This window comes from Nocardioides aestuarii, from assembly GCF_039527245.1.
In the GTDB taxonomy this organism is placed as follows: Bacteria; Actinomycetota; Actinomycetes; order Propionibacteriales; family Nocardioidaceae; genus Nocardioides; species Nocardioides aestuarii.
Genome location: NZ_BAAAJT010000002.1, coordinates 2,140,511 through 2,196,115, shown reverse-complemented (window position 1 = coordinate 2,196,115; position 55,605 = coordinate 2,140,511). Strand labels below are relative to the sequence as shown.

At 73.3% G+C, this 55,605-nt stretch carries 53 protein-coding genes, 3 tRNA genes, 1 other RNA gene and 1 pseudogene (1 of these 58 running past the window's edge); 21 read left to right on the top strand and 37 right to left on the bottom strand.

What is annotated here, in order from left to right:
* Nucleotides 1–91: the start of a hypothetical protein gene (locus ABD091_RS11135; protein WP_343918359.1), read on the bottom strand. The gene continues 500 nt to the left of window position 1, outside the view; the window shows 91 of its 591 coding nt (coding positions 1–91); it begins with the start codon at nt 89–91; the stop codon falls past the left edge of the window.
* Between the two features lie 151 nt (nt 92–242).
* A complete protein-coding gene (locus tag ABD091_RS11130; protein WP_343918357.1) occupies nt 243–1,001 on the bottom strand; it encodes a leucine-rich repeat domain-containing protein in 759 nt (252 codons plus the stop codon).
* 26 nt (nt 1,002–1,027) lie between these two features.
* Between ABD091_RS11130 and ABD091_RS11125 the strand changes: the two genes are divergently transcribed.
* The gene (locus ABD091_RS11125) at nt 1,028–1,906 is read left to right on the top strand and encodes a GNAT family N-acetyltransferase (RefSeq protein ID WP_343918355.1); all 879 of its coding nucleotides are present in this window, start codon (nt 1,028–1,030) and stop codon (nt 1,904–1,906) included.
* On the opposite strand, the gene ABD091_RS11120 is transcribed toward ABD091_RS11125, so the two are convergent.
* Entirely contained in the window at nt 1,895–2,863 is a 969-nt protein-coding gene (locus tag ABD091_RS11120; protein WP_343918353.1) for an NAD-dependent epimerase/dehydratase family protein, read from the bottom strand. The two genes, ABD091_RS11125 and ABD091_RS11120, sit on opposite strands and share 12 nt — an antisense overlap.
* A 140-nt stretch (nt 2,864–3,003) precedes the next feature.
* Between ABD091_RS11120 and ABD091_RS11115 the strand changes: the two genes are divergently transcribed.
* A complete protein-coding gene (locus ABD091_RS11115; protein ID WP_343918351.1) occupies nt 3,004–4,485 on the top strand; it encodes an FAD-dependent oxidoreductase in 1,482 nt (493 codons plus the stop codon).
* Here ABD091_RS11115 and ABD091_RS11110 read toward each other — a convergent pair.
* Both ABD091_RS11110 and ABD091_RS11105 read right to left on the bottom strand, forming a co-directional pair.
* The gene (locus ABD091_RS11110) at nt 4,482–5,120 is read right to left on the bottom strand and encodes a CoA transferase subunit B (protein WP_343918349.1); all 639 of its coding nucleotides are present in this window, start codon (nt 5,118–5,120) and stop codon (nt 4,482–4,484) included. The two genes, ABD091_RS11115 and ABD091_RS11110, sit on opposite strands and share 4 nt — an antisense overlap.
* 3 nt (nt 5,121–5,123) lie before the next feature.
* Nucleotides 5,124–5,888 carry a CoA transferase subunit A gene (locus tag ABD091_RS11105; protein WP_343918347.1) on the bottom strand — a complete coding sequence of 255 codons (765 nt, stop codon included), beginning with the start codon at nt 5,886–5,888 and terminating at the stop codon, nt 5,124–5,126.
* 75 nt (nt 5,889–5,963) lie between these two features.
* Between ABD091_RS11105 and bagA the strand changes: the two genes are divergently transcribed.
* Together bagA and bagB are read left to right on the top strand one after the other, a co-directional pair.
* Nucleotides 5,964–6,965, top strand: coding sequence for an ATPase BagA (bagA, locus tag ABD091_RS11100; RefSeq protein WP_343918345.1), 1,002 nt, complete (start codon nt 5,964–5,966; stop codon nt 6,963–6,965).
* The gene (bagB, locus tag ABD091_RS11095) at nt 6,962–8,164 is read left to right on the top strand and encodes an ArsA family ATPase (protein WP_343918343.1); all 1,203 of its coding nucleotides are present in this window, start codon (nt 6,962–6,964) and stop codon (nt 8,162–8,164) included. Before bagA ends, bagB begins: the two co-directional genes overlap by 4 nt.
* Nucleotides 8,165–8,212: 48 nt before the next feature.
* Here bagB and ABD091_RS11090 read toward each other — a convergent pair whose 3' ends face one another.
* The gene (locus ABD091_RS11090) at nt 8,213–8,497 is read right to left on the bottom strand and encodes a WhiB family transcriptional regulator (protein ID WP_343918341.1); all 285 of its coding nucleotides are present in this window, start codon (nt 8,495–8,497) and stop codon (nt 8,213–8,215) included.
* Nucleotides 8,498–8,688: 191 nt separating this feature from the next.
* Here ABD091_RS11090 and ABD091_RS11085 point away from each other — a divergent pair, with 191 nt between their 5' ends.
* Nucleotides 8,689–11,103 carry a transglycosylase domain-containing protein gene (locus ABD091_RS11085; protein ID WP_343918339.1) on the top strand — a complete coding sequence of 805 codons (2,415 nt, stop codon included), beginning with the start codon at nt 8,689–8,691 and terminating at the stop codon, nt 11,101–11,103.
* Between the two features lie 12 nt (nt 11,104–11,115).
* Here ABD091_RS11085 and ABD091_RS11080 read toward each other — a convergent pair whose 3' ends face one another.
* Nucleotides 11,116–11,574: a GatB/YqeY domain-containing protein gene (locus ABD091_RS11080; protein ID WP_343918337.1), complete on the bottom strand. Its 459-nt coding sequence runs from the start codon at nt 11,572–11,574 to the stop codon at nt 11,116–11,118.
* A 26-nt stretch (nt 11,575–11,600) separates the two neighbouring features.
* On the opposite strand from ABD091_RS11080, the gene ABD091_RS11075 reads away from it, so the two are divergent.
* From ABD091_RS11075 to ABD091_RS11065, 3 genes are all read left to right on the top strand, one after another.
* Complete coding sequence (locus ABD091_RS11075; RefSeq protein WP_343918334.1) at nt 11,601–12,518, top strand: metallophosphoesterase; 918 nt, start codon at nt 11,601–11,603, stop codon at nt 12,516–12,518.
* Nucleotides 12,519–12,582: 64 nt separating this feature from the next.
* Nucleotides 12,583–12,659 (top strand) — tRNA-Pro (locus tag ABD091_RS11070).
* Nucleotides 12,660–12,738: 79 nt separating this feature from the next.
* The gene (locus ABD091_RS11065; protein WP_343918332.1) at nt 12,739–13,347 is read left to right on the top strand and encodes a hypothetical protein; all 609 of its coding nucleotides are present in this window, start codon (nt 12,739–12,741) and stop codon (nt 13,345–13,347) included.
* 22 nt (nt 13,348–13,369) lie between these two features.
* Here the strand turns inward: ABD091_RS11065 and ABD091_RS11060 are convergent, their stop codons facing one another.
* The 7 genes and pseudogenes from ABD091_RS11060 to ffs form a co-directional block, all read right to left on the bottom strand.
* Nucleotides 13,370–14,413 carry an aspartate-semialdehyde dehydrogenase gene (locus tag ABD091_RS11060; protein WP_343918330.1) on the bottom strand — a complete coding sequence of 348 codons (1,044 nt, stop codon included), beginning with the start codon at nt 14,411–14,413 and terminating at the stop codon, nt 13,370–13,372.
* The gene (locus tag ABD091_RS11055) at nt 14,410–15,693 is read right to left on the bottom strand and encodes an aspartate kinase (protein ID WP_343918328.1); all 1,284 of its coding nucleotides are present in this window, start codon (nt 15,691–15,693) and stop codon (nt 14,410–14,412) included. The genes ABD091_RS11060 and ABD091_RS11055 overlap by 4 nt, the downstream gene beginning before the upstream one ends.
* Before the next feature lie 49 nt (nt 15,694–15,742).
* On the bottom strand, nt 15,743–16,357 hold the full coding sequence (locus tag ABD091_RS11050; protein ID WP_343918326.1) for a DUF5063 domain-containing protein: 615 nt from the start codon (nt 16,355–16,357) through the stop codon (nt 15,743–15,745).
* Entirely contained in the window at nt 16,350–16,949 is a 600-nt protein-coding gene (gene recR, locus ABD091_RS11045; RefSeq protein ID WP_343918324.1) for a recombination mediator RecR, read from the bottom strand. Before recR ends, ABD091_RS11050 begins: the two co-directional genes overlap by 8 nt.
* Nucleotides 16,950–16,960: 11 nt before the next feature.
* A complete protein-coding gene (locus ABD091_RS11040; RefSeq protein ID WP_343918322.1) occupies nt 16,961–17,338 on the bottom strand; it encodes a YbaB/EbfC family nucleoid-associated protein in 378 nt (125 codons plus the stop codon).
* Nucleotides 17,339–17,669: 331 nt separating this feature from the next.
* A pseudogene (locus tag ABD091_RS11035) lies at nt 17,670–19,322 on the bottom strand (DNA polymerase III subunit gamma and tau); the annotation flags it as partial.
* A gap of 89 nt (nt 19,323–19,411) precedes the next feature.
* Nucleotides 19,412–19,502: signal recognition particle sRNA small type (gene ffs, locus ABD091_RS11030), an RNA gene on the bottom strand.
* A gap of 88 nt (nt 19,503–19,590) precedes the next feature.
* On the opposite strand from ffs, the gene ABD091_RS11025 reads away from it, so the two are divergent.
* Together ABD091_RS11025 and ABD091_RS11020 are read left to right on the top strand one after the other, a co-directional pair.
* Nucleotides 19,591–19,679 (top strand) — tRNA-Ser (locus ABD091_RS11025).
* A 67-nt stretch (nt 19,680–19,746) separates the two neighbouring features.
* Nucleotides 19,747–20,697 carry a formylglycine-generating enzyme family protein gene (locus tag ABD091_RS11020; RefSeq protein ID WP_465264497.1) on the top strand — a complete coding sequence of 317 codons (951 nt, stop codon included), beginning with the start codon at nt 19,747–19,749 and terminating at the stop codon, nt 20,695–20,697.
* Between the two features lie 112 nt (nt 20,698–20,809).
* Here the strand turns inward: ABD091_RS11020 and ABD091_RS11015 are convergent, their stop codons facing one another.
* From ABD091_RS11015 to ABD091_RS10990, 6 genes are all read right to left on the bottom strand, one after another.
* The gene (locus ABD091_RS11015) at nt 20,810–22,063 is read right to left on the bottom strand and encodes a S8 family serine peptidase (RefSeq protein WP_343918318.1); all 1,254 of its coding nucleotides are present in this window, start codon (nt 22,061–22,063) and stop codon (nt 20,810–20,812) included.
* Nucleotides 22,054–23,436, bottom strand: coding sequence for a type VII secretion protein EccB (locus tag ABD091_RS11010; RefSeq protein WP_343918316.1), 1,383 nt, complete (start codon nt 23,434–23,436; stop codon nt 22,054–22,056). The genes ABD091_RS11015 and ABD091_RS11010 overlap by 10 nt, the downstream gene beginning before the upstream one ends.
* A gap of 4 nt (nt 23,437–23,440) precedes the next feature.
* Nucleotides 23,441–24,790 carry a type VII secretion integral membrane protein EccD gene (eccD, locus tag ABD091_RS11005; protein ID WP_343918314.1) on the bottom strand — a complete coding sequence of 450 codons (1,350 nt, stop codon included), beginning with the start codon at nt 24,788–24,790 and terminating at the stop codon, nt 23,441–23,443.
* A gap of 119 nt (nt 24,791–24,909) precedes the next feature.
* Nucleotides 24,910–25,206: a WXG100 family type VII secretion target gene (locus ABD091_RS11000; RefSeq protein WP_343918312.1), complete on the bottom strand. Its 297-nt coding sequence runs from the start codon at nt 25,204–25,206 to the stop codon at nt 24,910–24,912.
* A 34-nt stretch (nt 25,207–25,240) separates the two neighbouring features.
* The gene (locus ABD091_RS10995) at nt 25,241–25,555 is read right to left on the bottom strand and encodes a WXG100 family type VII secretion target (protein ID WP_343918310.1); all 315 of its coding nucleotides are present in this window, start codon (nt 25,553–25,555) and stop codon (nt 25,241–25,243) included.
* A 136-nt stretch (nt 25,556–25,691) separates the two neighbouring features.
* The gene (locus tag ABD091_RS10990; protein WP_343918308.1) at nt 25,692–27,119 is read right to left on the bottom strand and encodes a hypothetical protein; all 1,428 of its coding nucleotides are present in this window, start codon (nt 27,117–27,119) and stop codon (nt 25,692–25,694) included.
* Nucleotides 27,120–27,190: 71 nt separating this feature from the next.
* Here ABD091_RS10990 and eccCa point away from each other — a divergent pair, with 71 nt between their 5' ends.
* A complete protein-coding gene (gene eccCa / locus ABD091_RS10985) occupies nt 27,191–31,192 on the top strand; it encodes a type VII secretion protein EccCa (protein ID WP_343918306.1) in 4,002 nt (1,333 codons plus the stop codon).
* Between the two features lies 1 nt (nt 31,193).
* On the opposite strand, the gene ABD091_RS10980 is transcribed toward eccCa, so the two are convergent.
* Nucleotides 31,194–32,747 (bottom strand): helicase HerA-like domain-containing protein, encoded by a 1,554-nt coding sequence (locus ABD091_RS10980; RefSeq protein ID WP_343918304.1) that lies wholly within the window; start codon nt 32,745–32,747, stop codon nt 31,194–31,196.
* A 35-nt stretch (nt 32,748–32,782) separates the two neighbouring features.
* On the opposite strand from ABD091_RS10980, the gene ABD091_RS10975 reads away from it, so the two are divergent.
* Nucleotides 32,783–33,079, top strand: coding sequence for a type II toxin-antitoxin system VapB family antitoxin (locus tag ABD091_RS10975; RefSeq protein ID WP_343918302.1), 297 nt, complete (start codon nt 32,783–32,785; stop codon nt 33,077–33,079).
* Nucleotides 33,079–33,588, top strand: coding sequence for a LytR C-terminal domain-containing protein (locus ABD091_RS10970; RefSeq protein WP_343918300.1), 510 nt, complete (start codon nt 33,079–33,081; stop codon nt 33,586–33,588). Before ABD091_RS10975 ends, ABD091_RS10970 begins: the two co-directional genes overlap by 1 nt.
* Before the next feature lie 15 nt (nt 33,589–33,603).
* Here the strand turns inward: ABD091_RS10970 and ABD091_RS10965 are convergent, their stop codons facing one another.
* The gene (locus ABD091_RS10965) at nt 33,604–35,103 is read right to left on the bottom strand and encodes a potassium/proton antiporter (protein WP_343918298.1); all 1,500 of its coding nucleotides are present in this window, start codon (nt 35,101–35,103) and stop codon (nt 33,604–33,606) included.
* A 62-nt stretch (nt 35,104–35,165) separates the two neighbouring features.
* On the opposite strand from ABD091_RS10965, the gene ABD091_RS10960 reads away from it, so the two are divergent.
* Nucleotides 35,166–36,341 carry a pyridoxal phosphate-dependent aminotransferase gene (locus ABD091_RS10960; RefSeq protein ID WP_343918296.1) on the top strand — a complete coding sequence of 392 codons (1,176 nt, stop codon included), beginning with the start codon at nt 35,166–35,168 and terminating at the stop codon, nt 36,339–36,341.
* A gap of 1 nt (nt 36,342) precedes the next feature.
* On the opposite strand, the gene ABD091_RS10955 is transcribed toward ABD091_RS10960, so the two are convergent.
* The gene (locus tag ABD091_RS10955) at nt 36,343–37,668 is read right to left on the bottom strand and encodes a YncE family protein (RefSeq protein WP_343918294.1); all 1,326 of its coding nucleotides are present in this window, start codon (nt 37,666–37,668) and stop codon (nt 36,343–36,345) included.
* A gap of 93 nt (nt 37,669–37,761) precedes the next feature.
* Between ABD091_RS10955 and ABD091_RS10950 the strand changes: the two genes are divergently transcribed.
* Genes ABD091_RS10950 through ABD091_RS10940 form a run of 3 tightly spaced genes read left to right on the top strand, consistent with a single transcriptional unit; the run spans nt 37,762 to nt 40,437 of the window.
* Nucleotides 37,762–38,202 carry a hypothetical protein gene (locus tag ABD091_RS10950; protein WP_343918292.1) on the top strand — a complete coding sequence of 147 codons (441 nt, stop codon included), beginning with the start codon at nt 37,762–37,764 and terminating at the stop codon, nt 38,200–38,202.
* 1 nt (nt 38,203) lies between these two features.
* The gene (locus ABD091_RS10945) at nt 38,204–39,139 is read left to right on the top strand and encodes a hypothetical protein (RefSeq protein ID WP_343918290.1); all 936 of its coding nucleotides are present in this window, start codon (nt 38,204–38,206) and stop codon (nt 39,137–39,139) included.
* Entirely contained in the window at nt 39,136–40,437 is a 1,302-nt protein-coding gene (locus ABD091_RS10940; protein ID WP_343918288.1) for a hypothetical protein, read from the top strand. The genes ABD091_RS10945 and ABD091_RS10940 overlap by 4 nt, the downstream gene beginning before the upstream one ends.
* A gap of 34 nt (nt 40,438–40,471) precedes the next feature.
* Here the strand turns inward: ABD091_RS10940 and ABD091_RS10935 are convergent, their stop codons facing one another.
* The 4 genes from ABD091_RS10935 to ABD091_RS10920 form a co-directional block, all read right to left on the bottom strand.
* Entirely contained in the window at nt 40,472–41,854 is a 1,383-nt protein-coding gene (locus ABD091_RS10935; protein WP_343918286.1) for a vWA domain-containing protein, read from the bottom strand.
* On the bottom strand, nt 41,851–42,711 hold the full coding sequence (locus ABD091_RS10930) for an AAA family ATPase (RefSeq protein WP_343918284.1): 861 nt from the start codon (nt 42,709–42,711) through the stop codon (nt 41,851–41,853). The genes ABD091_RS10935 and ABD091_RS10930 overlap by 4 nt, the downstream gene beginning before the upstream one ends.
* A 196-nt stretch (nt 42,712–42,907) precedes the next feature.
* Nucleotides 42,908–43,669 (bottom strand): crotonase/enoyl-CoA hydratase family protein, encoded by a 762-nt coding sequence (locus ABD091_RS10925; protein WP_343918282.1) that lies wholly within the window; start codon nt 43,667–43,669, stop codon nt 42,908–42,910.
* 20 nt (nt 43,670–43,689) lie between these two features.
* Nucleotides 43,690–44,106, bottom strand: coding sequence for a GNAT family N-acetyltransferase (locus ABD091_RS10920; protein ID WP_343918280.1), 417 nt, complete (start codon nt 44,104–44,106; stop codon nt 43,690–43,692).
* A gap of 106 nt (nt 44,107–44,212) precedes the next feature.
* Here ABD091_RS10920 and ABD091_RS10915 point away from each other — a divergent pair, with 106 nt between their 5' ends.
* From ABD091_RS10915 to ddaH, 3 genes are read left to right on the top strand one after another with little or no spacing between them, the layout of a single operon-like run.
* Nucleotides 44,213–45,073: an AraC family transcriptional regulator gene (locus tag ABD091_RS10915; protein WP_343918278.1), complete on the top strand. Its 861-nt coding sequence runs from the start codon at nt 44,213–44,215 to the stop codon at nt 45,071–45,073.
* Nucleotides 45,074–45,082: 9 nt separating this feature from the next.
* Entirely contained in the window at nt 45,083–45,577 is a 495-nt protein-coding gene (locus ABD091_RS10910) for a DinB family protein (RefSeq protein WP_343918276.1), read from the top strand.
* The gene (ddaH, locus tag ABD091_RS10905) at nt 45,577–46,359 is read left to right on the top strand and encodes a dimethylargininase (RefSeq protein ID WP_343918274.1); all 783 of its coding nucleotides are present in this window, start codon (nt 45,577–45,579) and stop codon (nt 46,357–46,359) included. The genes ABD091_RS10910 and ddaH overlap by 1 nt, the downstream gene beginning before the upstream one ends.
* A 1-nt stretch (nt 46,360) precedes the next feature.
* On the opposite strand, the gene ABD091_RS10900 is transcribed toward ddaH, so the two are convergent.
* The 5 genes from ABD091_RS10900 to ABD091_RS10880 form a co-directional block, all read right to left on the bottom strand.
* Nucleotides 46,361–47,371, bottom strand: a complete 1,011-nt coding sequence (locus ABD091_RS10900) for a hypothetical protein (RefSeq protein ID WP_343918272.1) — start codon at nt 47,369–47,371, stop codon at nt 46,361–46,363.
* A gap of 165 nt (nt 47,372–47,536) precedes the next feature.
* Nucleotides 47,537–47,626, bottom strand: a tRNA-Ser gene (locus ABD091_RS10895).
* Nucleotides 47,627–47,669: 43 nt separating this feature from the next.
* Nucleotides 47,670–48,242 carry a TIGR03086 family metal-binding protein gene (locus tag ABD091_RS10890; protein WP_343918270.1) on the bottom strand — a complete coding sequence of 191 codons (573 nt, stop codon included), beginning with the start codon at nt 48,240–48,242 and terminating at the stop codon, nt 47,670–47,672.
* Between the two features lie 31 nt (nt 48,243–48,273).
* Nucleotides 48,274–48,729, bottom strand: a complete 456-nt coding sequence (locus tag ABD091_RS10885) for a nucleoside deaminase (protein ID WP_343918268.1) — start codon at nt 48,727–48,729, stop codon at nt 48,274–48,276.
* Nucleotides 48,730–48,754: 25 nt separating this feature from the next.
* On the bottom strand, nt 48,755–49,240 hold the full coding sequence (locus ABD091_RS10880) for a tRNA adenosine deaminase-associated protein (protein ID WP_343918266.1): 486 nt from the start codon (nt 49,238–49,240) through the stop codon (nt 48,755–48,757).
* 88 nt (nt 49,241–49,328) lie between these two features.
* On the opposite strand from ABD091_RS10880, the gene upp reads away from it, so the two are divergent.
* Nucleotides 49,329–49,970, top strand: a complete 642-nt coding sequence (gene upp, locus ABD091_RS10875; protein WP_343918264.1) for a uracil phosphoribosyltransferase — start codon at nt 49,329–49,331, stop codon at nt 49,968–49,970.
* Here upp and ABD091_RS10870 read toward each other — a convergent pair.
* The 5 genes from ABD091_RS10870 to thpR all read right to left on the bottom strand — a co-directional run.
* Nucleotides 49,913–52,057, bottom strand: coding sequence for an ATP-binding protein (locus ABD091_RS10870; RefSeq protein ID WP_343918262.1), 2,145 nt, complete (start codon nt 52,055–52,057; stop codon nt 49,913–49,915). The genes upp and ABD091_RS10870 overlap by 58 nt on opposite strands.
* A gap of 97 nt (nt 52,058–52,154) precedes the next feature.
* Entirely contained in the window at nt 52,155–53,549 is a 1,395-nt protein-coding gene (locus ABD091_RS10865; protein WP_343918260.1) for an NAD(P)(+) transhydrogenase (Re/Si-specific) subunit beta, read from the bottom strand.
* Nucleotides 53,546–53,848: an NAD(P) transhydrogenase subunit alpha part 2 gene (locus tag ABD091_RS10860; RefSeq protein WP_343918258.1), complete on the bottom strand. Its 303-nt coding sequence runs from the start codon at nt 53,846–53,848 to the stop codon at nt 53,546–53,548. Before ABD091_RS10860 ends, ABD091_RS10865 begins: the two co-directional genes overlap by 4 nt.
* Nucleotides 53,845–54,987: an NAD(P) transhydrogenase subunit alpha gene (locus ABD091_RS10855; RefSeq protein WP_343918256.1), complete on the bottom strand. Its 1,143-nt coding sequence runs from the start codon at nt 54,985–54,987 to the stop codon at nt 53,845–53,847. Before ABD091_RS10855 ends, ABD091_RS10860 begins: the two co-directional genes overlap by 4 nt.
* Nucleotides 54,988–55,042: 55 nt before the next feature.
* On the bottom strand, nt 55,043–55,605 hold a 563-nt coding region (gene thpR, locus ABD091_RS10850), incomplete at its 5' end, for an RNA 2',3'-cyclic phosphodiesterase (protein ID WP_343918254.1).

The window sequence follows — 55,605 nt, the reverse complement described above, 5'->3', positions numbered from 1 at the left end:
TGGCCCAGGTCAGGAGCGCTCCGGCGAGGAGCAGGACCAGGGCGAGGGCGACGCCGGTCCACGAGATGAGCTTGTCGAGCACGGAACGCATGAGGGTCTCTTCCTGTCGGGGCCTGCCTGCCTTGCTGTCGCTCCACACGCTAGGAACGACGCACCCCGCCGCGCCCTTGCCGAAAGGCGGTCGTCCCAGGACCGAAGGTCCCGGGTGTGACGGGACCGCCGACCCGGGCTGGGCCGGGCGGTCAGGTCCGCAGCGCCGCCAGCGTGAGGTCCGTACGCCGAAGCGCGGGCAGGGCGTCGAGCAGCGAGACGTCGGCGAGGGGGCCGGCGTAGATCCGGATCTCCTCGAGCCGGTCGAGCACCTCGACACCCTCGAGCGACCGCAGCTGGGTCATGTGCAGCGAGAGCCGCTTCAGCGACCCCGCGACCGGGGTGAGGTCGCCCAGCGACCGCAGGCGGTCGGCGTAGGAGATCCGGAGCTCCTCGAGCGCCGGGAACCCGGCGACCAGCTCGGCGACGGTACGCGCCTTCGTCTCGCGGACGGACAGGGAGGCCAGCCGCGGGTGGCCGCGCTCGATCGCGGGCATCAGCATCGCGCCGCCCTTGCCTCCCAGGCCGGCCCGGAACCACCGCAGGTCCTCAAACGCGAACGGGTCGACCTCGCCGCGCAGTCCGCGGACGTCGAGGATCAGCGCCCGCAGCCCGGGGTGGTCGCCGATCGACGCCGCGTCGACGACACCGTCGGACTCGAGCCAGAGGTGCCGGAGGTCGGGGACGTCGCGCAGGAAGGTGACGTCGCTGAACCCGAGCCGGAGCGACCGGACCCCGTGCTCCGTCGCGCCGTCGATGACCTGCTGCTCGGAGTGGTAGTAGCTCCCGGCACACCAGAACCCGCCGCCCGCCTCGGCCTCCTCGACGAGGTCGGCGGGCAGGTCGCGCCGCAGTCGGTCGAGCTCGTCACGGCGCAGCCCGACCGGGTCGGGAAGTCGGGGGCGCGGCACGCTCCCACGCTAGTAGTTTGCGAGGCGTGGAGCTGACGGTTTGCACCACCGACGAGGACTACGAGGCCTGGCGCCGGGTCCGGGTCGCGGTGGTGCCCTACGAGCGCGCCGACACGGTCGCGGAGATGCGGGCCCGTGACTCCGCGGACCGGCTGATGCTGCTCGCGACCGAGGACGGTCTCGTCGTCGGGTCCGGGGCCGCAGCCCGGTCCAACATCGCCGGCGGTGGCTACGTCTCCCCGATGGTCCTGGAGGAGCACCGGCGCCGGGGCCACGGCACGCTGCTCCTCCGAGCCCTCGCCGACCACGTCGCGGGCCTGGGCGTGGCCGACCTGCGGGCCATGACCGACGACGAGGGGTCGCTCGCCTTCGCCCATCGTTTCGGCTTCCTCGAGGTCGACCAGCAGGTCGAGCAGGTGCGGGGCGTCGGCGACGAGCCCGAGCCCGGTCCGCCGCCCGAGGGCGTCGAGGTGGTCACCACCGACGAGCGCCCCGATCTCTGGGCGGCGAGCTATGGGGGCTTCGGCCGGCAGGCGCTCGCCGACTTCGCCGTCTTCCAGCCGATCGAGGTCTCCGCCGAGCAGTGGCGCGAGGAGTGGGCCGGCGACCCGATGTTCCTGGCGGTCCACGACGGTGCGGTGGTCGGCTGCGCCGGCCTCGACCGCGACGCCGACCATCCCGAGCGCGGCGAGAACGCGCTGACCGCCGTACGCCACGACTGGCGCGGGCGCGGCCTCGCGGTCCACCTCAAGCGCCGGACGCTCCGCTGGGCCGCCGACCACGGCCTGACCGAGATCTACACGTGGACCCAGGTCGGCAACCGGCCGATGCTCACCCTCAACGAGCGCCTCGGCTATGTCACCGGCCGGACCAGCAGCACGCTGTCACGCCCGTCACCGCTCTGACCTCGATCGGTCGAGCAGCTCCGCCTCGTGCTCGGGGGTGAGGCCGACCCCGCCCACGAGCCGCGCGTCGGTGACCCAGGCGGCGGTGTCGCGCACGATCTCGGCCATCGGCCGGTGCCGCAGCCCGACCGCCTCGGCCCGCGCCGGCGACATCGCCGACGCCCAGTCCGCCACGCCCTCGCTCCACAGCGGCAGCTCGCGAGCGGTCACACCCTGCCCGACCAGCCACTCGCCGTCGACCCACGTCAGCGTCGTGCCCTCCGGGGCGACCGCGGCCGCCGACTCGAGCAGCACCGACCACGCGACGTGGGGGCGGACGGCGTTGAACGGCCCGGTCAGTCCCTCGGACGCCAGCGTGAGCACCAGCGCCGCCAGGTCGCGTACGTCGACCACCTGCGCCGGGTCGTCGGGAGCGCCCGGCGCGAGCACCTCGCCGCCGCGCTGCAGGCGGCGTACCCACCACGGGAAGCGGCCGGTGTAGTCGTCGGGCCCCACGACGTAGGTCGGGCGCACCAGCGCGACGTCGTCGCCGTGGACCTCGGAGGCAGCCAGCTCGCAGGACACCTTCAGCGACCCGTAGGTCTCGGCCGTCACGTCCTCGACGTCCTCACCGGCAGCGGGGAGCAGCGCGCTGGACTCGTCGCCGCCCGGGCCCGGCGGGTCGGCGTAGACGGAGACGCTCGAGACGAGGACGTGGTGGCCGCCGCGGCCGCCGAGCGCCGCCGCCAGCGAGCGGACCTGGCGCGGCAGGTAGGCGCAGACGTCGACCGTCGCGTCCCACTCCCCCTCGGCCAGCGCCGACAGGTCGCCGTCGCGATCGGCCAGGACGTGGCGCGCCTCGGGGAACAGGTCGGTCGGGTTCCGGTGGACGAGCGTGACGTCGTGGCCAGCTGCCAGCGCTGCCTCCACGACGTGCTTGCCGATGAACCGGGTGCCGCCGACGACCAGGAGCCTCATCGCTGCATCCAAGCACGGGCCGGCCCCCTCGGGATGGGACGGGCGGGCGCAGGCATGGACTTCCCCGGCCAGGAGCGCCACTGTAGAGGATCTGGGTCGCGCCGACCTCCGGCCGGGACCCGGCCCCTGGGGAGGCAGCCATGACGGCTGATCACACGTCCGCACCGTCCGACCACTACGAGGTCGTCGTCGTCGGCGCCGGGATCGCCGGGCTCAACGCCCTCGCGGTCGCCAGCGGCTACCTCGGGCCGCACGACCGGGTGCTGCTCGTCGACCGGCGACATCGCGTCGGAGGGATGTGGGTCGACACCTATCCCTACGTCCGTCTCCACCAGCCCCACCCGTTCTTCACCGCCGGCGACATCCCGTGGACCCTCGGCGAGGGCCGGGCCTACCTCGCCACCAAGTGGGAGGTCCTCGACCACTTCTCGCACTGCATCGCGGAGCTCCGGCACCGCGTGCGGCTCGACCAGTGGCTCGAGACCGAGTACGTCGGGCACGAGGTCGTCGACGGGACCGTGCGGGTCACCTGCCGCGGGGCCGAGGGCCGGGAACGGGTCGCGTCCGCGGAGCGCTTCGTGAAGGCGACCAGCCTCGAGATCATGCCGAACCGGCCGTTCCCCGTCAGCAGCGAGCAGGTGCAGTCGGTGACGCCGGAGTCCGACGTGCGGGAGGGCGAGATCGCGCGCAGCACCGCGCCGGTGTGGATCGTCGGCGGCGGCAAGACCGCCATGGACACCGCCCGGGCGATCATCACCGCCCAGCCGGGTCGCGAGGTCAACATGCTGGCCGGCTCCGGCACCTTCTTCCTCGAGCGCGACCGGGCGTTCCCCACCGGCCACCGGCGGTGGTGGGGCGGCCAGCGCGGCTATCCCTACTTCCGCGACTGGAGCATGCGCTTCGACGGCACCAACGAGCGCGAGGTCATGAGGTGGGTGAGCGACCACCCGTCGACCATCAGCATCACGCCCCGCCCCCGCGACTTCCTGTTCGGCCAGCTGTCACGGAGCGAGGCGACGACGATCAGCGCCGGGCTCCGCCAGGTGGTCACCGACCACCTCGTCGACGTCGTCGACGAGGGCGGTCGGCCCCACCTCGAGCTGCGCAGCGGCGCGCGGCGGGCGATCGAGCCCGGCAGCTGGCTGGTCAACTGCAGCGGTCACTTCTTCCGGGGCGAGCAGCAGCCGTACGCCCCCTACACCTCGGCCGGCGGACGCGTCGCCACCGTCACGCCCCGCTCGACCATCGCACTGCTCGCCTCGTTCAGCGGCTACTTCATCACCCACCTGCTGATGCTCGGCAAGCTCGACGAGCTGCCGCTCTACGAGGTCGACGCCGACACGCTGGGGCGCCGGGACCGCGACGCGTGGGCGTGCACCGTCGTCGCCGTGCACATGCACAACCTGTCGGTCATGATCGACGCGCTCCCGCGCACCGTCTTCGCCCGCAACGGCCTCGACTTCGAGAAGTGGTTCCCACTCCACCGTCAGCTGCTCACGAGCGTGCAGGTCATGCGCGAGCACGGCGCGCTCATCGAGCACACCGCCGCCGCGCTCGACCGCGTGCGCGAGGTGCACGGCGTACGGTGCGGGCCGCTGCCGGAGCTCGCGGCGGCGCGCTAGATCAGCTCGGGCTCGGTCTTCTCCCGGACCTCGTCCTCGGTGACGTCGGGGGCGAGCTCGACGAGCTTGAGGCCCCCTCCGTCAGATGCCGGGATCACGTCGATGACGGCGAGGTCGGTGATGATCCGCTGGACGACCTTCTTGCCGGTGTAGGGCAGGGCGCACTCGTTGAGGATCTTCAGCGAGCCGTCCTTGGCGACGTGCTCCATCAGCACGATCACGCGCTTGGCGCCGTGGACGAGGTCCATCGCGCCGCCCATGCCCTTGACCATCTTGCCGGGGATCATCCAGTTGGCGATGTCGCCGTCCTTGGAGACCTGCATCGCGCCGAGGATCGCGGCGTCGATCTTGCCGCCGCGGATCATCCCGAAGCTGGTGGCGGAGTCGAAGAACGACGCGCCCTTGCGCAGCGTCACCGTCTCCTTGCCCGCGTTGATGAGGTCGGGGTCCTCCTCGCCCTCCCACGGGTAGGCACCGACGCCGAGGATGCCGTTCTCCGACTGGAGGACGAGCTCGACGTCGTCGGCGACGTAGTTCGGCACCAGCGTCGGGAGGCCGATGCCGAGGTTGACGTAGGAGCCATCGGTCAGCTCCGAGGCGGCACGCGCCGCCATCTCCTCACGGGTCCACGGCATCTCTCAGGCCTCCTTCTTGCGAACGGTGACGCGCTCGATGCGCTTGTCGGCAGCCTGCTCGGGGGTCAGCGCGACGACGCGCTGGACGAAGACCCCAGGGGTGTGGATCGCGTTGGGGTCGAGCTCGCCGGGCTCGACGAGCTCCTCGACCTCCGCGATCGTCAGCCGCCCGCACATCGCGGCCAGCGGGTTGAAGTTGCGCGCGGAGTCGTTGAAGACGAGGTTGCCGTGGCGGTCGCCCTTCCAGGCGCGCACGAGGCCGAAGTCGGCGACGATCGCCTCCTCGAGGACGTACTCACGCCCGCCGAAGTCACGCGTCTCCTTCGGCGGAGAGGACTTCACCACGTTGCCGTCGGCGTCGTACCTCCACGGGATCCCGCCCTCGGCAACCTGCGTACCGCCACCGGTCGCGGTGAAGAACGCCGGGATGCCGGAGCCGCCGGCCCGCATCCGCTCCGCCAGCGTCCCTTGCGGCGTCAGCTCGACCTCGAGCTCGCCGGAGAGGTACTGCCGGGCGAACTCCTTGTTCTCCCCGACGTACGACGACACCATCCGCCGCAGCCGCTTCTCCATCAGCAGCCGGCCCAGGCCCCAGTCGTCGACCCCGCAGTTGTTCGAGACCGCCTCGAGGTCGGTCGTGCCGGCCTCCAGGAGCGCCTCGATCAGCACCGAGGGGATGCCGCACAGGCCGAAGCCTCCGACGGCGAGGGTCGATCCGTCCGTGATGTCGGCGACGGCCTCCGCCGCTGACGCAACAACCTTGTCCACGCCTGCACCCTAGCCCCGCGTGAGGGCCGTCACGTATGGCCCCCGTGCACACATCGGGCTGCCTACGATGGCTGCATGCCCACCCCCACCCGGTCCGGTGCCCAGCTGCACGTCGTGACCGGCAAGGGCGGCACCGGCAAGACGACCGTCGCCGCCGCCCTCGCCCTGGCCCTCGCCAGCCGCGGCCAGGACGTCCTCCTCTGCGAGGTCGAGGGCCGGCAGGGCATCGCCCGCCTCTTCGACGTCGACCCCCTCCCCTACGCCGAGCGGCGGATCGCCGTCGGCACCGGCAACGGTGAGAAGCAGGGGGCGTTGTACGGGCTGCACATCGATCCCGAGTCGGCGCTGCTCGAATACCTCGCGATGTACTACAAGCTCGGCCGCGCCGGGAAGGCGCTCGACCGCTTCGGCGTCATCGAGTTCGCCACCACGCTCGCGCCGGGCGTCCGCGACGTGCTCCTGACCGGCAAGGTCTACGAGGCCGCCAAGCCGGGCCGACGCGGCAAGGACGTGCGCCAGTACGACGCCGTCGTGCTCGACGCACCGCCGACGGGACGGATCGCCCAGTTCCTCGGCGTCAACAGCGAGCTCGCCGGCCTCGCCAAGGTCGGCCCGATCAAGAGCCAGGCCGACCAGGTCATGAAGCTCTTCCGCAGCCAGCGCACCCGGATCCACCTCGTCACCGTCCTCGAGGAGATGCCCGTGCAGGAGACCGCCGACGGCATCGAGGAGCTGCGCGACCACGGCTTCCCGCTCGGCTCGGTCGTGGTCAACCTGGTCCGCCCGCAGGACCTCGGCGCCGACGACCTCGCGGCCCTCACCTCCGGCGACGTCGAGCCGGCCGCGGTCGCCACCGACCTCAAGGCGGCCGGGATCGAGGCCGACGACGCGCTGGTCGAGGGGCTGCTGGCCGAGGCCCGCGACCACGCCGTGCGCCGCGCGCTGGAGGACTCGCAGCGTGAGCTCGTCGCCCAGCTCGACGTCCCGACCGTCGAGCTGCCGCGCCTCCCCGGCGGCGCCGACCTCGGCGGGCTCTACGAGCTGGCCGGGTCGCTCTGCGAGCAGGGGATGGCATGAGCCCGCAGTCGTCCGCCGGCAACCGCGCCCGCGTCGGCCCGCTCGCCGGCGCCGGGTCGACCGCGCCGGTCCTCGACGTCGACGCGCTGCTCGACGACCGAGACACCGGGATCATCGTCTGCTGCGGCTCCGGCGGCGTCGGGAAGACCACGACGTCCGCCGCGCTCGCGCTGCGCGCCGCCGAGCGCGGCCGCAAGGTCGTCGTCCTCACGATCGACCCGGCCCGCCGGCTCGCGCAGTCGATGGGGATCGAGGAGCTCGACAACACCCCGCGGCCGGTCCCCGACGTCGCCGGCGAGGGTTCGCTCGACGCGATGATGCTCGACATGAAGCGCACCTTCGACGAGGTGGTCGAGAGCCAGGCCAGCCCCGAGAAGGCGCAGCAGATCCTCACCAACCCGTTCTACGTCGCGCTCTCCTCCTCGTTCGCGGGGACGCAGGAGTACATGGCGATGGAGAAGCTCGGCCAGATCCACGCCGCCGCCCGCGCCGACGACACCTACGACCTGATCGTCGTCGACACCCCGCCGTCGCGGTCGGCGCTCGACTTCCTCGACGCCCCCGAGCGGCTCTCCCGCTTCCTCGACGGCCGCTTCATCCGGCTGCTGCTCGCGCCCGCCAAGGGACCGGCGAAGCTGATGACCGCCGGCGTCGGGCTGGTCACCAACGCGATGACCAGGATCCTGGGCGCGCAGGTCCTGCGCGACATGCAGACCTTCGTCGCCGCGTTCGACACCCTCTTCGGCGGCTTCCGCCAGCGGGCCCAGAAGACCTTCGAGCTGCTGCAGGCCGACGGGACGGCGTTCCTCGTCGTCGCCGCGCCGGAGCCGGACGCGCTCCGCGAGGCGGCGTACTTCGTCGAGCGGCTCAGCGAGGACCGGATGCCGCTCGCCGGCCTGGTGGTCAACCGGGCCACGGCACCCCCCGAGGGGAGTTTGTCGGCCGACGAGGCGATGGCGGCGTACGAGCGGCTGAGCCGGAGAGAGGACGGAGCTGACGACTCCCCCGTTTCGAGGACAGCTGGACTGCTGCGGCTCCACGCCGACCGGTCACGCCTGGTCGAGCGCGAGCGTGGCCTGCGGACGCGGTTCGCCGCGGCCCACCCGCAGGTGCCGACGGCGGTCGTCCCGGCGCTCGCCGGTGACGTGCACGACCTCGACGGGCTGCGTGACGTCGGCCACCTCCTCAGCGGGGGGTGACGACGCGCGACGCCGGCCCCGGAGGTGGCCGGCGTCGTGCGCGGTCGGTCAGAGGGCCGCCGGCGAGGTGTGCTGCTCGCGCGCGGTCTCGAGGACGGAGCGCCACGAGGCACCCGGCCGACGGCGGAGCAGCGCCCGGCGCTCACGCTCGGTCATGCCGCCCCAGACGCCCCACTCGATCTGGTTGTCGAGGGCCTCGGCGAGGCACTCGGTGCGCACGGGGCAGCCCTTGCACAGGAGCTTGGCCTTGTTCTGCTCGGCGCCGCGCACGAACAGCGCGTCCGGCGAGGCCTGGCGGCAGGCGGCGGATGGTGCCCAGTCTTCGATCCACATGGTGACGTCCCCACAGTCCGTCCGGGTCAGGGAGTCCCCATGACTTCCCTTATGAATCCCGATGGAAGAAAGGTAAAGAACCGACACGCGGGTCACACAGACTCTTTCGATTCAATCTCCCTAGTCCGAAGTGACTAGTCCCGACGAGTCACGAATAGTCGGGGTGGGTGACCCCCGTTATCCTCGAGCCCATGTCCATGCCGCCCGAGGAACGCCTTCCGACGTCCCGCGTGCTGTCACACCTGGGTGTGATGGTCGCCGTCGCCGTCGTGCTCGGCGTCGTCGTCGCCGGCCTGGCGATCCCCTTCGCCGGCCTGATGGGTCTTGCCGCCCGCGACGTCTCCCGCACCATGGACGACCTGCCGACGGAGCTGACCGTCGAGCCGCTCTCCCAGAAGACGACCATTGTCGACGGCGCCGGCAACACGATCGCCTCGCTCTACGACGAGAACCGGGTCAACGTCTCCCTCGACCAGGTCTCGCGCACGATGGTCAAGGCCATCGTCGCGATCGAGGACTACCGCTACTACGAGCACGGCGCCCTCGACCTGCGCGGCACGCTGCGCGCCCTGGTCACCAACCAGGCGTCGGGCTCGACCGTGCAGGGTGGCTCCTCCATCACCCAGCAGATGGTCAAGCTGACCCTGGTCAGCCAGGCCGACACCAAGGCCGAGCGCGCCGCGGCGACCGAGGAGTCGATCGCGCGCAAGGTGCGCGAGCTGCGCTACGCGATCGCCTTCGAGGAGCAGTACTCCAAGGACTGGATCCTCGAGCGCTACCTCAACCTCGCCTACTTCGGCGACGGTGCCTACGGCATCCAGTCGGCCGCCCGCCACTACTTCGACAAGAACGCGAAGGACCTCAACCTCCGCGAGTCGGCGATGCTCGCCGGCCTGGTGAAGAACCCGACCGGCCTCGACCCGACGAACTCCCCCGACGCGGCCCTCGAGCGCCGCAACGTCGTGCTCGAGCGGATGGCCCAGCTCAACGTCGTCCCCCAGGCGCGGGCCGACAAGGCGAGCAAGACCAAGCTCGGCATCGACCCCCAGCCGACCGACAACGGCTGCGTGAACTCGCGGGCCCCGTTCTTCTGCGACTACGTCATCAACTACCTCCTCGAGGACCCCTCGCTCGGCAGGAACAAGGAGGCGCGGCGCCAGATGCTGCGCACCGGGGGTCTCACCATCGAGACGACCATCGACCTGCGCTTCCAGCAGGCCGCCGACAACGCCGTCCGGGAGCGCGTCTTCCCCACCGACAACGCGATCGGTGGCATGGCGATGGTCGAGCCCGGCACCGGGGACGTGAAGGCGCTCGCCCAGTCGCGGCCGATGGGCAGCAACAAGAAGGCCGGCCAGACCTTCCTCAACTACGTCGTCCCCCAGGAGTACGGCGACTCAGCCGGCTTCCAGCCAGGCTCGACGTTCAAGGCGTTCGTCCTGGCGCAGGCGCTGATCGACGGCGTCCCGCCCAACTACTCCCTCAACGTCCCGGCCCAGGACTTCATCCCGGAGAGCCAGTTCGGCAAGCCCGACTGCCCCTACCAGAGCACCACGGTCTGGGAGCCCTCCAACTACGACGACGCCGGCGGGACCTTCGACCTCTACACCGGCACCCAGAAGTCGGTGAACACCTTCTACGCCGCGCTCGAGCAGGTCACGGGGCTCTGCAAGCCCTACGAGCTGGCCAAGAAGATGGGCGTCGTGCTGACCAACCCCGACAAGGAGCGGGTGCCGTCGTTCACGCTCGGCGTCTCCGACGTCAGCCCGCTCGAGATGGCCGAGGCCTACGCGACCTTCGCGGCCCGCGGCGAGCACTGCGACTCCCGGCCCGTCACCGCGATCGAGGACACCCGCGGCAACACGCTCAAGGAGTATCCCGAGCGCTGCACCCAGGTGATGGAGAACGCGGTCGCCGACACGGTCAACGACATCCTCGCCGGGGTCCTGGCCCCGGGCGGCTTCGGTGCCAACATCCAGACCGCCCAGCCTGACGCCGGCAAGACCGGCACCACCCAGGAGGGCAAGGCCGTGTGGTTCGTGGGCTACACCCCCAACCTCGCGACCGCGTCGATGATCGCCGGCGCCAACGCCGAGGGTCAGCCGATCCCGCTGTCCGGTGTCTCGGTCGGCGGCTCGCCGCTCTACGACGTCTCCGGATCCGGGACGGCCGGCCCGATGTGGGGCCAGGCGATGGGCGTGGTCCAGCAGTGGCTCGACGACGTGCCGTTCACCAAGCCCGACAAGAGCGCGCTGCTCGACCAGGGCGGCCAGGTGCCGTCGGTCGGGGGGCTCTCGATCAAGACGGCGACCCGGATCCTCCAGGACGCCGGCTTCACCGCCGTCATCGGCCCCGAGGCGAACTCCAGCTATCCCGAGGGCACGGTCGCCTTCACCGACCCCGGCACCGGCGAGCAGTACTTCGACGGCGCCCCCGTCACGCTCTACATCTCCAACGGCTACACCCCGCCCCCGCCCAGCAACAACGGAGGCGGCGGCAACAACGGTGGTGGCGGCAACGGCGGCGGGAACAACGGCGGCGGGAACAACGGCGGCGGTGGCGGCAACGGCGGGGGCGGCGGCGGAGGTGGCGGCGGAGGCCGCTGACGCGGGGGCTCGTCAGGCGAGCTGGCGGCGGACCTCCGCGGCGACGGCACCGCCGTCGGCCCGGCCCTTGGTCTGAGGCGTCACGACACCCATGACCTTGCCCATCGCCTTCATGCCCTCGCCGGCCGCACCGGTCTTCTCGATCGCGTCGGCCACGAGGGCGGCGATCGCGTCGGCGTCGAGCTGCTCGGGCAGGTAGTCGGCGATCACCTCGGCCTCGGCCCGCTCCTTGGCGGCCATCTCGGTCCGGCCGCCCTCCTCGAAGGCCGTGGCGGCCTCGCGCCGCTTCTTGGCCTCGGTCGACAGCACCCCGACGACGTCGTCGTCGCTGAGCTCGCGGGCCTCCTTGCCGGCGACCTCGGCGTTGGTGATGGCCGACAGCACCATCCGGATCGTCGAGGACCTGACCTCGTCGCGCCCCTTGATGGCGGCGGTGAGGTCGGTGCGGAGTCGGTCCTTGAGTGCGCTCATGCGCACCATTCTGTCAGGGTGGTGCCATGCCTTTTCTCGCCCGTGCGCTCGGCGCCGCGGTCCTCGGCGGCGCCGCGGTCACGGCGTACGCCGTCAGCGAGACGCGGCGCTTCGTGCTGCGCCGGGCGACGATGCCGGTGCTGCCGCCGGGTCACCGCCCGCTGCGGCTGCTCCACCTCAGCGACCTCCACCTGACCCCCGGCCAGCGCGTCAAGCAGGACTGGGTGCGCAGCCTGGCCGACCTCGAGCCCGACCTCGTCGTCGACACCGGCGACCACCTCTCCCACCGGGAGTCGGTGCCCTACGTCCTCGACTGCTTCGACGGCCTGCTCGACGTCCCCGGCGTCTTCGTCTTCGGCTCCAACGACTACTTCGAGCCGACCCTGCGCAACCCCTTCCGCTACCTCCTGCCCGACGACGGCACCCGTCACACCGACAGCCCGATGCTGCCCTTCGACGACCTGCGGGCGGGGCTGGCCGACGCCGGTTGGCTCGACCTGACCAACACCCGTGGTCGGCTCCGGGTCGACGACCTCACGGTCGCGTTCGCGGGGGTCGACGACCCCCACCTCGAGTACGACCGCCTCGACGACGTCGCGGGCCCGGCCGACCCGGAGGCCGACCTCCGGCTCGGCGTCACCCACGCGCCCTACCTGCGGGTCCTCGACCAGCTCGCCCGTGACGGCTACGACGCGGTGCTGGCCGGCCACACCCACGGCGGCCAGGTCTGCCTCCCGGGCGGGCGCGCGCTGGTCACCAACTGCGACCTCGAGCCCGAGCGGGCCAAGGGCCTCCACCGCCACCCGGCCGCGTCCGCGGCCGGCGACCCGGGGTCGTCCTGGCTCCACGTCTCGGCCGGTCTCGGCACGTCGCCCTACGCGCAGATCAGGCTCGCCTGCCGCCCGGAAGCCACCCTCATCTCGCTCGTCGGGGCCGATTTCTGACCCCGCTCCACGCTCGGGTAGGGTGACCGTGCTCGTGCGCCGGGGTGACCCGCGCGGAGCGGATCGGGCTGTGGCGCAGCTTGGTAGCGCGCCTCGTTCGGGACGAGGAGGCCGCAGGTTCAAATCCTGTCAGCCCGACCACGGATATGTCCCGGTGCCAGTGTGCTGGCACCGGGACATATTGCTTCCCGGCGGGCCGTGATCTGGCAGACTCGGAGCCATGGCTGAGAAGGACTCGGGTGACGGCCCCTCGTTGGAGCTGCCCTCCTTCGGCCTGCGCCGGCGCAAGCGCGACGAGCCCGCCGCCGGGCCCGCCATGGAGGCGCCCGACCCTGCTCCGGAGCCACCGCGGGGGACCGTCGCGATCGAGGAGCCGGAGCCGGAGCCGGCCTCCGAGCCGAAGCGTCGGAACCGGGAGAAGCGGACCCGCCGTCGCCCCGCCCTCAAGCCCCTGCCCGCAGCGGCCCTGACCGGTGCGGTCGTCGGCGGCCTGCTGGTCGGCCTGATGTGGGCGGGCCTCCAGACCTGCGACTTCATCCGCGGCACGTCGTCGTGCCAAGGCGGCGGGGTCGTGATGTGGCTGGCGATCCTGGCCTTCGTCGTGATCCTCGGCCGTTTCCTGCTGCGCTGGTTCGGTCTCGAGGAGACCGGCAGCACCAGCTTCCTCGCCGTCGGGCTCACTGCGGTGGTCGTGCTGCTCTTCTCGAGCAACCTCCAGAGCTCGTGGATGGCCCTGGCGATGCCGGTCATCGGCGCGGTTGCCTACGCCCTCTCCCACTGGGTCACGACCGCCTTCGTCGAGCCCACCGGGCCCGAGCGCCACCGCTGACCGTCGGCGGTCGCCGCCCGCCTCAGCGGGCGGCGGCGACGAGCTCGGCGATCTGCACGGTGTTGAGGGCGGCGCCCTTGCGGAGGTTGTCGTTGCTGATGAACAGCGCCAGCCCGCGGTCGCCGTCGACGCCGGGGTCCTGCCGGATGCGGCCGACGTAGGACGGGTCCTTCCCCGCAGCCTTCAACGGGGTCGGGACCTCCATCAGCTCGACCCCGGGGGCACCGGCGAGGAGCGCGCGGGCCCGGTCGGGGGTGATGCCGCGGGCGAACTCGGCGTTGACCGCGAGCGAGTGGCCGGTGAAGACCGGCACCCGGACGCAGATGCCGGACACCCGGAGGTCGGGCAGGTCGAGGATCTTGCGCGACTCGTTGCGGAGCTTCTGCTCCTCGTCGGTCTCGTTCAGCCCGTCGTCGACGATCGACCCGGCGAGCGGCAGGACGTTGTAGGCGATCGGCTCGGTGTACTTCACCGGGTCGGGGAACGCCACCGCACCGCCGTCGTAGGCGAGCTCACGGGCCTTCTCGCCGACCGCCTCGACGCCGTGGGCGAGCTCGTCGACGCCGGCGACCCCCGAGCCGGACACGGCCTGGTAGGAGGAGATGACCAGCCGCTGGAGACCGGCCTCGTCGTGGAGCGGCTTGAGGACCGGCATCGCGGCCATCGTCGTGCAGTTGGGGTTGGCGATGATGCCCCGCCCGGCCTCGATGACCGGCCGGAGCGCGCCCGGGTTGACCTCGCTCACGACCAGCGGGATCGCGGGGTCCTTGCGGAAGGCGCTGGAGTTGTCGACCACGGTGACGCCCGCGTCGGCGTAGGCCGGGGCGAGGGCGCGCGACGTCGTCGCGCCGGCGGAGAAGAGCGCGATGTCGAGCCCGGCCGGGTCGGCGGTGGCAGCGTCCTCGACGACCACCTCACCCCCGGCGTAGGGCAGGACGGTGCCCGCGGAGCGGGCAGAGGCGAAGAACCGCACCTGACTGGCCGGGAAGCCGCGCTCCTCGAGGATCTGGCGCATCGCGACGCCCACCTGGCCGGTGGCGCCGACGATGCCGAGACTGAGGGTCATCGTCCGGTCCCGCCGTAGACGACGGCCTCGATCTCGTCGGCGTCGAGGTCGAAGGCGGTGTGGGTGGCCTGGACGGCGGCGTCGACCTGGGCCTGGTCGACGATGACCGAGATCCGGATCTCCGAGGTCGAGATCATCTGGATGTTGACGCCCGCGCTGGCGAGGCCGGCGAAGAACTTCGCGGTGATGCCGGGGTGGGAGCGCATCCCGGCGCCGATCAGCGAGACCTTGCCGACCTGGTCGTCGTAGAGGAGCTTGTCGTAGCCGACCTCGGCCTGGATCTTCGCGAGCGCACCCATCGCGGTCTGGCCGTCCTCGCGCGGCAGCGTGAAGGAGATGTCGGTGAGCGCGGTGGCCGCGGCCGACACGTTCTGGACGACCATGTCGATGTTGATCTGGGCGCCCGCGAGCGCCTCGAAGATCCGGGCGGCCTCGCCGACCTTGTCGGGGACGCCGACGACGGTGATCTTGGCCTCGCTGCGGTCGTGGGCGACGCCGGCGATGATCGCCTGTTCCATGGTGCTCTCCTGGTGCTGCTGGTCGTCGATGCTGCCCGCCACGATGGTGCCCTCGAGCTGGCTGAAGGACGAGCGGACGTGGATCGGGATGTCGTAGCGGCGGCCGTACTCGACGCACCGCAGGTGGAGGATCTTGGCGCCGCAGGCGGCGAGCTCGAGCATCTCCTCGTAGGTGACCGCGTCGAGCTTGCGGGCGGTCGGCACGATCCGCGGATCGGCGGTGAAGACGCCGTCGACGTCGGTGTAGATCTCGCAGACGTCGGCCTTCAGTGCGGCGGCCAGCGCCACCGCCGTCGTGTCGGTGCCGCCGCGGCCGAGGGTGGTGATCTCCTTGGTGTCGCGCGAGACGCCCTGGAAGCCGGCGACGATGACGATGTGTCCCTCGTCCAGGGCGGTGGAGATCCGGCCGGGGGTGACGTCGATGATCTTGGCCTTGCCGTGGACCGAGTCGGTGATCACGCCCGCCTGCGACCCGGTGAAGGACCGCGCGCTGTAGCCGAGGTCGGAGATCGCCATCGCGACCAGCGCCATCGAGATCCGCTCTCCCGCCGTGAGCAGCATGTCGAGCTCGCGGGCCGGCGGCAGCGGGCTGACCTCGCCGGCGAGGTCGAGCAGGTTGTCGGTCGAGTCGCCCATCGCGGAGACGGCGACGACCACGTCGTGGCCGTCCTTCTTCGCCTCCACGATCCGTCGCGCGACGCGCTTGATCGCGGCGGCGTCGGCGACCGACGACCCGCCGTACTTCTGGACGACGATGCCCATGACCTGCCCTTCGATCTCGGGTGGGGACCGCGCCCGAGTCTATCGAGGGTCAGGCGTTCGGCTCCTCGCCGTCCAAGAGGGCGTCGGCTGCCTGGAGCTGCGCGGCCTCCGCCGGCACCTCCACGTCGAGCCGGTCGTGGGAGACGACCGACAGCAGCGCGTTGAGCGCGGCACCGGCCAGGTTGCCCCAGGAGGAGACGTAGGAGAACTGCCACCACCACAGCGCCTCGGCGACGTTGCCGTTCGTGTAGTGGCGCAGGCCGTTGTCGAGGTCGGTCGCGATCGAGGTCAGGTCGTCGGAGAGCTGGCTCTCGACGACCTCGGGGACGTAGGGGTCGAAGACGAAGCCGTAGGTGTCGAGCCCGCCGAGCATCTCGGCGAGCCGCAGCCGCATGTCGTCGACGTCGGGCTCGGGGCCGACGTCGGGCTGGTACTCCAGCCGCGGCGTGAAGTCCTGCTGGGCTCCGAGCCGGGCGCCGGCGAGCAGGATCTGGGAGATCTCGAGCAGCAGCAGCGAGACACCCCGGCCGGGGTCGTTCTCGCGGGCGATCGCGCGCAGCGCCAGCAGGAACGACTCGACCTGGTCGGCGATCTGCTGGGCGAACGCGAGTCGCTCGAGCTCCTCGGGAGTCTGCACCGTCTGGCCCAGGGTCTGATCAGTCATCTGCACTCCGCCTTCCTGCGAATGCTCGGCCGAGGGTGACCTCGTCGGCGTACTCGAGGTCTCCACCCACCGGCAGTCCACTCGCCAAGCGCGTCACGCGCAACCCGAGGGTCTTCAACATCCGTGTGATGTAGGTCGCGGTCGCCTCACCCTCGAGGTTGGGGTCGGTCGCGAGGATCACCTCGGTGACCTCACCGTCGGCCAGCCGCTGGAGCAGCTCACGGATCCGGAGCTGGTCGGGGCCGATGCCGTCGAGCGGCGAGATCGCGCCGCCCAGGACGTGGTAGCGGCCGCGGTATTCACGCGTCCGCTCGATCGCGACGACGTCCTTGTACTCCTCCACGACGCAGAGCACGGTCGGGTCGCGCCGCGGGTCGCGGCAGATCCGGCACTGCTCCTCCTCGGAGACGTTGAAGCACGTCGAGCAGAACTTCACCTTCGCCTTGACCTCGACCAGCACGTCGGCGAGCCGGCGTACGTCGGTCGCGTCGGCCTGGAGCAGGTGGAAGGCGATCCGCTGGGCGCTCTTGGGGCCCACGCCGGGGAGCCGGCCGAGCTCGTCGATGAGGTCCTGGACCACACCTTCGTACACGGGTGGGTCTCCTAGCCGCCGAGGCCGGGGAGCCCCGGCATGCCGCCACCGCCGCCGCCCGCGAGCGGGCCGAGCGCCTCGGAGGCGAGGCCGTCGGCCTGGCCCTTGGCGTCGCGGTAGGCGGCCACGATCATGTCGCCGAGGTCGGACAGGTCGTCGGGGTCGCCGCCGTCGAAGCCGCCGGCGCGGATCTCGACACCGACGAGCTCGCCGACGCCGTTGACCTTCACGGTGACGGCCCCGCCGGCGACGGTGCCCTCGACCTCGGTGTCGGCGAGGCGGGCCTGGGCCTGCTCGAGCTGTTCCTGCATCTGCTGGGCCTGCTGCATCAGGGCATTGAGGTCGAGGCCACCGGCACCGCCGAGTCCGGCGAACGGGTCCTGGGTCATGGTCGGTCCTTTCGGGACGGGGAAGGGCTCACGTGTGGGGGATCTCGTCGATCACCTGGGCGCCGAGCTCGCGCTCGAGCAGGGCAGCGCCGCCGAGGCCGTCGGCATCGGCGTCGGGGTCGTCGCGGTGGGCGTCGTCGTCGGGGTCACCGGACTGCTCGGGGGCGTCGCCCTGGAGGCCGCGCGCCTCGGCGTCGGCGGCCTGCGCCCGCTCCCACGGCCGCTGGGCCGGTGGCTCGTCGGCGGGCGGCTCCGGTGCGGGCTCCGGCTCGGCCGCCGGCGCAGGAGCGGAGGCCGACGGGGCGGGCGTCCCGCCGGACGCACCGGGGTCGACGATCGCCTCGACCTTCCAGTCGACACCGGCGACGTCGATCGCGGCCTGGCGCAGGATCTCGTCGCACCCACCGCCCACGAAGGAGTCGCGGGCGCCGACGTTGGTGAAGCCGAGCGTCAGGACGTTGCCCTCGACGGAGACGACCTGGGAGTTCTGGGTGAGGTGCATCCACGCCACCCGGCGGCGCAGCTTGGTCGCCTCGACGACGTCGGGCCACAGCCGGCGCACCTCGACGAGGCTGAGGCCGCCGCCGCTCGCTGCCGGCTCGGCGGCGGGTGCGGGAGTCGGCTCCGGGTCGGGCACGACGGGCGGCGCGGCGGGCGGGACCGGCTCGGGCTCGGGGTCGGCCGGCGGCGGCTCCGCCGCGGCCGGGGCGGGAGCCGGGGTCGGCTCGGGTGCGGGCTCGGCCACAGGTGCCGTCGGGTGCTGGACGGTCGGGGGCGCGGGGTCCTCGCGGACCGGCGCCGGGCTCGGGGCACCGCCCGCGATCGCCGCCCGCTTCTCGAGCCGGTCGACCCGCGCGGCGACCCCGCCGTCGGTGTCGGCACCGGGCAGCAGCACGCGGGCGCAGATCAGCTCGAGCAGCAACCGGGGCGCGGTCGCGCCGCGCATCTCGGTCAGGCCGCTCGCGACCAGGTCGGCCGCCCGGCTGAGCTCGGCGGGGCCGAAGCGTGCGGCCTGGGCGACCAGCCGGTCGGCCTGGTCCTCGGAGACGTCGATCAGGCCGGTCGCCGGGGCGTCGGGCACGGCGGCGACGATGACGAGGTCACGCAGCCGGCGCAGCAGGTCCTCGGTGAAGCGGCGGGGGTCCTGGCCGGTCTCGATGACCCGGTCGACCACGCCGAAGACCCCAGCGCCGTCACCCGCCGCGAAGGCGTCGACGACGTCGTCGAGCAGGGCGGTCGGGGTGTAGCCGAGCAGGCCGGTGGCGAGCTCGTGGGTGACGCCCTCGGGCCCGGCGCCGCCGAGCAGCTGGTCGAGCACCGACAGCGAGTCGCGCGCCGACCCGGCGCCGGCCCGCACGATCAGCGGCAGCGCGGCCGGCTCGACCGCGACCCCCTCCTGCTGACAGAGCTCGGAGAGGTAGCCGCTCAGCAGCCGCGGCGGGATCAGCCGGAACGGGTAGTGGTGGGTGCGCGAGCGGATCGTCGGGATGACCTTCTCCGGCTCGGTCGTCGCGAAGACGAAGCGCAGGTGGGGCGGAGGTTCCTCGACCAGCTTGAGCAGGGCGTTGAACCCCTGCGTGGTCACCATGTGGGCCTCGTCGATGATGTAGACCTTGTAGCGGCTCCTGACCGGAGCGAAGAACGCCTTCTCGCGCAGGTCGCGGGCGTCGTCGACGCCGCCGTGGGAGGCCGCGTCGATCTCGATCACGTCGATCGAGCCGGGCCCGCCGCGAGCGAGGTCGCGGCAGCTGTCGCACTCGCCGCACGGGTCGGCGACCGGCGCCTGCTCGCAGTTGAGCGTCCGGGCGAGGATCCGGGCGCTCGTGGTCTTGCCGCAGCCGCGGGGGCCGGAGAAGAGGTAGGCGTGGTTGACCCGGTTGTTGGCCAGCGCCGCCCGCAGCGGGGTCGTCACGTGGTCCTGCCCGATGACGTCGGCGAACGTCTCGGGGCGGTAGCGCCGGTAGAGGGCGAGCGGGGACTCCACGACTGCACCCTAGCCACCGGGCCTGACAGGCGACACCGCCCGTCCCCAGCCCCTCCCCGGACATGAACCCGGACGTGGACGTGACATGAAAAGGCCCCCCGCGTACCCGATAGAGCCCACTGACCCTTGCTGCCTTCCGGCCCTGGGGGAGTTGGGTGGGGTACCGCCACGCGGGGGGTTGGCCCGAGTCTAGGTGAGGTGCTCGCGGCCACCAACCCGAGCCCCTCCGGATTCGGCGTCTCCCGCTGCGGCCGGTACATTCCTCCGCGGAGGATTCGCCTAGTGGCCTATGGCGCTCGCTTGGAAAGCGGGTTGGGTTAACAGCCCTCAGGGGTTCGAATCCCCTATCCTCCGCCACTCAGCAACGGCGCCGTACGAGCTCGTACGGCGCCGTTCGCGCGTCCGGGGCCGACCCGCCCGCCGGATCCGTCATCCTGAGCCGGTGTCCCCTTCCTGCTGCGGACCCGCCCGTGAGCCCACCGAGCGCCCCGCGCCGGGCGCCGGCGCCGCGGCGCCCGGACCGGACGCGGACGCTCCGGCACTCGTCGAGGTCCCCGCGGGCACCTTCACGATGGGGACCGACGACCCGCGCGGCTACGCCGAGGACGGTGAGGGTCCGGCCCACGAGGTCGAGCTGGCGGCGTACGCGATCGGCGTGCACACGGTCACCAACGACCAGTTCGCCCGCTTCGTCGAAAAGACCGGCCACGTCACTACGGCCGAGCGGTTCGGGGACTCCTTCGTCTTCGCCGGGCTGCTGCCCGACGACTTCCCGCCCACCCGTGCGGTCGCCGCGGCGCCGTGGTGGCGCCAGGTCGCGGGTGCGTCCTGGCGGGCGCCCGAGGGTCCCGGCAGCACGCTCGACGACCGGCTCGACCACCCCGTCGTGCACGTGAGCTGGGACGACGCCCGGGCGTTCTGCGCCTGGAGCGGCACCCGGCTCCCGACCGAGGCCGAGTGGGAGCGGGCCGCCCGCGGCGGCGTCGAGGACCTCCACTTCCCGTGGGGCGCCGAGCGCGAACCGTGCGGGGAGCACCGGATGAACGTCTGGCAGGGCAGCTTCCCCCAGCACGACACCGCCGAGGACGGCTGGGCCGGCACCTGCCCGGTCGGCACCTTCCCCCCGAACGACCTCGGGCTCCACGAGGTCACCGGCAACGTGTGGGAGTGGTGCGCCGACTGGTTCGACCCCGGCTACTACGCCCGGTCCCCGCGCGTGGCGCCGACCGGGCCCGGGGAGGGGACGTCGCGGGTGATGCGTGGCGGGTCCTACCTGTGTCACGACAGCTATTGCTGGCGCTACCGCGTCGACGCCCGCAGCTCCAACACCCCCGACAGCACGACCGGCAACCTCGGGTTCCGTGTCGCCCGCTGAGGGCCGACGTACGCACGTGCCGCGCTGAGTGTCGTACCCGACCTGAGCGTCGCGATGTCGCCGATCCACGACCCTCAGGCCGGGTACGACGGCGCGATGAGCACGCGCTGCCTCAGGGGCGGCGACGGGCCAGGAGCGGGCGGAGCAGCAGCGCGACGACCAGGGCGGCGCCACCGACCAGCCCCCACCAGCGGGCGTCCGCGAGGGTGCCGGCCACCGGGTCGGGAGTGGGCGGCGGTGCGGTGACCCGGGTCCGGGGCCGGTCCTGGCGCGGCATGTCGTCGACCTCGCCCCGCTTCGACGGCTCGATCGCCCGGGTCAGCGCCTCGACCGGCTGGAGGACGCCGGCACCGGTCGCGGTGGTCGGGCTGGCCTGGCTGCCGCTGGCGGTGACCCGCATCCGCGCCTCGATCTGGGCCGCCGTCTCGTCCGGGTATGCCGAGCGCAGCAGCGCCGCGACGCCACCGCCGAGGCCCGCGGCCCAGGACGTCGCGACGGTCGAGAGCCGGCAGGTCGAGCCGTTGGCGGCGACGGTGACCGCGCCCCACACCGGGACGGCCGCGTCGGTGGCGCTGTTGAGCAGGACCGTCTGCTGGGCGTCGGCCTCGGCCCCCGGGTCGACCGGCACCCCGTCGGCCGTCGCGCTGACCGCGAAGACGTCGTCGGTGTAGCCCGCGGGGAAGACCTCGTCGACGGCGTCCTCGCCGGGCTCGAGCTCGCCGAGGTCGGCGAAGCCGTCCTGCCCCTCCGCGGGACGGTTGCCGCTGCTGGCCACGACCACGACGTCCTCGGCGCGCACCGCGGCGACCGCCCGCCCGAGGGCGTCGTCGCGGGGGAGGTCGAGGGCCATGACCACGACGTCGACGTCGCCCTGCTCGACGACCCACTCGAGCCCGGCCACGACGTCGTCGACCGCGACCCCTCCGGTGCCGTCGTCGAAGGTGCCGCCGTAGACGCGGACGTCGACCAGCTCCGCCGCGGGTGCGACCCCGACCGGCCCGCCCTGGTCACGTACGCCGCCCGCGACCAGGCCGGCGACGGCCGTCGCGTGACCGTCCTCGATCGGAGCGGTGGGTCCGAACCGCTCGGCGGCGACGGGCAGCGACACCACGGGCGGCTGCCGGGTGATGCCGTTGTCGACGATCGCGACCCGCACGCCCTCGCCCGGTGCACGGCCGCGCGAGTCCAGGATCTCAGTCGCCCGCTCGGCACCCATCAGGTCCAGCGGAACCGATCGCGCGCCCGTCGAGGTCACGGTGTCGTCGCGCCCGATCGCGGCGCAGTCGGCCGGTGCAGCGTGCGCCGGGGCCGGGGCCAGCAGGACCGGCGTCAGCAGGCCCGCCCCGAGCAGCGGCGTCAGCCGCACGGCCCGTCCTCGAGGCTGGGCTCGCAGAAGGCGCCGTTCTGGGAGAGCTGGACGCCCTGGTCGAAGAGCTCGATCCAGCTGTCTGGGACGACCGGCTCGTCATAGCCCTCGTAGCCCAGCAGGTCACCCACCCCGGGACCGACGAGCGGGTAGGCGACGCCCTTGGCGTCGACGACGAACGGGCTGCCGCCCTCGGCGACGTCCCACCCGCCCGAGCGCACGAACGCGCCGGAGCCGGCTGCGACCCACACCGACTCTCCCGAGCTGTCGCCGGCGGCCGCCTCGCCCTCGGGCTCCTGGGCCAGGACGACGCGAGGCGCCCGGCCCGGCTCGGACTCGAGCTGGGCGCAGCGCTCGCCGAACACCGGGTCGAGGCCGGCGCCGGGCCAGCGGTTGTCGACCAGCGGGTCCTCGTCGGCGAAGACCGCCTCGCCGTCGTAGTCGGGGCCGGTCTCGCCACCGGTGGCGACACCGAGCGCGAACGGGTCGAGCTCGGCGAGCTCGCCGTCGGCGGTGGTGAGGTAGGGGGTGCCGCTCACGGTCACGACGTCACCGGGACGCGGCTCCCCGCTGCCGCCCACGCGGGGCGTGACGCCCGCGAAGGAGTCGGGCGAGACCGGTGCGCCCTCGGGGAAGAGGTCGAGCCACTCGCGGCTGACCTCGACCCGCTCGGCGGCGGTGCCGAGGCCGATGCCCGTCAGCGCGACCACCTGGGCGGGGGTCTCGGCGTCGGGCACGAGGTAGCGATGGGCGCTGACCGCACCGGTGGAGTCGGGGCGGCTGGTCGCGACCAGCCAGGTCTCGTCGTCGACGGTGACGAGCGTGCCGGCCGACGCGGCGGCCGGCGTGACCTGGGGATCACCCGAGACCGCGAGCCTCAGGCCGCCCTCGGCGCCGTCGCCGGCGGTGCAGGCCGTCCACCCGGTCTCGACCAGCCGCTCGACGTCGGGCACGTCGTAGGGCGCCCCGAAGATCCCGAGGTCGCTGCCGATCGTCTCCTCGGCGATGTATTCCTCCGGGATCACCTGGGGCTCGACGTCGGCGCCGAGGATCAGCTTGGCCGAGGTGATGTTCAGGATCGGGTGGAGGACGGGGCTCGAGCTCGCGTCGGTGATGACGAAGACCTCGGCCTCCTCCTTGCTGATGACCAGGCCCGGCTGCTCGGCCCAGGCCGGGTCGACGTTGGTGGTGAAGACGCCGGCGATCGCGGCACCCGCGATCAGGAGGACGCCGAGCGCGAGCCCGCCGACCACCGAGCGGCCGGGACGGGCCGGCTCGACCTCGCGCCCGCCCGGCGCGCCCGAGACGAAGGCGGTGACCAGTCGTCGGCGGCTGAAGGAGTAGGCCTCGACGAGGTCCTTCTTGGTCGCCATCCGGTCAGCTCCGGATCGCCGCGAAGACGCCGGTGGCGAGGAGCAGCAGCGGCGGGAGGCAGACCAGGCCGGCGGTCTCGGCGACGTCGCCGAGCCGGCCGCGGCGTACGGACGGGGTGGCGGGCAGCAACGTGAGCGCGAGCAGCAGCGCGCCGGCCGCTGCGAGGACGACGGCCGTCGCGGGCCGCCACTCGGGGTGGAGCCACAGCGCGGCCAGCGCGACCGAGGCGAGGCCGGTGATGCCGGAGACGAGTCCGGTGAGGACCTCCGAGCCCACGCGGTACTGCCGGGTGCGGAGCATCACGACGACGGCGCAGGTGATCGCGACGAGGGCGCCGGCCACGCCGAGCCCGACGGCGAGCGGGGCGATCAGGACCAGCAGCAGGCCGACCGTGGCCGAGACGGCGACGAGGATCTCGTGGGCGAGCCGCGCGTCGGCGCCGACCTCGTCGGGGTCGATCTCGTCGGGATCGGCGGTGATGTCGGCGACCGTGTAGAGCTGGTCGACGCGGGTGCTGGTGGCGCCGAGGGCGAGCCACGGGAAGACGCTGCCGGCGACGACGACGAGCACCAGCGAGATCGTCAGCACGACGGCGGGGTCGAACGGCGCGGCCTGCATGACCAGCCCGGTCGCGAGGAAGACCGCACCCACGACGACCGGTGGCAGCACGAGCGTGCGCCCCTCGCCGAGGCCGACCAGCGCCACGAGTCCGGCCAGCACCGCACCACCACCCGCGGCGGCGACGGGGGCGCCGAAGAGCGAGCCGTCGGGGGCGAGCAGCACCCCGGCGACCGCGGCGTAGCCGGCTCCCATCCACGCGACGGTGATGGCCGCCTCGGGCTCGTCCTGGGCGCGCGAGAGGACGACGGCACCGGTGACGAGGCCGACCGCGACCAGCGCGGCGGCGGCCGCGGCGAGCGCACCGTCCTGGACCAGCAGCGCCACGGCACCGAGCCCGAGCAGGAGCGAGGCGGCCGTCAGCGCCGTACGCCGACCCGTGGCCGGCTGCCACGGCCGCAGGTCGCGCTCGACCGCGTCGGTCATCGCCTCGACGACGTCGTCGTAGACCCGTGGCGGCTCGTCGTCGACACCGGCCGCGACGGTGAGGACGACCCCGTCCTCGACACCCTGGACGACCAGGCTCGCGTCGGTGGCGAGCTCTCGCCCCTCCTGGGTCACCAGCCGGTAGCCGCCGTGGACGGTCGTCGCGTCGAGCAGGCCGACGCTGCGGGCGAGCTCGGGCAACAGCTCGGCGACGGGCACCGCCGCCGGCAGGACGAGGTCGACCCGTCGGGTGCCGGACGTGACGGTCACCCTCACCAGCCCGGACGCGCTGGCAGGCGCTTGGCTCATCGGTTCTGCTCCCCCGTCTTGCTGGTCCTCCCGAGTCGGACGCCGGGCAGCCTACCGGCGACGGGCCGGCCGGTGACGCCGTGGCGCCGGGACCGGTCGACCCGTCGTGGAGGTGGAGCTCAGAGGTCGAAGCTGCTCGCACCGCGCTGGTCGGCGGCGCGGTATTCCGCGTTCGACTGCGACACCGTGCGGCTGGTGTCGTCGAGCAGGTTGCGCATGTCCTGGAGCGCGGCGTCCCACTTCGCCTTGGCGGCGGTGTAGGCCTGCTGGGCCTGACCGGACCAGTCGCTGCGCAGCGGCGAGAGCTCGCTCTCGAGGCGGTTCATGCGGTCGTCGATCTTCTTGACCGTGGTGTAGAGGTCCTGGGCGGCCTGGTCGAGGCCGGCGTGGTTGACGCGAAGTCCGTCCATGTTCATCGAAGTCTCCTCGGGTGTCCGTCAGTCGCGGGGCTCAGCTGAGCCGGCTCTGGAAGTTGGTGAAGTTGCCGGCCTGCGTGTCGTCGGTGTTGGTGACGTCGCGCTGGGTGCCGACGAGGGAGGCCTCGAACTCGTCGAGGGCGCTCACCACGACCTTCTGCTTCTCGGTCCACGCCTGGTGGAGGACGAAGAAGGCCTGGCCGCCGGAGCCGGCCCACTTGCCGCGGAGACCGGCGATCTGGCCCTCGAGCTCACCGCTCATCCGGTCGAAGTCCTGCTTGGCCCCGGAGACCAGCTGGGCCGCCTTCTGCAGGGTGCCCTCTCCCATCCCCATCTCGCTGCTTGCCATCTGCACTGCGCTCCTCGTGTCGGAAGTGGTTGCGTACGACGGCGATGGGCCGCCCCCGTGGTGTCTGGCGTCCGCCCGGGCGGCGGGAGGCCGAGCGGGCACCCACGGTCCTACCCGGCTGCTGCCGGGCCAAACATCAGGGCGCGATCTCCCACAGCAGGCGGAACAGCCCGGTCGCGGGGACCAGGCTCGCGAGGGCAGCGGCCGCGGCGAAGCCCTCGGCCACCTCCGCCCGGCGCGACCACCAGATCGACCGCCAGCCGCGGCCCGTCGCGACCGCGACGACGACCAGCAGCACGCCGAGCGCGACGACCGCCGCCAGCGCCCCGATCCGCCAGCCGGCGCCCGGCGGCTCGGCCCCGACGAGGACGTGGCCGGCGAGCGCGAGCCAGCACCCGAGCCCGCCCAGCCGCAGCAGGACCCGCGGCGCGGCGTGGCGGTGGCTCCGGGCGGTCAGGAGGAGCGCGGCGCCGGCGAAGAACACCAGGCAGCGCACGCCGATCAGGTCGAAGCGGGCATCGACCGCGCCGAGCAGCAGCACCGCGCACGGCACGGCGACCACGGCGATGGCGGCAGCAGCGGCGGCCAGCGTGCGCGCCGCGCGGCCGGCGACCTCGGCGACGGTGCCCGCCGGGACCACGATCCTGCCCCGCCGCGCGGGCGGCCGCTCGCGGGCCGACCACGCCGTGACGGCGAGCCGGTCGAGGTCGATGAGGTGGTGGTCGTCGACGTCGACGGCGACCAGCGGGACGAACCGCGCCGCGAGGACGGCGACCACGAGCGCGACCGAGAACACGACGGCCGCCGGGAGGCCCGCGAGCGCGGCGCCGCCGGCCAGCGCGAAGAACCCGAGGCCCCCGGCGATCCAGGTCCGCAGCGCCTCGTCGGGACCGCCCGACAGCGCGCGACCGACCGCGGCGCAGACCGCGGCGGCCACCCCGCACATGCCGAGCACGAGCGGCAGCCGCTCCGGGTCGGGGTCGGCCAGCACGGCGTAGGCCGCCGCACCCGCGAAGGCCGGCGCGGCCAGGACCCGCTGGGAGGCCAGCCGCCCCGTGGGTACGACGCCGACGACCGCCGCGGCCAGCAGCACCGCCGACACCGTGACGGCCGACGTGGGGTCGTCGGCCCGCCCGGCGGCCCAGCCGGCGAGCAGTGCCGCCGCGGCCGCGCACCACGACCACACGGGCGCCAGCGGCCCGGGTGGCACCTCCGCCCGCGCGGGTGCGCCTCCCCGGTCCCCGGTGGTCGCGGGCCGGAGGACCGCGGTGGTGGCCACGAGCAGGTCGCCGGTGACGACCCCGGCGGCGACGAGGGTGGCATCGGGCGCGAGCGGCTCGCCGGACCGGCTCCAGAGCAGCGGCGCCGCCCCGAGGCCGGACTGGTCGGCGTACTCGCGGGCGAGGTCCTCGGCCTGCGCACCGGGCGGCACGACGAGGTCGAGCACGCCGGCGGGCCCGTGGACGCTGAGCGCCAGCGACTGACCCGGTGCCGGACCCGTCCGCTCCCCCGCCATGGCTCCCCCGATGTCGCCCGTGTCCGCCGATCGCTCGCTGGTCGGCACGACCCTAGCCCCGCCGTCCGGGGCGGTGGCTAGGGTGATGCGTCGGCTTGGGACGACGAGATGGGGACCGGGTGAGCACGACGCTGCGTGGGACGAGGCTCGACGAGCCGGAGCTGCCCTCCGGGCAGATCGTGCTGCAGCCCCCGCCGGCGATCGAGCAGCACGAGGGCGCCAGCGGCGTGCTGATGAACGCGATCCCGATGCTGGGCAGCCTCGGGTCGATCGTGCTGGTCGCCTCGATGGCCGGCCAGTCCGGTGCGAACGCCGGCCGCAGCTACATCGCCGCCGGCATGTTCCTCTTCGCCACCCTCGGCTTCATCGTCGTCCAGCTCGACCGGCAGCGGAAGCAGCGGACCCAGCAGGTCACCGGCTCCCGGACCGAGTACCTGCGCTACCTCGGCAACGTCCGCCAGATCGCGCGCGACGCCGCCGACCGGCAACGGCGCGCGCTCACCTGGCACCACCCGGAGCCCGCGTCCCTGCCCGCGCTCGCCGAGGAGCGGTCGCGGGTGTGGGAGCACACCAGCGGCGACGACGGCTTCCTCCAGGTCCGCTACGGCACCTGCACCCAGCCGCTGTCGACCGAGCTGGTGCCGCCCCAGAGCGCGCCGATCGACCAGGTCGACCCGGCCTGCGCGTCGGCGCTCCACCGGCTGCTGGTGGTCCACCGGCTCCAGCCCGACCTCCCGGCAAGCATCGACCTGCGCGCCTTCGACCGGATCGAGATCTGCGGCGACGAGGAGCCGACGCGCAGCCTGGCGCGCGCGATGGTCTGCTCGGCCACCGCCTTCCACTCCCCCGAGCACCTGGTGGTCGCCGTCCTCGCCAGCGAGGACCACCTCATCCACTGGGACTGGGTGAAGTGGCTGCCCCACGCCCAGAGCGCCCAGGAGTCCGACGCCGTCGGGCCGAAGCGGATCGTCACGACCTCGCTCGACGAGCTGGCCGCGCTGCTGCCGCCCGACCTCGGCGACCGGCCCCGGTTCGGCGCGGACGAGCGGCCCGCCACCCCGCACATCCTGCTGGTGACCGACGGCGCGGTGCTGCCGCCCGGCAACCACGTCATCCCCCCGGACGGGCTGCACGGCGTCACGGTCCTCGACCTCCCGACGCGGTGGGACGAGCTCGGCGACGCGAGCCGGCTGCGGCTCCAGCTGACCGGCGAGGCGCGCGGTGCCAAGGTCGGGCTGCAGGCGGTCCGGCTGCGCGAGGAGCCGGTCGCGGCGCTCGGCGACCAGTGCGACCTCGCGACCGCCGAGGCCTTCGCGCGCCGCCTCACGCCGCTCCACACCGTCCACGCCGACGCCCCCGACAGCGGCGGGGAGATCAGCGGGCCCCGCGACTTCATGGACCTGCTCGGCCTCGGCGACGTCCACGGCCTCGACCCCCACGCCGCGTGGCGGCCGCGTCCCGCGCGCGACCGGCTGCGGGTCCCGATCGGGCTCGGCGAGGGCGGCACCCTCGTCCACCTCGACCTGAAGGAGAGCGCCCAGCAGGGCATGGGCCCCCACGGGCTGGTGATCGGGGCGACCGGCTCGGGCAAGTCGGAGTTCCTCCGCACGCTCGTCCTCGGCCTGGCGCTGACCCACTCGCCCGAGCAGCTCAACCTGGTGCTCGTCGACTTCAAGGGCGGCGCGACCTTCTCCGGCATGTCGGAGATGCCCCACGTCTCCGCGGTGATCACCAACCTCGCCCAGGAGCTGACCCTCGTCGACCGCATGCAGGACGCGCTTTCGGGGGAGATGGTGCGCCGCCAGGAGCTCCTGCGCGAGGCCGGCAACTTCGCCTCGGTCCGGGACTACGAGCGGGCCCGGTCGGCCGGCGAGGACCTCGAACCGCTGCCGTCGCTGTTCATCGTGGTCGACGAGTTCTCCGAGATGCTCTCGGCCAAGCCCGAGTTCATCGACCTGTTCGTCGCCATCGGCCGGCTCGGCCGCTCGCTCGGCCTCCACCTGCTGCTCGCCTCCCAGCGCCTCGAGGAGGGCCGGCTGCGCGGGCTGGAGTCCCACCTCTCCTACCGGGTCGGGCTGCGGACCTTCTCGGCCGGCGAGTCGCGGGCCGTCCTCGGCGTGCCCGACGCCTACGAGCTCCCGCCGGTCCCCGGGCTCGGCTACCTGAAGCCCGACCCGACGACGATGCAGCGGTTCAAGGCGGCGTACGTCTCCGGGCCGCCGAGCGGCCGGGTGCGCGTACGCCGCGACGAGGGCGGCCACGTCCGCGGCATCCTGCCCTTCACCATCTCGGAGGTGCAGAGCCTCGACCCGGGCGACGACAACCCCCCGGGCGACTCGGCGGCACCCGAGCCGCAGCCGACCGGCGAGCAGGCCTCGCTGCTCGACGTCGCCGTGGGCCGGATGGTCGGCGAGGGCCCGGCCGCCCACCAGGTCTGGCTGCCGCCGCTCGACGTCCCCGACACCCTCGACCGGCTCATGGGCGACCTCGCCGTCGACCCCGACCTCGGCCTGGTCTCGCGGCGGTGGCGCGAGGTCCCCGGGCTCGTCGTCCCCCTCGGCACGGTCGACCGCCCACGCGAGCAGCGGCGCGACACGCTCTCGGTCGACCTCTCCGGCGCGAGCGGCCACGTCGCCGTCGTCGGTGGCCCCCGCAGCGGCAAGAGCACGCTGCTGCGGACCGTCCTCACAAGCATGGCGCTGACGACGACCCCCCAGGAGTCGCAGTTCTTCGTCCTCGACTTCGGTGGCGGCACCTTCGCCCCGATGGCCCGGCTCCCCCACGTCGCCGGGGTCGCGACCCGGTCGGAGCCGGACGGCGTACGCCGCGTGATGGCGGAGGTCCAGGGCGTCGTCGACCGGCGCGAGGCCTACTTCCGCGAGCACGGCATCGATTCCATCGAGACCTACCGGTCGCGGCGCGCGCAGGGGCGGGTCGACGACGGCTACGGCGACGTCTTCCTCGTCGTCGACGGCTGGTCGACGTTGCGCTCGGACTTCGACGAGGTCGAGATGGAGATCCAGCAGCTCGCGATCCGCGGCCTGACCTTCGGGCTCCACGTCGTGACCGCGGCCAGCCGGTGGGCCGACTTCCGGGCGGCGATGCGCGACGTCTTCGGCACCCGGCTCGAGCTGCGGCTCGGCGACGCGATGGACTCCGAGATCGACCGCAAGGTCGCCCAGCTGGTGCCGAGCGGGCGGCCCGGCCGTGGCCTGGTCCCCGGCAAGCTCCACTTCCTGGGCGCCCTCCCGCGGCTCGACGGGCGCCCGTCGCCCGACACCCTCGGCGACGGCGTCGACGACCTCGTCGCGCGCGTGGCCGAGGCGTGGCAGGGCCCGGCGGGTCCCAAGCTGCGGCTGCTGCCCGACCGGATCACGCTCGACGAGGTCCGCACCCAGGCCGCGCGACACACCACCGGCGACGACCGGCGGCTGCTGCTCGGCGTCAACGAGAAGGAGCTCGCCCCCGTCGGCCTCGACGCCGACGCCGAGCCCCACCTGCTGGTGCTGGGCGACGGCCGGTCGGGCAAGAGCGCGCTGCTGCGCACCTACGTGCAGGAGGTCATGCGCACGCGGACGCCGCAGGAGGTCCAGCTCGTCGTCGTCGACTACCGGCGGTCGCTGCTCGGCGAGGTGCCCGACGACTACCTGCTGAACTACCTGACCTCCGCGGCGCAGGCGACGCCCGTGCTGCGCGACCTCGCGTCCTACCTCGAGAACCGGATCCCCGGCCCCGACGTGACGCCCGAGCAGCTGCGGAAGCGGTCGTGGTGGAGCGGGGCCGAGGTGTTCGTGGTCGTCGACGACTACGACCTCGTCGCGACCCAGCAGAGCTCGCCGGTCGCGGCGTTGCAGCCATTGATGGCGCAGGCGCGCGACGTCGGTCTCCACCTCGCGGTCGCGCGTCGCTCCGGTGGCGCCTCCCGCGCGCTGTACGAGCCGGTCATCCAGTCGATGCGCGACCTCGCGATGCCGGGCCTGATGCTCTCGGGCAACCCCGACGAAGGCCCGCTCATCGGCACCCTCCGGCCGACCCCGTTCGCCCCCGGCCGGGGCCGCCTGGTCACCCGCGACGCCGGCACCCAGATGATCCAGACCGCCTGGACCGACCAGACCCTCTAGGTCAGCGGCGGCCGAGGCCGAACATGCCGCGGGCGATCTCGCGGCCGGCGGTCTTGAGGAAGTCCTGGACCGGCTCGGACTCGAGCACCTCGCGCTGCCAGCTCTTGGGCGGGTCCTTCGGCGCCGGTGCCTTCTTCGGGGCGGGGATCCGCTCCTCCGCCCTCTCCTCCGCCGCCTGCTCGGCCTCCGCCTTGCGCGCGCCCTCCTCGAGCCGGGCGGCGAGGCGCTCGCGGGCCGACTCGCGGTCGATCGCCTCGGCGTACGTCGCGTGGCGCGGGCTGGCGGCGACGGTCGCGGCCATCGCGGCGGGGTCGGCCGGCCCCATGAGCGACTCGGGGGCGCGCAGCCGGGTCCAGGCGACCGGCGTCGGGGCTCCCCGCTCGTCCATGACCGTGACGACGGCCTCGCCGATGCCGAGCGAGGTGATGACCTGGCCGAGGTCGTCGTAGGCGCTCGTCGGGTAGGTGTTGACCGTCGCCTTCAGCGCCTTGGCGTCGTTGGGCGTGTGGGCGCGGAGCTGGTGCTGGATCCGGGAGCCGAGCTGGGCGAGGACCGGGTCGGGGACGTCGGTGGGCGCCTGGGTCACGAAGAACACGCCGACGCCCTTGGAGCGGATCAGCCGGACCGTCCGCGTCACCTGGTCGAGGAAGGCGTCGGAGGCGTCGTCGAAGAGCAGGTGGGCCTCGTCGAAGAAGAAGACCAGCTTGGGCTTCTCGACGTCCCCGACCTCCGGGAGGTCGTGGTAGAGGTCGGCGAGCAGCCACAGGAGGAACGTGGAGAACACCCGCGGCTTGTCGGCCAGCTGCGGGAGCTCGACCAGGCTGATCAGGCCACGACCGTCGGGGGCGGCCTGGAGCAGCTCGGAGGACGCGAACTCGGGCTCGCCGAAGAAGTCGTCGGCGCCGGCGGCCTGGAAGGCGACCAGCTCGCGCAGGATCACGCCGGCGGTGGCGGTGGAGATGCCGCCGATCTCCTTGAGCTCGGCCTTGCCCTCGTCGGAGGTGAGGTGGCCGATGACGGCCCGGAGGTCGGCGAGGTCCAGGAGCGGCAACCCCTGGGTGTCGGCCCAGTGGAAGACGAGGCCGAGGCTCGACTCCTGGGTGTCGTTGAGCTCGAGCACCTTGCTCAGCAGGACCGGGCCGAACGCCGAGACGGTGACCCGCAGCGGGATCCCGGTGCCCTGCCCGCCGAGGGCGTAGTACTCCACGGGGAAGCCGGTGGCCTGCCACTGCTGCCCGACCGAGGCGGCGCGTGACGCGATCTTCTCGCCGCCCTCGCCCGGGGTCGAGAGGCCGGAGAGGTCGCCCTTCACGTCGGCCGCGAAGACGGACACCCCGGCGGCGCTGAGCTGCTCGGCGAGCAGCTGGAGGGTCTTGGTCTTGCCGGTGCCCGTCGCGCCGGCGACGAGGCCGTGGCGGTTGACCATCGCGAGCGGGATCCGGACGCGGGCCTCGGCGAGGGTGTCGGCGTCGACCATCAGCCCGCCGAGCTCGAGGGCCTGGCCCTCGAAGGCGTAGCCCGCGGTGACCTGCTCGACCAGCGACTCCTCAGTCATGGGGCGACCCTAACGGCCTCGGTTAAGGTCTGGTCGTGATCTTCAAGCGCGTGGGCCAGGGCCGGCCCTACCCCGAGCACGGGCTGACGTCCCGGGGCTGGGCCTCGCTCCCACCGCGCCAGATCCGGCTCGACGAGCTGGTCACCACCAAGGACACGTTGCGGCTCGACGCCCTGCTCGACGAGGACTCGACCTTCTACGGCGACCTCTTCGCCCATGTCGTGGAGTGGGAGGGCGAGCTCTACCTCGAGGACGGCCTCCACCGCGCGCTCCGGGCCGCGCTCCAGCAGCGCAACGTCCTCCACGCGCGCGTCCACTCGGTGGCGACCTGATGGACGCCCGGCTGAAGTCCCTCATCACCCTCGCCGCCCTCGGCGTGCTGCTCTCCGTGGCGGCGGTCTGGGGGTGGGCGTCGCTGACGAAGCCCTTCCCCACCAGCGAGGAGTCCGTCTGCGTCGACCGCACCTTCGAGGCCGGGGAGAAGGTCATGCGCGGCGACGTCACGGTCAGCGTCCTCAACGCCGGCTCGCGCAACGGCCTCGCGAGCCTGACCATGAACCTCTTCGAGGAGCAGGGCTTCGGCGTCGGCCAGGAGGGCAACGCCAGCGACGCGAAGGTCAACCGGGTCCAGATCTGGACCGACGACCGCCGCAACCCGGCGGTCCAGCTGGTCAAGAGCCATCTCGGGAAGGGCACGCCCGTCCTGGAGAAGGACGCCACCACCGCGGGGGTCCAGGTCGTCGTGGGCGACGGCTTCCAGGACCTGGTGAAGGGCAAGAAGTCGGTCAAGGCGACCGACGCGTTCACCGTCTGCGGCCCGCCGGCCGAGCCGACGGTCTGAGGCCACCGGTCGCGGTCAGTCGGCCCGGTCCAGCCACTGCGCGAGCCGGCCGCCGACCGAGACCTGCCGCAGCCGCTTCTCGGTCTTCTCGCGCAGCCGGCGAGGGGTGACGACGAGCAGGTCGTCGCCGTGGCGCAGCACGGTGCGGTGCTCGGGCACGATCGTCTCGCCGTCGCGGATGATCATCGAGAGCGACGCCCCGAGCGGCAGCCGGAGCTCGCCCACCTCGACACCGTGGAGCCGCGACACCGGACTGATGCTGACCTGCAGCAGGTCGGCGGCGACCCGGTCGAGCGGAGCGACCTCGACGTCGAAGCCACGCGGCTCCGACCGCCGCGCGACACGCAGCAGCCGGGCCATCGACGGCAGCGTCGGGCCGGTCAGGAGCGTGTAGAGGACGACCATCACGAAGACCAGGTCGAAGAGCCGCTCGGAGCCGTCGACACCCTCGGCGAGCGGGATCGTCGTCAGGACGATGGGGACGGCGCCACGCAGGCCGGCCCACGACATGAACGCGCGATCCTGCCAGCCCATGTCCGACCGCAGCGAGCTGATCCACACCGAGACCGGCCGCGCCACGAAGGTCAGCAGCAGGCCGGCCGCGACCGCGAGCAGGATCGTCTCGAGTCCGATCCGGCTCGGCGACAGCAGCAGCCCGAGCATCACGAACAGCCCGATCTGGGCCAGCCAGGCGACCCCCTCGGCGAAGGACCTCGTGGCGACCCGGTGGGGCAGCTCCATGTTGCCGAGGACCAGCGCGGCGACGTACACAGCAGCGAAGCCGGAGCCGTGGACGAAGGACGCCGCGCCGTAGGACAACAGCGCGAGGCAGAAGACGGCGATCGGGTAGAGGCCGGACGACGGGAGCGCGGCGCGGCGCATCACCCAGGCGCCGCCGAACCCGAAGGCGAGGCCGGAGACGACGCCGACCGCGAGCTCCCACACGACGATGCCGGCTGCTCCCCAGAGCCCATACTCGGCCCACGCCCCGGTCGACACGAGCGTCACCAGGACGACGGTCGGGGCGTCGTTGAGCCCCGACTCGGCCTCGAGGGGGCCGATGATGCGGCGTGGCAGCGGGACGACGCGCAGGACCGAGAAGACCGCGGCCGCGTCGGTGGGCGAGGTGACCGCACCCAGCAGCACGGCGAGCTCCCACGGCAGCCCGAGCAGGAAGTGGCTGCCGACCGCCACGACGGCGATCGAGACGCCCACGCCGATGGTCGCGAGCGAGGCCCCGAGCGCCATCGACGGCTTCACCTCGCGCCAGGAGGTGGTGAGACCGCCCTCGGCGAGGATCAGCGCCAGCGCGGCGAAGCCGAGCGCGTGGGCGACCTGGGCGTCCTCGAAGTTGATGCCGAGGCCGCGTTCGCCGAGCGCGACGCCCATGAGGAGGTAGATCAGCAGCGACGGGAGACCGAGCCGGCTGGAGAGGCGGACCGCCAGGATGGCCAGCAGGGTGACAGCGCTGCCCACCAGCACGAACGTGTCGAGCTCGTGGACGTCGAAGGTCAAGCGTCACCTCGGTCTTGCAGGGGCGGCGGGTCACCATCCTATCGACCGCCTAGCCTCGGCTCATGTCGTCTCGTCTCGCCGTCGCCAGCCGCGCGAACGTCCCGCCCTTCCACGTGATGGACCTGCTCGCGGCCGCGGACCGGCGCCGACGCAGCCACGGTGACGTCGTGAACTTCGTGGCCGGCCAGCCCTCCACCGGGGCGCCCGAGGCGGTGCGTGCCGAGGCGACCAGGCTGCTCGCCGGACCCGATCCGCTCGGCTACACCGTCGCGACCGGGATCCCCGAGCTCCGCGAGCGGATCGCCGCCCACCACCGCCAGCAGCACGGCATCGACGTCTCCCCCGACGACGTCGTCGTGACGACCGGCTCGAGCGGCGGCTTCCTGCTCGCGTTCCTCGCCGCCTTCGAGGTGGGTGACCGCGTGGCGATGGCACGGCCGGGCTACCCCTGCTACCGCAACGTCCTGTCCGCCCTGGGCTGCGAGGTCGTCGAGCTCCCCACGGGACCCGACAACCGCTTCCAGCCGACGGTGACGCAGCTCGAGGCGGCGTACGACGCGGCCCCGATCTCGGGGCTGGTCGTCGCCAGCCCGGCGAACCCGACCGGGACCATGCTGCTGCCCGAGGAGCTCGCCGCGATCGCCCGGTGGTGCGACGAGCGCGGCGTCCAGCTGATCTCCGACGAGATCTACCACGGCATCGAGTACGGCGACCCGTCGATGTCGCGGTCGGCCTGGGAGACCTCACGCGAGGCGGTCGTCTTCTCCTCGTTCTCGAAGTACTTCTCGATGACCGGCTGGCGGATCGGCTGGATGCTGGTGCCCGAGCGGCTGCGGCGGCCGGTCGACGTCCTGACCGGCAACTTCACGATCTGCCCGCCCGCGCTGGCCCAGCACGCGGCCGTCGCCGCCTTCTCCGACGAGGCCTACGCCGAGCTGGAGGGCCACGTCGCGCGCTACGCCGACAACCGCAGCGCCCTGCTCGCCGGGCTCGCGTCGCTCGGGATCGACCGGCTCGCCCCGGCCGACGGCGCCTTCTACGTCCACGCCGACGTCGGTCACCTGACCGAGGACTCGATGGCCTTCGCCCACCGGCTGCTGGCCGACACCGGCGTCGCGCTCGCCCCCGGCGTCGACTTCGACACCGTCGACGGTCACCACTACGTCCGGCTCAGCTTCGCCGGCCAGCGGTCCGAGGTCGACGAGGGGCTTGCCCGGCTGGCGGCCTACCTGGGGTGAGTCAGCCGACGGGCAGCACGATGCCCGGCGGGATCGCCTGGACGTCGTCCGGCGGGTCGTACGACGGCAGCCCGGCGACCAGTGACCGGTCGACGAAGCCGTTGCGGACCCGCTGGGGGTGGTCACCGACGCCGACGGTGGTGACGACCCGTCCGGTGTCGTAGGAGATCCGCGAGACCTCGTCGGTGCCGCTCCACGAGATGTAGCAGTAGCGGCCCCCGGCGCTCTGGGTCACCCAGTAGGGCTTGCCGTCCTCGCGGGCAGTGAGCCGACGCCGCTCGCCGGTGCGCGGGTCGACGACGGCGGCGTAGTCGTCCATCGTGCCCGCGACGCAGAGCGCGTCGCCGTCCGCGCTCATCGCGATGCCGTGGTGGGCGGAGTCGAGGAGGTAGTTCTCGCGGGGCTCCTCGGTCCGCTTCGGAAGCCGCGTGAAGCGCAGCACCTTGCCGGTGCGGAGGTTCATGCTGACGTAGCCGTGGAAGAAGCTGACCTGGAAGTAGACCTTGCGCTCGTCCGGCGACAGCGTCATCGGCCGTACGGCGGTCGAGAGGTTCTCCCGGCCGGCCCGGTCGAACTTCGCGCGCAGGTCGTAGCGGCGCTCGACCTCCAGGGTGTCGGCGTCAACGACCTGGAAGACCCGCTCCCCCTTGGCCGGGTCGGTCGCGGGGTGGTCGAGCGGGGTGTAGACGAAGCCGATCGAGGCGTGGAGGATCTTCCGGCCCCCGGCGATGTAGACGCTCTCGTGGGGCGACCCGCCCGAGGGGAACGACCCGACCTCGTGGCCGTCGCGCACCCGCAGCACGTGGACGACGTTCGCCGTCGAGGCGCTGACCACCACGCGTCGGCCGTCGGGCGAGATCGCCATGTGGTCCGAGCGCTGGCCGGCGACCGCGAACCGCCAGGCGATCTCGTGGGTCTCGAGGTCGATCGCCACGACGTCGGCGAAGGAGGGCCGGCTGACGATGAGCAGCCGGCCGTCGTTGGAGGAGTACATGTCGTCGACGTACTGGTTGTTGCCCTCGCCGATCGCCTCCCGGATCGCGAGGAAGTAGGCGAGCCGCTCGGGGTTCATCGCGGCCTCGGCGAAGCGCTCCTCCCGGTCGGGGATGATGTTGAGCCGGCCGAGCTCCTCGAAGGAGCCCGGGGCCAGGACGGTCGCGGTGCCGTCCCAGTTGTTGCCGACGAACACGGCGCGTCGTACGTCGCCGACGGGCTGCTGGCCGTCGGAGGCGACGGCAGGGCCGCCGGGGAGGACCGCGAGCAGCACGCCGAGCGTCCCGACGAGCAGGGCCGTCAGTGCCGTGGTGGGGGATCGGTGGCCGGACATGACCGCCCAACGAGCGTCCTCACCTGCTGGTTATGCCGACAGGTTTCGGGTGCCCGGCGACGGGGTAGTGAGTCCTGTGTGGGAGGGAGAGCGATGTACGGCGACACCGCGGTGATCCGCAGGCGCGTCGACCAGCTGCGCGAGCAGGGGGCCGAGGTCCGGTCGATGGCCGACCTGCTGGTCGGCCGGGCCGAGCAGGTGGGGTGGCAGGGCCGGGCGGCCGAGGCGATGCGCGAGCGGGTGCGTGACCGCGCCGCCCAGCTCCGTGAGGCAGCCGGCCGCCACGACACCGCTGCCGACGCCCTCGAGCGCCACCTCCACGCGGTCACGTCGACCGGCGACGCGATCGACCGGGCCGAACGCCGGGTCACCGCCCTCGTCGCCGAGGCGCGCGGTCGGGTCGAGCGACTCGAGCGCGACGCCGTCGACGGTGTCGAGGTCCGGCCGACGGACGACGACCGGCTGCTGCTGGCGTTCGACGCGCCGCCCCGGGGCCACCGCGACTGGCTCGCCGTCGAGCTGCCGGGGCTCTGAGATGCCGACGATCGACCTCGCCGCCCCCGCCCCGACCCGGCTGCCGGGCCCGCTCGCGCTCCTCGACGGGCTGCCCCGCCGCGTCACCCTCACGCTGCCCGAGCTGCGCCACGTCGCCTCGCTCGCGGGGGGCGCCCCCCTCCCCTTCGACGACGCAGAGGCCCCGGGAGACGCCCATCCCCTCGAGGACCGGCTCGGCGCGAGCCCGGCGACGGCCGAGGACGAGGCCTACGCCGCCGCCCTGGCCTCGCTGCGCGACGCCGAGGACTCGCTGGACCGCCGCGGGCTGCTCACCGGGGCGGGTGCCGACGCCGGGCTGGTCGGGGCCGTCGGGCTGCTCGCGACGCCCACCACCGCCCTCGACCTCGACGTCACCGCGGCAGGGCTGCGCGCGCGCTCCTGGCACCGGCGCGCGGGCGACGCGGTCGCCGCGCTCTCGACCGTCGACGGGCTGGTGTTCGAGCTCGCCTGGTTCCCGGTCGAGCGGTGGGCCGACGAGCTGGGCCGGGCCGCCGTCCTGCCGGCCGACTTCCCCGTCGCGGGCTCGGGGGTGCCCGCGGTCCTCGACCTGCCGTTCGAGCTCGCGGACGCGGCCGCCGAGGCCTCCCGCCACGGCCGGGCCGACCTGATCCCCGTCCTCGTGGCCCAGGCCGAGGCCCCGGTCGTCGACGGGGACGGCGACCCGCTGCCCGACCCGCAGGCGGCGCTGGCGGCCCTCACCGGGGAGGCCCGGGGTCGTCTCCGGGCGCTGGTCGCCGACGTGTCCGCGACGCAGACGTCGGTCGTGGGCGTGGTCTCCTGGACGCTGCTCGCCGACGGCTGGCACGCGCTCCGTCCGCGCCGGGTGGACCACACCCAGCGGGTCGCGGTCGTCGCCGTCGACCCGGCCGACCTCGCGCCGGAGCTGGCGCCCGTCCTCGCGGTGGTGGGCACATGAACGACCGGGGCCGGCAGGCCGACCTCGCCGACCGCTACGCCCAGATGCTGCGGCTCGCCGACCTCTTCGACGCCACGGGCGACCAGCTCCGCGAGCGTTCCCTCCTCGGCGACGAGGTCCTGCGCGACAGCGACGTGACCGACTCCGCCGAGCTCGCGCCGCTGACCTGGCGCACCGCCGAGGACGAGGTCCGAGCGGCCACGACCGGCAAGCAGGGGCTCCTCACCCGCGGGGTCGAGCTCGACGCCGACGCCCTCATGGTCCGCGCGACCGTCCTGACCTACCGGTGGATCGACGACCTCGCCCACGCGGCCGAGCGCACGATGGGATCCATCGCCGGCCGGGCGATCGGCTACCTCGCCCCCGAGGTCGAGCTCGGCGGCGCCATCGTCTCGGTGGGCCTGATCGAGACCGACGCCCTGGACCGCGACGGCGTGGTGGGCTACCTCGACGAGCTCGCCCACGACAACCCCACGCTGCTCAACCACGCCACGAGCGGCGGCGGCGGACTGCTCGAGGGCCTCCAGCTCCGGGCCCTGCTCACGGCCAGCGTCCTCACCGGCGACCTCGGCCGTTCCGCCACGCTCGGCGGGCTCCGGGCCGTCGGTGCCGAGCCGCTCGCTCCCGACGTCGGGTCGGCGCTGCGCGACGCGGCCGCCGGCCTCGTCGACCACGACCCCGGCCGGACCGGGGACAGCGCGGCGGCCGCGGCACCGACGCCACGCGGCCTGGCCGGCCTGTTGACGACGCTGTCGACCACCACGGGCTCGGTGACCGTGCAGCAGGTCGCACCCCACCGCTGGATCACCTACCTGCCCGGCAGTGGCCGCACCGCCGACGGCACCGCCCGGCTGCGGCTCGTCGGCGGCGACCACTCCGCCTACGCCGAGCGGGTGGTGGCGGCGTTGCGCGAGGCCGTGCACGGCGACCCCGACGCTCGCGTGATGCTGGTCGGCTCGGCCGAGGGCGGGGTGACCGCCGCCGAGATCGCTGCGGCGGTCGACGAGCCGGGCTTCGTCGTCGACCAGGTCGTGACCGCCGGCGCGCCGAGCTCCCACCTCCCGCGGATCCCCGACCACACCCGCGTGCTGTCCCTGGAGGACCGGTCCGACCCGGTCGCCCTGCTCGGGTCGCTGGTCAACGCCACGGCCGCCAACCGGGTCACCGTCGTCTTCGACGGCGACGGCGCCTCGGGAGCCGGTGCCTACGTCGCGGGCGGACTCGCGGCCGACGCGGCCGACCACCCCGAGCTCGTCGGCGAGCTCGCCCGGCTGCGCGACGAGGGCTGGCTCGCCTGAGGCGACGCTGTCAGAGGATCGCTCAGAGCATCGGTCAGAGGATGTCGTGCACGAGCTCGCCGAGCTGGGCGAGGTTGCGGCACTCCACCATCGGCACCACCTCGCCGTAGGGCCCGGCGGCCGAGTCGCCGGTGTCCCAGTGGCGGGGGTGCTCCGGGTTGAGCCACCACGCGTGGCGGGCCGAGCCGGCGATCTCACGCAGCGCCGGCAGCGCGAGGTCGGCGTAGTTCGAGCGGGCATCGCCGAGCACGAGCAGCGACGTCTTCGGTCCGACGGCGTCCGGGTGGCGCTCGAGGAAGGTCGAGAACGCACGGCCGTAGTTGGTGCGCCCGAAGTGCGCAGCGTGCGAGGCGCTCGCCGCCAGGTCGGCCATCACGTCGCCGACGTCCGCCCCGGGCCGGAAGTGGTGGGTCACCTCGTGGACCGTGTCGACGAACGTGAAGGCCCGGACCTTCGTGAACTGCTCACGCAGCGCATGGACCAGCAGCAGCGTGAAGGAGGCGAAGTGGGCGACCGAGCCGCTGACGTCGCACAGCACGACCAGCTCGGTCCGACGCGGCCGCTTCGGCCGGTGGTGGGTCGTCAGCGGGACGCCGCCGGTCGAGAGCGACGCCCGCACGGTCCGGCGTACGTCGAGCGGACCGCGGCGCCGCGCCCGGGGTGAGCTGTGCTCCTGGGTCAGCCGGGTCGCGAGGCGGCGGGCGAGCGGATAGATCTCGCGCCGCATCTCCTCGAGGTCGGCGCGCCGGGCGGAGGTGAAGTCGAGCCGGTCGATCGCGGGGCGGACCGCGACGTCCGCGACGTGGTCGGCGCCCTTCTCCTCAGCGATCCGGCGGCGGGCGTCGTCCTCGGTGGCGCGGGTGAAGGCGCCGACCCGTCGACCCGCCTGCCGCCGCGCCTCGAGGTCCGTCCGGCCCTGGCCGAGGAGAGCGGCGACGATCCGGTCGGTGAGGTCGCTGGGGTCGACGCGGCGCAACGCGTTGTAGGCCGACCAGCCCGCCAGCCCCGGCGCGCGGCCCGGCATCTCCCCGAACCGCCCGACGGCCTCGACCGCGAGCGCCTGCACCGCGTCGGCGTCGCCGGCCTCGAGCGCCTCCCCGAGCCGCTCGCGGAAGTCGGCGAGGGCGTCGGCGTTGTCGCGGACCCCGGGCTCGTCGACGGCTGAGGGGTCGGCGGCGCCTGCTCCCACGAGGCGCGGGAAGTAGAGGTCGAAGAGGGTGTCGAAGGTCGGCCGCGAGGAGGCCCTCTTGACCACCGTGGCCGCGTAGGTCGCCCGGACGACCTCCCGGTCGTGCCACGGGACGACGCCGAGGGCCGCGAAGGCGTCGAGGTCCTCGGCCAGGGAGACGGGCAGGCCCGCGCCGCGCAACGCCTCGAGGAAGTCGAGGTGGCGGTCGACGAGGCCCGACCTGGTCACGGGAGCCCGAGCTCCTTGATCGCGCGCTCCTGGTCGGAGCGGTGCTTGAGGACGGCTCCGAGCGTGGCGCTGATCGTGGCCTCGTCGAGGGTGCCGACCTGGAGCGCGACGAGCGTCCGCGCCCAGTCGACCGTCTCGGCGATGGACGGCGACTTCTTGAGGTCGAGGTCGCGCAGCCGGCCGACGACGTCGACGACCTGGCCGGCGATCCGTTCGTCGAGGTCGGGGACCTGGCCGGTGACGATCTCCCGCTCGCGGTCGGCGTCGGGATAGTCGAGGTGGAGGTAGAGGCACCGGCGCTTGAGGGCCTCCGACAGCTCGCGGCTGGCGTTCGACGTCAGCACGACGTAGGGGCGACGCGTCGCCACGACCGTCCCGAGCTCGGGGATGGTGACCTGGAAGTCGCTGAGGACCTCCAGCAGCAGGCCCTCGACCTCGACGTCGGTCTTGTCGACCTCGTCGATCAGCAGCACCGTCGGCTGGTCACGCCGGATCGCGGTCAGCAGCGGCCGGGTGAGCAGGAACTCCTCGGAGAAGAGGTCGTCCTGGGTCTCGCCCCACGTCGCGTCGTCACCGCTGGCCTGGATGCGGAGCAGCTGCTTCTTGTAGTTCCACTCGTAGAGCGCGCGCGCCTCGTCGAGACCCTCGTAGCACTGGAGCCTGACCAGCTCGGCGCCCGTCGAGCGGGCGACGGCCTTGGCCAGCTCGGTCTTGCCGACCCCGGCCGGTCCCTCGACCAGCAGCGGCTTCTCGAGCCGGCCGGCGAGGAAGGCCGTGGTGGCGGTCGCCGGATCGGCGAGGTAGCCGTGGCCGCGCAGGACCTCGGCGACGGCGGTGGGCGAGGGGAACCAGGTCACCGGTCCATCCTCGCTCACCACCGACGCACGTCCCCCGTGGTCCTCGCCTTCGGGCGATCTGTGCCCTCCCCGTGGTGACCACGATCCTCCCAAGTCCCAGGCTCTGGGAGGACCCTCGGACGGGGGGGACTCGACCAGTCACCGCGGGCTAGTCGGCCTAGTCCGAACGGACTAACCCGTTCGGGCGGCGCGCGCCTCAGTCGCGACGGTCGGACGCCCCGCCACGGCCCGCACCTGCGGCGAACCGGGCGGCGCCGCGGGCCGATCCGCCCGCGGCGATCGTCGCCGCGCCGAGCTCGAGCTCGGTGGCCATCGCGGTCGCGGTGTCGGCGCCCTCGCCGCGGAGCAGCGCGAGCCGGTCGCTGCGCAGGCAGTCCTGGGGCAGCTCGGCGAGCATGAACGCGACCGACATCGCCTCCTCCAGCGCGGTGCCGGGCTCGACGACCCAGTTGACCAGGCCCATCCGCTCCGCCTCGACCGCGCCGACCTCGCGGCCGGTGAGGACCAGGTCGAGCGCGCGGCCCGTGCCGATGAGCCGCGGCAGCCGCACGGTCCCGCCATCGACCAGCGGCACGCCCCACCGCCGGCAGAAGACGCCGAAGCTGGCGTCACGCGCGGCGACGCGGAGGTCGCACCAGATCGCGAGCTCGAGGCCGCCGGCCACGGCGTAGCCCTCGACGGCCGCGATGACGGGCTTGGAGAGCTCGAGGCGCGTCGGCCCCATCGGACCGGGTCCGTCGGGCTCGACCCGCTGGTCCATCGCCTTGAGGTCCGCTCCGGAGCAGAAGGTGCCGTCGGCGCCCTGGAGCACAGCGACGGACTGGGAGTCGTCGGCCTCGAAGTCCTCGAACGCCGCGAGCAGCGCTTCGGCCGTCGCCCGGTCGACAGCGTTGCGCACGTCGGGGCGGTCGATGGTCACGACGGTCACGGGCCCGTCGGTGGTCACGGTCACGGTCACGTGACCAGTCTCCCGCGACGTCACAGCAATTTCAGGAAGTGCACGTCTTCTTCACCGTCGACGGGGATCCCGGGCGACCGCGCGAACTCGGTGTAGCCGTGACGGCGGTAGAAGTCGGGGGCCTGGAAGGTGAAGGAGGAGACCAGCAGCTGGCGGCAGCCGCGCTCGCGGGCGACGTCCTCCGCAGCGGCGAGCAGCCGACCGCCCCAGCCCTCGCGCCGCGCCGCCTCCGCGACCCACACCATGCCGATCCCGGCGCAGGTGCCCCACGTCCAGCCGCTCGCGCCGGCGACGAGCTCGTCGCCGTCGTCGACCCGGACGGTGAACTCGCGGAGGTCGTCGCGGCCGACCGCCGCGAAGTTGTAGGTGTCGAGCTCGCTGCTGAGGCGCTCGTCGAGGGCGGGGTCGCCGTCGCCGACCGAGAGGTGGGCTGCCATGCGGCGCACCGTAGTCGACGTCGACGCCACCCGATCCGACCGGACCGGGATGATCGGGTGCGCACCCCGTGCGGCCGCGCAGGCTCTGGTGTAGAAGGAGGCCACCGTGATCGCAGAGCTCAACGGGCTCGTCGACGAGGTCGAGCGGGCCGGCGTCGTCGATGTCGCCGGCTACGCCCGTCGCGTCGGCACCACCGACCACCACCTGCGTCGGATGTTCTCGTCGCTGGCGGGGATGCCGCTGTCCGTCTACGTACGACGGCGGCGGCTGACGCTCGCCGCGACGGACCTCGTCGCCGGCGACGACGACCTGCTGACGATTGCGGTCCGGCACGGATACGGCTCCCACGAGGCGTTCAACCGCGCGTTCCGCGCGGTGCACGGCGCCTCGCCGGGCGACGTACGCCGCGACGGCGGCCCCCTCCGGTCACAACCACAGCTCAGGTTCCGCCTGACCGTCGAAGGGAGCACCCCCATGGACACCCGCATCGTCGACCGCCCGGCCCTCCGCGTCGCCGGGCACGCCACCCGCGTGCCGTTGCAGCACGAGGGCGAGAACACAGCCATCGCCGCGTTCGTCGCCGCGATCCCGCCGGAGGAGCACCAGCGGCTCAAGGCCCTGTCGTACGGCGAGCCCGGCGGCCTGCTGTCGGTCACCGTCGAGGTCGAGCAGGACGCCGCGGAGGGCAGCGAGCTCACCTACCTCCACGGGGTCGCCGTCTCCGAGACCACTGCCGTCGAGGGCCTGGACGTGATCGAGGTGCCGGCCGGGCGGTGGGTGGTGTTCACCAGCAGCGGGCCGCACCCGGAGGCGCTCCAACGCACCTGGGCGGCCACCGCGACCGACTGGTTCCCGTCGAATCCCTGGCGGCTGCGTCCGGGACCGTCGCTCGTGGCCTACGTCGAGCGCGCCGACGACTTCAGCACGGCGACGACGGAGCTCTGGATGCCGGTCGAACCCGCCTAGAGTTCGGGCATGGGTCACCCGCACGACGTCGCGACCGACGCCCCGCTGCGCGAGCAGCTCGACGGCTTCGTCGACCACCACCGGCAGAACCTCCACGACTGCCTCGACGGCCTGACCGAGGAGGAGGCCCGGCGCCGCCTGGTCCCGTCGCTGACGACCCTGCTCGGGCTGGTCAAGCACGCGACGTTCGTCGAGCAGGTGTGGTTCGACGAGGCCCTCACCGGACGCTCGCGCGCCGAGATCGGGATCCCGGTGACGGTCGACGCGTCGTTCACCCTCGACGACGCCGACACGATCGAGACCGTCCGGTCGCGCTACGCGGAGGTCTGCGCCGCCTCCCGGGCCGCCGCGGCGGCGTACGGGCTCGACGACGTGGTGACCGGCAACCGCCGGGGGCCGCTGCCGCTGCGCTGGATCTACCTCCACCTGCTGCGCGAGCTCGCCCAGCACTGCGGCCACGCCGACATCCTGCGCGAGCAGGTCCTCGCCGCGCGGGAGGCGTGATGGACGCCCGCCACGCGCTGGTCCGGCGCCCCTCCTCGCGGCTCGCGGCCGGTCTCGTGACCCACATCGAGCGCAGCGAGGACGTCGACGCCGACCGGGCGCTCGCCCAGTGGTTCGGCTACGTCGACGCGCTCCACGAGGCGGGCTGGACGACCCACGAGGTCGCGCCCGCGGAGGACTGCCCCGACTCCGTCTTCGTCGAGGACACGATGGTGGTCTACGGCGACCTCGCGGTGATCGCACGCTCGGGCGCCGACGTCCGCCGCGCCGAGGCCGCGGCCGCGGAGGAGGCGGTCCGGGCCCAGGGTTATCGCGTCGCGCGGATCGAGGCGCCCGGGACGCTCGACGGCGGTGACGTCCTCAAGCACGGGGAGACCGTGTGGGTCGGGCTCGGTGGCCGGACGAACGAGGACGGGGTGGAGCAGCTGAGGGCCCACCTCGCGCCGCTCGGCGCCGAGGTCGTGGCCGTGCCGCTGACCAAGGTGCTCCACCTGAAGTCGGCCGTCACCGCGCTCCCGGACGGCACGGTCATCGGTTTCGCGCCCCTGGTCGACGACCCGTCCGTCTGGGGCGAGGCCTTCCTCGCCGTGCCCGAGGAGCCGGGCGCCCACGTCGTGCTGCTCGGCGACGACACCGTGCTGATGTCGGCCGCCGCCCCCGAGACCGCGGCCCTGCTCGAGGACCGCGGTCTGCGGGTGGTCGCCGTCGACGTCTCCGAGTTCGAGAAGCTCGAGGGCTGCGTGACCTGCCTGTCGGTGCGGCTGCGCGGCCGCCCGGGGTGACTCAGCCGCCGTACGGGTTGTCCTCGACGTCGCTGGCCCGCTCGCAGCTGCCGGCGGCGTCGCAACGGACGTAGGAGACCTTGTGGTTCGTGTAGACCTCGGCCAGGACGTGGTCGGCGTCCTCCCAGGTGAGGGTGCCGAAGATCGCCCGGTGGGCTAGGCGGAGCCCGTGGAGCTCGCGACCGCGCGGCGCCCGCAGCGTCACCGAGCTGATCGGCCCGTCGAGGTAGGCCGAGCCGGCGATCATCCGGCGCGAGTCGTTCTGGATCTCCAGCACGCTGTGGCGGCAGGTGCGCCACGTCGTGGTGTGCGGGGAGGAGATCGAGCGGACCTGGGTGCAGAAGTTCTCGCCCCGTCCCTTCCCGACGACGTAGCGGTCGGCGCGCACGTCGGCGTCGTACGCCGCCTTGCCGGCCATCATCGTCAGCAGCCTCGGCTCGGCGAGGTCCCAGCGGTAGGTGGCGTTCGGGCGGTTGGTCGCCACGATCGCGGTGTCACCGTCCGCGCCCGCCACGGTGACGGGGGCCTCGAAGCGCATCTTGTGCTGAAGGTCGCCGGTCGCGGCGTCACGGACCCGGACGACCGCGTCGCGACGCCCGCGGGTGATGGCCTCGTAGAGGCGGTCGCCGTCCTGGGACAGGAGCAGCTGGCCCTTGATCCGCTGCGTGATCGGCGTCCGGGCGCCGTCCGGCGTCACGCGCTCCACGCGGGCGCCCTCGCCGTCGTAGACCTCGACGACGTAGTCGTCGCCGCTGGAGCCGAGCAGGTGGATCTGGTGGGCGTCGACCTCGACCGACCGGTCGCCGTCGAGGATGACCGTCCCGAGCGTGACCGGGACGGCCGGCCCGGCGCCGCGGTCGAGCTGGCCGGGACGGATCGTGGTGGTGCCGGCCGTCGTGGCCGCGTCGGCCGGGACGGCGTGCACGGCTCCGACCGCCGCGGCGGCGACCGCGAACGCCGCGACCGAGCGGCGGACGACCGTGGTGATGGCGGTACGGGTGCTGGTGGTCATGGTGACTCCTTCGTCGTGGTGCGTCAGAGGAGCAGCGATGGCCGGGGGTGTGCTGCACCCCTACTGACGCGGTCACCCACCGGTTCGTTGCGCACGACGGCGGCCCGCATCGGGCCGGACGCGACGAGACCCCGCCCGGGTCACCCGGACGGGGTCTCGATCAGCTGGCGGTGGCGGAGGGATTTGAACCCTCGGTGGACTTGCGCCCACAAACGCTTTCGAGGCGTTCTCCTTAGGCCGCTCGGACACGCCACCGCGCCGAAGGTTACCGGAGGGGGTCGGGCCGCCCGAAATCGCGTCAGGGGGTCCAGCGGGGGTCGCGCCCGGTGGCACCGGCGAGCCGGTCGAGAGCCGGGGCGTCGGCGACGACGGCGACCGGCGGACCGAAGGGGCCCTCCCCCTCGGGCGAGAAGGACCGGGCGAACCCGAGGCTCGCCTCGACCGAGGCAGCATCGGGGTCGTAGGCCTGGTCGGTCGCGCGCGCCAGGTCCCAGCCGTGCACCACGACCTCGTCCAGGGCGACCAGCAGCGCCACCTCGCCGGGCAGGTCGACGCCACCGGCCCGCGTGACGCCGTCGGTCGCGCCGGGCGTCCGCCAGGCCTCGGCCAGGCGGTCGAGTGCCCCGGGGATCGCGTCACGCCAGTCGGTGGGGAGCGCGCTGCCGTCCGGCTCGGGGGCGGAGTCGGTCATCTCACCGAGGTCCTTGTCCGCGGCGGCCGTGAACGCGCGGGCGAGGCCGTGGAGGTGGTCGAGGAGGTCGCCGACGTCGTACGCCGGGCACGGGGTCGCCGCGCCGAGCTGGTCGTCGCGCACGCCCCTGACGAGGTCGGCGGTGGCGCGGGTGGCGGGTCCGAGATCGAGTGCGGTCATGGGTGGTGGTGACCGGCGCCGCGACCAGGACTCATCGGTGGGCGCGAAAGAACTCCTCGAGGAGGGCCGTGGACTCCTCGGCGAGGACCCCGGTGACGACCTCGGGGCGGTGGTTGAGCCGGCGGTCACGGACGACGTCCCAGAGCGAGCCGACAGCGCCGGCCTTGTCGTCGAAGGCGGCGAGGACGACCCGCTCGACGCGGGCGAGGACGGCCGCGCCCGCACACATCGTGCAGGGCTCGAGGGTCACCACGAGGGTGTGGCCGTCGAGGCGCCACTCGCCGCGCGCCGCCGCGGCCTCGCGGAGGGCGACGACCTCGGCGTGGCCGGTCGGGTCGGCGAGCTGCTCGCGGACGTTGCGGCCGCGACCGACGACCTCGCCCGCGGGGTCGAGGACGACGGCGCCGACGGGGACGTCGCCACCGGCGAGCGCCGCGCGCGCCTCGTCAAGCGCCGCCGCCATGGCGGCGTCCCAGGGGGAGCCCATGCGAGGAGGCTAGATCAGGCGCGAGTCAGGCGGACGCCAGGCCGACGGCCTCGTCGAACAACGCCCCGAAACCGAGCCGGCGCGCGACGTCGGAAAGCATCTCGTCGGGGTAGAGGTCGACGTCGTCGAGCAGGACGGCGAGGTCCATCGCGTGGAGGCCGAGGTCGCCGAGGAGGTCGAGGTCGCCGGCCGGGACCGCGTCGTCCTCGTCCTCCGGGGGCGGCAGCCCGAGGAAGTCGACGGCGGAGGCGGCGAGCTCCCACTCGTCGGCGGCCGTCACGTCGGAGAGCAGCACCCGCGAGTGGGACCCGGCGACGCGCACCAGCACGAAGAAGTCCTCGTCGACGGCGACCATCCCGACCGCACCGCCGTCGCCGGGGAACCGGCGCAGCGCGTGGCTGATCGTCTCGACGTCGGCGAGCACGTCGTGGGCAAGCTCCTGCACCTGCCACACGCCTTCCTCGCGATAGGCAGCGAGCGCGAAGTCGACCTCGTCGAGCTGCTCGGTCACGCGTCCAGAGTGACAGAGCCCCCGGTGGCGGTCCAGTGGGTTCGCGCTGCCTGACGCGGGGCCCGCGACGGGCACTACCCTCTGCCCCATGCGCACCCACGTCGTCGACCACCCGCTGGTCACCCACAAGCTCACCTACCTGCGGGACGAGACCACCGACTCGCCGACGTTCCGGCGGCTCGCCGACGAGCTGGTCACGCTGCTGGCCTACGAGGCCTGCCGCGAGATCCGGGTCTCGCCCAAGGAGATCACCACCCCGGTCGCGCCGACCACCGGCGTGAAGCTGGCGCGGCCCAAGCCGCTCGTCGTGCCGATCCTGCGGGCGGGCCTCGGCATGCTCGACGGCCTGATGCGACTGCTGCCCACCGCGGAGGTCGGGTTCCTCGGGATGGTGCGCAACGAGGAGACGCTCGAGGCGTCGACCTACGCCGAGCGGCTGCCCGACGACCTGTCGGGCCGCCAGTGCTACGTCCTCGACCCGATGCTCGCGACCGGTGGCACGCTCGCCGCCGCGATCCGCTTCCTCGTCGATCGCGGTGCCAACGACATCACCGCGATCTGCCTGCTCGCCGCCCCCGAGGGCTGCGCACGGCTCGAGGAGGAGATCGCCGACCTCGACGTCCCGGTCACGATCGTCACGGCCGCGATGGACGAGAAGCTCAACGACAAGGGCTACATCGTGCCCGGGCTGGGCGACGCCGGCGACCGGTTGTACGGCGTCGCCGACTGAGGCTGGTCGGCCACGGGTCGATCCGCGGACCGGTCCACGGACAGGGTCCGCGGCAGGCTGACCGACACGGTCGTCCCCACCCCCTCGCTGGAGGAGACCGTGACGTGACCGCCGTGGGCCTCCACGACCGTCCGGACGATGGTCAGGCCGAGACCCGCACCCTGGATCGCCTGGGCGCTCGCGCTGGAGGCACGGAAGAAGCGGGTGAAGAGCTGGTCCTGCTCGGCCTCGGGGATGCCCATCCCGGTGTCGAGCACGGTGAGCTCCACCGAGTCGGTGGTCTCGCTGACCACGAGCTCGACACGGCCACCGTCCGGGGTGAACTTCACGGCGTTGCTGAGCAGGTTGACCAGCATCCGCTCGAGCTGGTCGGGGTCGCCCTCGAGGGTCACCGGGACCTGGGGCAGCCGGGAGACCACCTCGAGGTCACGACCGCCGAGGATGGTGGACATCGACTCCAGCGACGCGGTGACGTGGGCGCGGAGGTCGAGGCTCCGCGGCTGCATCGTCAGCTGGCGGTCCTCGATCTGGCTGAGGAGCAGCAGGTCCTCCACGAGCAACAACAGCCGACGGCTGTTGCGCTGCACGCGGTCGGTGAGGGTGCGCTGCGCCGAGGTGAGGTCGCCGACCTCGCCGTCGTCGAGCAGCTCGAGATAGCCGATCATGCTCGTCAGCGGAGTCCGCAGCTCGTGGCTCACGGTGGCGACGAAGTCGGCCTTCACCCGCTCGAGCTCGGTCAGCCGCTCGACGGCCTCCACGAGCGCCTTGTGGACCGCCTCCCGCTCGGTGACGTCCTCCCCGACGCAGAGATAGCCCGCGGCCTCGCCGTGCTCGTCGCTGACGCTGGTCAGGGTCAGCAGCATGCTGCGGAGCTCGCCGTCGGGTCGCTGGAAGTGCCACGGCTGGCGCTCGTCGCCGGCCACCACCGCCGCAGCGCAGATCTCGGCGAAGATCGGCGCCGTCCCCATCCTCGCCGCCTGGCGCAGCAGCTCGGCGTCGGCGAAGAGCAGGTCGGCCGGTGACCCGACGACCTCGTCGCTCCCCCGCACGAACACCGCCTCCGCGCCGGGGTTGAACACGCGGACCACGCCGTCGAGGTCGACGTAGAGCACGGCCGATCCGGTGGCCGCGTCGACGAGGCGCTGGAGGGTCTGCTGGCCGGCTCTCGCGCGGGCCGCCGACATCCGCTGCTGGGTCGTCATGACCGAGAGCGGCAGCAGGAGGAGGGCGCAGTCGACGAGGAAGAGGGCCAGGAAGCCGATGACCAGCTCGGGCGCGATGTCGTAGCGCGTCGCGAGGTCGTGGACCGGGCCGAGTCGCAGCGCGGTCGCGATCGAGGCGATCGCCGCCACGCCGACCAGGAGCAGGCTGGCCTCGCGCAGCGTCCCCCGGAAGGCGAGCCAGGCGAACATCGGCATCACGGCGAACACCAGCGGCGGCGCCGCGGCGTAGGAGAACAGGGCCGCGGTCACGCCGAGCGTGAGGACGATCTGCACGCCACGCTCGCGACGGCTCGCGAGCGGTGCGAACGACGGCCCCCTCGCGAAGAGCGGGACCAGGATCAGCTGGGAGGCCGCGTGGGTGCCGAGGACGGCGACGCCGGCCAGCCACGGAGAGCCGCCGGACGGGCTGATCGCGACGGTGACCACCACGATCGTCGCCGCGGTCATCGCCCCCTGGCTCGCCGCGGCGATCAGCCGCGAGACGTCGCCCTCCTCGACCAGGCCGACGCGGCGGCGTACGAGACCTCGCCGGAGGCGGTTCCAGGTCACGAGCGCACCGGCCACCGTCGCCGCCGAGAACCCGATCGCGGAGATCACGTCGGGGTCGGCGAGCAGCCGCGCGGTGACGAGCAGCAGCCCGCCCAGCGCGAGGTGCACGCCGCGGTGCTGGTCGGTGACCAGCAGCAGCCCGGTCAGCAGCCCGGCGGCCGGCCAGGCGACAGGGATCTGGTTGACCGTGTGGAGGCCGAGCAGCAGCAGGAGGGAGCTGACGGCGACCAGCACCAGCAGGAGCGCGGGCAGGCGGCGACGGGCGACGGAGCCCAGCTCCGACGCCCGGGACCGCACCGCGACCGGCCGAGACACCCCGTCTCCCTACTGCTCGAGTGGGAGCAGTGGATCACACGAAACGCCTGCTCAGCAGGCGAATCGCACGAGGTCAGGGAGTGCCTGACGAGCGTGTTCAGAGCGCCTTGACGGCGCTCAGCAGCTTGCCCATCGTCTCCTTGGCGTCGCCGAAGAGCAGCGTGGTGCGCTCGTCGAAGAGGAGCTCGTTCTCGATGCCCGCGAAGCCGGGGCGCATCGACCGCTTCATGAAGACGACCTGCTTGGCCTCGTCGGCGTTGAGGATCGGCATGCCGTAGATCGGCGCGCCGGGGGTCGTCTTCGCCGCCGGGTTGACGACGTCGTTGGCACCGACGACCAGCACGACGTCGGCGTCCTTGAAGTCGTCGTTGATCTCGTCCATCTCCTTGAGCTGCTCGTAGGGCACCTGGGCCTCGGCGAGCAGCACGTTCATGTGACCCGGCATCCGACCCGCCACCGGGTGGATGGCGTAGTCGACCTCGACACCGCGCTCGCCGAGGACGTCGACGAGCTCGCGCAGGGTGTGCTGGGCCTGGGCGACCGCGAGGCCGTAGCCCGGCACGATGATCACGCGGTCGGCGTAGCCGAGCATGATCGCGGCGTCGGCAGGTCCGGCGGACTTCACGGGCCGGTCGCTGGCCTCGCCGGCGCCGAGCGTCGAGCCGCCCTTGAGGGCGCCGAAGAGGATGTTGGCGACCGAGCGACCCATCGCCTTGGCCATCAACAGGGTCAGGAACGTGCCGGAGGCGCCGACGAGGGTCCCGGCGACGAGCAGCAGGGTGTTGGACAGGACGTAGCCGCCCGCCGCGACGGTCAGGCCGGTGAAGGCGTTCAGCAGCGAGATCACGATCGGCACGTCGGCACCGCCGACGGGCAGGACGAGCAGCAGGCCGAAGGCGACCCCCACGAGGGCGAGCACGATGCCCGGCCACATCGCCGCGTCGGCGACGAGCATCCCGGAGAGCACCAGGCCCGCGGCCAGCGCGCCACCGAAGACCACGGCCAGGCCGGGGAAGACGACGGGCCGGGAGGTCATGAGGTCCTGGAGCTTGGCGAAGGTCACGACCGACCCGGCGAAGGAGACCGAGCCGACGAAGACGGTGAAGGCGGTGGCGACGAGGACGAACCAGCCGATCCCGGCCTCACGCCCGGGGGCGTCGACGATCTCCTGGAGCTCCAGCAGCGCCACGAGCGCCGCCGCCCCGCCGCCGACGCCGTTGAACAGCGCCACCATCTGGGGCATCTGGGTCATCTGCACGCGACGGGCGCCGAAGACACCGCCGACGGACCCGACCGCGATCGCGACCAGGATCCAGACGACGTTGTCCATCCGCTCCATGTAGAAGAACGGCAGCGCGCAGGCCACGACGGCGGCCGCGGCGCCGATCAGGTTGCCGGTGCGGGCGGTGCGCGGTCCGGAGAGCCCCTTGAGGGCGAGGATGAAGGCGACGGCACAGATGAGGTAGGCCAGCTGGGCCCAGACGGGGATCACGCGGCCGCCTCCTTCTTGGCCGGCTTCCTCCGCGTGAACATCTGGAGCATGCGGTCGGTGACCACGAACCCGCCGACCATGTTGACCGCGGCCAGCACGATCGCGACCAGTCCGACGACGAGCGCGAACCCGTGGGCGTGGGCGGTGACGATGATCGCGCCGAGCAGGATCACGCCGTGGATGGCGTTGGCGCCCGACATCAGCGGCGTGTGGAGCGTCGAGGAGACCTTGGAGATCACCTCGATGCCGACGAAGACGCTGAGCACGAAGATGGTCAGCCAGATGATCGGCTCGCTCACCGGTCAGCTCCTTCCAGGGCCTGGCGGGTGGGTTCGTGGAGGATCGCGCCCTCGCGGGTCACGCAGCAGCCGGCGACGATCTCGTCGTCGGGGTCCGGCGCGAAGCTCGCCCCGGCCTCCTCGTCGGTCGCGGTCATCAGCGTCAGCAGGTTGACGATGTTCTGGGCGTAGAGCCGCGACGCCGGCCCCGGCATCTGGCTGGGGACGTTGCGACCGCCCCAGACCTGCGCGTTGCCGATCCGCACGACCTCGCCGGCCACGGACCCCTCGACGTTGCCCCCGGTCTCGGCGGCGAGGTCGACGACGACGGAGCCCGGGCTCATCTGCTCGACCATCGCAGCGGTCACGAGCATCGGCGCCTGCCGGCCGGGGACGGCGGCGGTGGTGATGAGCGCGTCCGCCGCGGCGATGTAGGGCGTCAGCAGCTCGCGCTGGCGGGCGGCCCGGTCCTCGGTCATCTCGCGCGCGTAGCCGCCCGAGCCCTCGAGGGTCTCGAGCTCGAGGTCGATCGGCTTGGCGCCCATCGACGCGATCTCCTCGGCGGCGGCGGCGCGCACGTCGTAGGCCTGCACGACCGCGCCGAGCCGCTTCGCCGTCGCGATCGCCTGGAGCCCGGCGACGCCGGCGCCGAGCACGACGACGGTCGCGGGCTGGACGGTGCCGGCGGCGGTCATCGACAGCGGGAAGAAGCGGCGCAGCATCCCGGCGGCGACGACCGCGCAGCGGTAGCCGGCGACCAGGGCCTGGCTCGACAGCGCGTCCATCGACTGGGCGCGCGAGATCCGTGGCACCAGCTCCATGGCGTAGGAGGTCACGCCGCCGTCGCGGAAGGTCGCGACCAGCTCGCCCTCCTGCCGGGTCGGCAGGAACGAGACCGTCGAGGTGCCCGCGGGCAGCGCGGCGGCCCGGGCGACGTCGAGCGGCTGCACCGAGCAGACCACGGTCGCGCCCTCGAGCGCCGCCTCGTCGACGGTCGCGCCGGCCTCGGCGTAGTCCTCGTCGGGGAGGAGCGAGTGGAGGCCGGCACCGGGCTCCACCGCGACCTCCCATCCCAGCGCGGTCAGCTTGCCGACGAGCTCGGGGACCATCGCGACCCGGGCCTCGCCCTCCCTGGTCTCTCTCGCCACAGCGATCTTCACGGTGGTGAACGTACGGGAGATCACGGTCACACGACAGTGACGCACCGCACGTCGGTCAGCCGACCTGCACGCGCGCGACCTCCTCGTACCGGGGCCGACGGGCCGGCCCCTCCCCGAGGTGGGAGGCGACCAGCGACCACTCACCCACCCGCCAGGAGGGGCCCTCGTAGCCGTCGAGCAGCTGGACCCACCGCGTGACCTGCCGCGGCCGTCCCGTCCGCGCGACCGTCAGGTGGGGACGGAAGCGTTGGCCGTCCGGGGCGATCCCGGACGCGTTCGCCGCGCGCCGGGCACCGTCGGACATCCGGACCAGCTCCGCGTGGTCGGTCCCGGTCGTCCGGAGCCCGGCCCACACCACCTTCGCCGCGTCGGGGTGCGGGAAGGCACCGCCCCCGGCGATCCTCGCCGTGACGGGAGTACGCCGCCGCGCGGCCGCGGCCAGTCGCTCGACCAGGTCGTCGAGCGACCGGTCGGGTACCGCGGCCAGGAAGGCGAGCGTGACGTGGAGCTGGTCGGGCTGGGTCCAGCGGAACGGCGCCGCCGCGCGGCGTACGTCCAAGAACGCGTCGAGGTCCTCGACCGCCTCCGCCGGCGGCACCATCGCCACGAACATCCGCA

What these genes read in the sequence shown, in the direction of transcription:
- ABD091_RS11120 (WP_343918353.1), bottom strand. Translation starts at nt 2,863, where the DNA reads ATGAGGCTCCTGGTCGTCGGCGGCACCCGGTTCATCGGCAAGCACGTC.
- ABD091_RS11115 (WP_343918351.1), top strand. Translation starts at nt 3,004, where the DNA reads ATGACGGCTGATCACACGTCCGCACCGTCCGACCACTACGAGGTCGTC.
- ABD091_RS11110 (WP_343918349.1), bottom strand. Translation starts at nt 5,120, where the DNA reads ATGCCGTGGACCCGTGAGGAGATGGCGGCGCGTGCCGCCTCGGAGCTG.
- bagA (WP_343918345.1), top strand. Translation starts at nt 5,964, where the DNA reads ATGCCCACCCCCACCCGGTCCGGTGCCCAGCTGCACGTCGTGACCGGC.
- bagB (WP_343918343.1), top strand. Translation starts at nt 6,962, where the DNA reads ATGAGCCCGCAGTCGTCCGCCGGCAACCGCGCCCGCGTCGGCCCGCTC.
- ABD091_RS11090 (WP_343918341.1), bottom strand. Translation starts at nt 8,497, where the DNA reads ATGTGGATCGAAGACTGGGCACCATCCGCCGCCTGCCGCCAGGCCTCG.
- ABD091_RS11085 (WP_343918339.1), top strand. Translation starts at nt 8,689, where the DNA reads ATGTCCATGCCGCCCGAGGAACGCCTTCCGACGTCCCGCGTGCTGTCA.
- ABD091_RS11080 (WP_343918337.1), bottom strand. Translation starts at nt 11,574, where the DNA reads ATGAGCGCACTCAAGGACCGACTCCGCACCGACCTCACCGCCGCCATC.
- ABD091_RS11075 (WP_343918334.1), top strand. Translation starts at nt 11,601, where the DNA reads ATGCCTTTTCTCGCCCGTGCGCTCGGCGCCGCGGTCCTCGGCGGCGCC.
- ABD091_RS11065 (WP_343918332.1), top strand. Translation starts at nt 12,739, where the DNA reads ATGGCTGAGAAGGACTCGGGTGACGGCCCCTCGTTGGAGCTGCCCTCC.
- ABD091_RS11060 (WP_343918330.1), bottom strand. Translation starts at nt 14,413, where the DNA reads ATGACCCTCAGTCTCGGCATCGTCGGCGCCACCGGCCAGGTGGGCGTC.
- ABD091_RS11055 (WP_343918328.1), bottom strand. Translation starts at nt 15,693, where the DNA reads ATGGGCATCGTCGTCCAGAAGTACGGCGGGTCGTCGGTCGCCGACGCC.
- ABD091_RS11050 (WP_343918326.1), bottom strand. Translation starts at nt 16,357, where the DNA reads ATGACTGATCAGACCCTGGGCCAGACGGTGCAGACTCCCGAGGAGCTC.
- ABD091_RS11040 (WP_343918322.1), bottom strand. Translation starts at nt 17,338, where the DNA reads ATGACCCAGGACCCGTTCGCCGGACTCGGCGGTGCCGGTGGCCTCGAC.
- ABD091_RS11010 (WP_343918316.1), bottom strand. Translation starts at nt 23,436, where the DNA reads ATGGCGACCAAGAAGGACCTCGTCGAGGCCTACTCCTTCAGCCGCCGA.
- eccD (WP_343918314.1), bottom strand. Translation starts at nt 24,790, where the DNA reads ATGAGCCAAGCGCCTGCCAGCGCGTCCGGGCTGGTGAGGGTGACCGTC.
- ABD091_RS11000 (WP_343918312.1), bottom strand. Translation starts at nt 25,206, where the DNA reads ATGAACATGGACGGACTTCGCGTCAACCACGCCGGCCTCGACCAGGCC.
- ABD091_RS10995 (WP_343918310.1), bottom strand. Translation starts at nt 25,555, where the DNA reads ATGGCAAGCAGCGAGATGGGGATGGGAGAGGGCACCCTGCAGAAGGCG.
- ABD091_RS10980 (WP_343918304.1), bottom strand. Translation starts at nt 32,747, where the DNA reads ATGACTGAGGAGTCGCTGGTCGAGCAGGTCACCGCGGGCTACGCCTTC.
- ABD091_RS10970 (WP_343918300.1), top strand. Translation starts at nt 33,079, where the DNA reads ATGGACGCCCGGCTGAAGTCCCTCATCACCCTCGCCGCCCTCGGCGTG.
- ABD091_RS10960 (WP_343918296.1), top strand. Translation starts at nt 35,166, where the DNA reads ATGTCGTCTCGTCTCGCCGTCGCCAGCCGCGCGAACGTCCCGCCCTTC.
- ABD091_RS10955 (WP_343918294.1), bottom strand. Translation starts at nt 37,668, where the DNA reads ATGTCCGGCCACCGATCCCCCACCACGGCACTGACGGCCCTGCTCGTC.
- ABD091_RS10950 (WP_343918292.1), top strand. Translation starts at nt 37,762, where the DNA reads ATGTACGGCGACACCGCGGTGATCCGCAGGCGCGTCGACCAGCTGCGC.
- ABD091_RS10945 (WP_343918290.1), top strand. Translation starts at nt 38,204, where the DNA reads ATGCCGACGATCGACCTCGCCGCCCCCGCCCCGACCCGGCTGCCGGGC.
- ABD091_RS10940 (WP_343918288.1), top strand. Translation starts at nt 39,136, where the DNA reads ATGAACGACCGGGGCCGGCAGGCCGACCTCGCCGACCGCTACGCCCAG.
- ABD091_RS10920 (WP_343918280.1), bottom strand. Translation starts at nt 44,106, where the DNA reads ATGGCAGCCCACCTCTCGGTCGGCGACGGCGACCCCGCCCTCGACGAG.
- ABD091_RS10910 (WP_343918276.1), top strand. Translation starts at nt 45,083, where the DNA reads ATGGGTCACCCGCACGACGTCGCGACCGACGCCCCGCTGCGCGAGCAG.
- ddaH (WP_343918274.1), top strand. Translation starts at nt 45,577, where the DNA reads ATGGACGCCCGCCACGCGCTGGTCCGGCGCCCCTCCTCGCGGCTCGCG.
- ABD091_RS10900 (WP_343918272.1), bottom strand. Translation starts at nt 47,371, where the DNA reads ATGACCACCAGCACCCGTACCGCCATCACCACGGTCGTCCGCCGCTCG.
- ABD091_RS10890 (WP_343918270.1), bottom strand. Translation starts at nt 48,242, where the DNA reads ATGACCGCACTCGATCTCGGACCCGCCACCCGCGCCACCGCCGACCTC.
- ABD091_RS10885 (WP_343918268.1), bottom strand. Translation starts at nt 48,729, where the DNA reads ATGGGCTCCCCCTGGGACGCCGCCATGGCGGCGGCGCTTGACGAGGCG.
- upp (WP_343918264.1), top strand. Translation starts at nt 49,329, where the DNA reads ATGCGCACCCACGTCGTCGACCACCCGCTGGTCACCCACAAGCTCACC.